The sequence below is a fragment of the Thalassospira lohafexi genome (assembly GCF_002844275.1).
GTDB lineage: Bacteria > Pseudomonadota > Alphaproteobacteria > Rhodospirillales > Thalassospiraceae > Thalassospira > Thalassospira lohafexi.
The window spans coordinates 461,374-519,044 of sequence record NZ_NXGX01000001.1; the positions used below are offsets into that span (position 1 = coordinate 461,374).

Sequence of the window (57,671 nt, forward strand, 5' to 3'; positions counted from 1 at the left end):
TTTTCGGCACCGATTGCCCCAACGATGATCTCGCCCGTGTTAATCCCGCAACGGGTTTTGATTTTTGCGCCGTGGCAGAAGGTATGTGATTGCGCAATTTCCTGAATGGCCAGAGCGGTGCGGACTGCGTTGGCGGCGTGATCGGGATCGGATGTGATCGCGTTGAATGTGATCAACATTGCATCGCCTTCAAACTGGGTAATGATCCCGCCGAACCTGTCGATAACCGCACTGGTCTGGGTGAAATACTCATTTAACAGTTTGGCGAGCTCTTTTGGGCTCAGTTGTTCCGATATGGTTGAAAAGCCTTCGATGTCGGTAAACATCACCGTTGCTGTGACAGCATCGCCTTCGCCGGGTTTGATTTGATGTTCGGCACGGGTGATGCGGTCGGCAATTTCAGGTGACACAAACCGTGAAAGATCCTTGGCGGCAATTTCATCGGTAATGGCCCGGACGAAAGACCGTTGGGCGCGCAGTACCGCAATGGCCAGCACCCCCGATACCAGAACAATGGCGATGATTTTGTCGACCTCTGCCCCGATGAGAATCGAGTTTGATGTCAGGTAGGTCACATAATCGCGCGTGATCATGCTTTTTCCACCTTCGCTCCAGATCACATAAAGGGCCAGGGTCAACCAGCCAAAGGCGGCCGCCCCACCAGCAATCAGGATGTAGCGTGGATCAAAACGCAGGCTGCGTAAGGTTATGAAGATGAAGACGTAAATCATTGTCGGCGCTTTGAGATAAAAGCTTGCTGGCTGCATATACTGGATATGGAAGCTCCAGATCAGGACCATCAAGAGCCCGATGTCGGCAATGACCGATACCGTCAAGAACCAGTGTGGCAATGCGATGCGATATGACAGGATCAGGCGTGCAAAGGTAAACAGGAAATACAGTGACAAGGCCCATGGAACGGGATGAAATCCCTTGTTCATGGCGCTGGTCGGAGCAAAAGCATAGAGGCTAGCAAATATTGTTACTAACAGAAGCTGCACCCATCCGATCAGCTTTTCACTGTCACGTTGCTGGTGTTCGATGGCGATCAGGACGCGTTCGGGCAGGTGCGCGTTCACCGGTTTGCCAAACAGAAACGCCCAAAGTGTGCTTTTCATAACCAACTGTTCCCTGACACGCAGACGTCACTGTCAAACCGATTGCATATACACGATAGCCGCCATGGACGGTCCGTTGTGATCATAGTGCGAGGTTGCGATGATTTTGCCAAGTCATCGGGTGATGACATCGGATCACGCTTGCGTGGCAGATGCGAGAGTATTTGGGAAAAAGACAAAAAAAAAGCCGGGCATATTAAATGCCCGGCAAGTTTATCAGGGAGGCTTCACGTCTGGGAGACGTAGGACCCCTCTCGGGGCCCTGGGTATGCCGGGCAGGGCGCCCGGCAAAGACCGAAATTCGGTCAGGGAGAAAACTCTGTACCACGCTGCGGTGTGTACCGCTGTGGTTCGAGGAGCAAGATAGCGTTTTTGACGGGAATGACCACTGACAAATTGCTTTTCCAGCCATGCAAAATCTGCATAAATAGAAAATTGCTCGGTATTTCAGTGTAAGTTATTGTAAATATTGAAATATTAGGTGAGCTTGAGCTTCAAAGGTTGTTTGTCTGCATGAACAGGCGGCAGATTTATTGTGCAGGAGCAAAAAAAATGCCGGTAGCAGGGGGGTGCTACCGGCAAGATCAACAGGGAGGCTTGTGTCTGGGAGACACAAGGAATCTGGGGGAGATTCCTATGCCAGATATCGTTCTGGCAGACGGATCATCAAATGATCAGGATAAGGTCGGTGCAATTTCGCTTTTGCGTATGCTCACAACCTATGATGCAAATATAAGAATGCTTACCTTTGATTTAAAGTCTAATAATGTCAAACCAACCATGCGTCTAATGCATAGCGAAGAAACGTCAATAATTTGAAGGAATTATGACAAGGTAGAGGCGGTGAAGATTGTTAAAGGCCGCCTTGATTCCGGTTTAAATCGCCGCAATGGATGGATGAAGGGGAATGATATCTATGGTTGGGTGCTGATTGTCGCAGATCAATTGAACTATGCGGAAATGTGTGCTCGTGAACCGGTTTTTTTGACCGGAAAAATGGATCTATCGGGTGGCGAAAGATCAAGAAAATACGCCATTTCAATTAGATACGCTGGGGATAATCTAGGTTTATCGTACAGATGTGCTTTTAGGTGTGCCATGTTGATAGCGCATGGACAAACGGCCCGGCAAAGGCCGGGCCGTGAAGATTGTACTGCGTTCAGTGAAGCTTACGGCAATATGCGCTAGTCAGAAGATGCTTTGTTGGCCGCTGCCGCAGCAGCTGCCGCGGCCTTGACCTTGCCTTTGTTGATTTCTTCAATCAGGAAGTCACGGAACACCGCGATACGCTTGGAATGACGCAGTTCTTCGGGATAGACGAAGTAGGCGTCAAAACTTGGCCCTTCGAGTTCGGGCAAGATACGCACCAGATTGCTGGTCGCGGGCAGCAGGTAGTCGGGCAGGGCCGAAATGCCAAGGCCAGACTCGGTCGCGCGGAAAATCCCGTAGATGTTGTTCAGCTTGAGTATAGGCCGCATGTCAGGCTTGAACTGTTGGGCTGTTGCCATCATCCAGTTCACATTTGAGACCGGCGGGCGGGCATCCGCACCATAAATGATCAGGCGGTGATCTTTAAGGTCTTCGGGTGTTTTGGGGATGCCGTATTGTTTGATGTATTCGGGCGATGCAAACACATGGTAGCGCAGCGTCATCAACTGGCGCTGTACAAGGTCGGCTTGCCGGGGCGGCTGCATGCGGATCGCGACGTCAGCTTCGCGCATGGCAAGGTCGAGTTCCTCGTCATTGAGCACAAGCGACAGTTCAATTTCCGGATAGCGTTCAAGAAATTCGTTAATGCGCGGTGTCAGCCAGGTTGAGCCAAAGGCAACCGTGGTGGTTACCTTAAGCGGGCCACTTGGCCGTTCCTTGGATTCACGGATGCGGGCTTCTGCCATCGAAAGTTTGGCAAACACATCATGTGCGGTGCGATACAGAAGTTCACCCTGTTCCGTCAGGATAAGGCCACGTGCATGGCGATGGAACAATGGAACCTTTACGCTTTCTTCAAGCGCACTGATCTGTCGGCTGACAGCCGATTGGCTCAGATTAAGATTTTCCCCCGCATGGGTGAAGCTTCCAGCTTCCGCAACAGCGTGAAATACACGCAGCTTGTCCCAGTCCATAGACCTGCTCCTAGATGTCACTGCCGCACGGTCGCTGCGCCAGTCCCCTGATAATAGTTCTCTTCTTTTATGGGCAATTTGGTTTCAACACTGTTAAGTGCGTCACACAAACCGTCCAAGCACATGATTATTAATTCAATATGAGGCCTGTGACGTTTTCTGCAAGCAGGCATTTTCCTATACCGCTATTTTCAAACGGTGCTTTTCTTGTGAAAAGTCAGGTAATTGGCGGGATCGGACCCAAAACAGGCACATGAAAAAGGGGATGCAAAAATGCATCCCCTTTGGTGTTTTCTGGATCATTCTGTTTATGACAGTGGCACAGGATGCCCATCACGCCAAAACCGAAAAGATCAGCTTTCCTGTTCAGCAATGAACTTTTCAGCTTCAAGGGCAGCCATGCAGCCCATGCCCGCAGCCGTCACGGCCTGACGGTAAACCTTGTCAGTGACGTCGCCTGCGGCAAAGACACCGGAAATGTTGGTTGCCGTGCTGCCCGGATTGACGAGGATATAGTTTTCGTCATCCATGGTGACCTGCCCCTTAAAGACCGCCGTTGCCGGATCGTGACCGATGGCAACAAAGAAACCATCGGCCGGGATGTCGGTGGTTTCATCGGTTTTGATGTTACGCACCCGGACACCTTCGACGCCATCCATCGGGCCATCGCCACCCAGAATGTCATCAACAACACTGTCCCAGACCACATCGATCTTTTCGTGTTTAAGCAAACGGTCCTGCAGCATTTTTTCTGCACGCAGTTCATCACGGCGGTGGATCAGGGTAACCTTCGAGCAGATGCCAGCAAGATACAGGGCTTCTTCAACCGCGGTGTTGCCACCTCCAACAACCGTGACCGGCTTGTTGCGATAGAAGAACCCGTCACAGGTCGCACAGGCAGAAACGCCGCGCCCATTGAATTTTTCTTCGCCCGGCAGGCCCAGCCAGCGGGCCTGAGCCCCGGTTGAGATAATGATGGTTTCGGCAATGTAAACATCGCCAGAATCACCTTTGCAGACGAATGGGCGTTTGGAAAAATCGACTTCGGTGATCAGGTCGTGTGCCATTTTGGTGCCGACATGTTCAGCCTGTGCCTTCATCTGATCCATCAGCCACGGACCTTGAATAATATCGGCAAAGCCCGGATAGTTTTCAACGTCGGTTGTGATCGTCAACTGGCCACCGGGTTGCAGGCCCATCACCATCATGGGTTCAAGGTTGGCGCGTGCCGCATAGATCGCGGCAGTATATCCGGCAGGGCCGGAGCCAATGATAAGGACTTTGGTCTGATGTTCTTGGGCCATGTTCTTTGTATTCGTCCGAGCTGAATGAAAACTGGCCTCGAACATATTGACTGACCGCGCAAGACGCAACAGCTTCGCACAAAGTTTACATGCTGCTGGGCAGATTTTCAGGCGTTGAAATTTTACGTTTTTGACGGGGCGTTTGCCAAGCATGGCCAAGCCCCTGAGACTGTAGGGCAAAAAGACAATAAAAATCGGAATTTACGGCATTTTCAGTTACGGCATCCAAGCACAAGATTGCATTCTTGATCGGAATATATTATTGCCAGCATCGGGCCTCGCTGTAATATTGTTTCGTACGAGGTCAGTTTAGCGCACAGAATCGAGGAATAAATGCAACGGGTCAAACTCGACAAGATCGACCGCAGAATTCTGCGCGATCTACAGGAAGATGGCCGCATGACCAATGTGGAACTTGCACGTCGTGCAGGTATCTCGGCCCCGCCCTGTTTGCGTCGTGTGCGTGCGCTGGAAGAAACCGGTTTCATTCAGGGCTATCACGCCGATGTTGATGCCCAGGCACTTGGCTATAATGTCACGGTGTTTGCGATGGTTGGTTTGGCAAGTCAGGCTGAACACGACTTGCGTGCGTTCGAAGCGCGTGCGGCTGCGTGGCCGGAAGTACGTGAATGTCACATGGTTGCCGGCGAGATGGATTTCCTGCTTAAGATCGTTTCACACAGCTGGGACGAATATCAGAAATTCCTGACGACGCAGCTGACCGTTGCCGAGAACGTCAATCACGTCAAATCGGCCCTGTCGATTCGAACGGCCAAAAATATGCCCGGCGTGCCGATCGATATCGAAGCTGAAGACTGACACGTCTTTGTGGTGAAGCTCGCGTTGAATGAAACCCGATCTGCTTTATGGCAGATTGGGTTTTTTGCATGAAATTTTGCCGCTAATCGGAAAGGCGCATCAGCGCGTCACCATCAATCTCATATTGCAATGCGCCGGAGTTACGTGCGCCGAGCCGTTCATAGAAACGAAGCGCCCCTTCGTTGCGTTGAAGGACAGACCACCACATTGACACATAGCCATGTCTGGTCGCGTGATTGCCCATGGCGGTCATGAGTTTATGCCCGACCTTTTCTGATCGCATGTCAGGCGTGACATAAAGTTCGGTCATCCACAAACCCAGTTTCGAGATATCCGGGTTGTAGAAAGGCTGAAACACCGCCTGTCCGACCGGGGTTTCACCGTGCCATGCGATCAGGCTTTTGATAAGCGCATGTTTACCAAACATCATGTCATGGATGCTGTCCGTGCTATGGGGTGGATTGTCGTAATCCATTTCAACATGCAGGGCATTGGACATGTCTGCGACATGGGCGCAATCATCAGGGATTGCTTGGCGGATGGTGATCTGGGCTGTCATGGCGTTCATCCGGAATTTCTGTGTTTGATGAAATGAAGGCATAAAAAAACGGCCCGTTTTGATGACGGGCCGTTTTCGTATTGAAAGTTTTTTTCAATCAGGCGAAGTCGACCTTCAAAATTTCATAGCTCTTGGTGCCGCCAGGAACGATCACCTCGACAGAATCACCAACCGACTTTCCAATCAGCGAACGCCCAATCGGGGACGTTGTCGAAATACGACCGGCATTGATGTCAGCCTCGATCGGGCCAACAATCTGATAGGTGGTTTCTTCGTCGGTGTTCTCGTCGACAAGTTCAACCGTTGCCCCGAATTTAACGACGGAACCGGCAAGTGACGGTACATCGATAACTTCGGACCGGCTCAGGACATCTTCCAGCTCGGCAATACGACCTTCGCAGAAACTTTGGCGTTCGCGGGCAGCGTGATATTCGGCATTTTCCGAAAGATCACCATGCTCGCGCGCTTCCGCGATTGCCTTGATGATTTCAAGACGTTCAACGGATTTGCGGTGCTTCAGTTCTTCTTCGAGGCGCTGATGCCCTTGCGGGGTCATTGGTACTTTTTCCATCGCGCTCACAGCCTATTCTTAATTGCGGTCGATACTACAAAATCAACCGCCCGGCATTTACCGCCGGGCGGTCTAAACTCTTTGGTCGGATTCGGTTAAGAACCTCAGTACTTGTCCCCAAGATATTCCTGAAGCGCGCGAACATCAAGTGCTCCGCGTTTCAGGTTGTCGATGGCACGCAAAGTGGCGCGTGCACCGGCGACTGTGGTGTAGTACGGAATATCGTCAGTAAGAGCTGTGCGGCGGATCGAGAAACTGTCGACCACGGCCTGTTTGCTCTCTGTGGTGTTGAATACCAGGTTGATATCACCGTTCTTCATCATGTCGACAACATGAGGACGTCCTTCCTGTACCTTATTGACCGGGGTGACGTCCAGCCCTTCTTTTTCAAGAGCTTCTGCTGTGCCATGGGTGGCGACCACACCAAAGCCAAGTGCAATCGCATCGCGTGCGAGTTGAACTGCAGCCGGTTTGTCATGGTTTTTGACAGAGATGAAAACGTTGCCTTTAAGCGGTAGGGTATGGCCCGCCGCCATTTGTGCCTTGGCAAAGGCACGGCCAAAGTCGGTATCAAGGCCCATGACCTCGCCGGTCGAACGCATTTCCGGGCCAAGCAAGGTGTCAACGCCCGGGAAGCGGTTGAACGGAAGGACGGCTTCCTTGACCGCGATGTGTTTGAACGGACCCGGATCAATGTCAAAGTCGCCGAGTTTTTCACCGGCCATGATCCGAGCGCCGATTTTGGCAATCGGGTTGCCGGTGGCCTTGGCAACGAACGGAACCGTACGCGATGCACGCGGATTGACTTCGATCAGATAAATCTCGTCATCCTTGATCGCGAACTGAACATTCATCAGGCCAACAACATCAAGCGCCTTGGCCAGTTGAACGGTCTGTGCTTTCAGGCGGTCGATCATGGCCTCATCAAGCGAATAGGGCGGCAAGGAACAGGCCGAGTCACCTGAATGAATACCAGCTTCTTCGATGTGCTGCATGATGCCGGCAACAAAAACGTTTTCGCCGTCTGAAACCGCATCGGCATCAATTTCAATTGCATCCTGCAGGAAGCTATCGATCAGAACCGGGCTTTTGCCCGATACCTGAACCGCTTCGTGCATATAGCGCAGAAGGTCTTCGGTGGTGTGGACGATTTCCATCGCACGACCGCCCAGCACGTAAGACGGGCGGATCACAATCGGATAACCTATGCTTTCGGCAATTTTGACGGCTTCATCAACCGAACGGGCAATGCCGTTGGCCGGTTGTTTCAGGCCAAGTTTGTTGATCAGTTCCTGGAACCGGTCACGGTCTTCGGCAAGGTCGATGCTGTCCGGGCTGGTGCCAAGGATCGGAATGCCAGCCTTTTCAAGAGCAGCAGACAGTTTAAGCGGGGTCTGTCCACCATACTGAACAATCACGCCAAGCAGTTCGCCGTTGGTCTGTTCAAGCTGGCACAGCTCAATCACGTCTTCGGCGGTCAGCGGTTCGAAATACAGACGATCTGATGTGTCATAGTCGGTTGAAACCGTTTCCGGGTTGCAGTTGACCATGATCGCTTCGATCCCGGTTTCACGCAGCGCATAGGCCGCGTGAACACAGCAGTAATCAAATTCGATGCCCTGACCGATCCGGTTCGGGCCACCACCAAGAATGATGACTTTCTTGCGATCAGTGATTTCGGCTTCGTTTTCAGGTTCAAAGAAGCCATCGCCTTCGTACATTGAGTACATGTAGGACGTACGCGACGGGAATTCTGCCGCGCAGGTATCAATGCGTTTATACACCGGGCGCAGGCCAAGGGCCTGACGATCTGCGCGCACATCGTCTTCTTCGCGGCCGACCAGTTCGGCCAGACGCGCGTCGGAGAAGCCAAGCTTTTTAAGACGCAGCAGGTTCTGTTTGTCTTTCGGGATGCCGTTGGTGCGAACGTTTTCTTCTTCGGTGACCAGCATTTCGATCTGACGCAGGTACCAAGGGTCAAACTTGGTCGCCGACTGAATTTCAGCCAAGGTCATGCCGTGACGGAACGCCTGTGCTGCGTAAAGGATACGGAACGGGATTGGCTGGGTCAGTTTGGCGCGGATCGCGGCTTTGTCCGGGGCACCTTCGATTTTAACTTCGTTCAGACCGGTCAAGCCGGTTTCCATCGAACGAAGGCCTTTCTGAAGGCTTTCGGCAAAGCTGCCACCGATTGACATGGCCTCACCAACCGACTTCATCGCGGTCCCCAAAAGCGCCTGTGCGCCCGGGAATTTTTCAAACGTGAAGCGCGGGATTTTGGTGACGACATAATCGATGGTCGGCTCGAACGATGCCGGGGTGACACCGGTAATGTCGTTATCAAGCTCATCAAGCGTATAACCAACGGCAAGCTTGGCAGCGATTTTGGCAATCGGGAAGCCAGTTGCCTTGGACGCCAGTGCCGATGAACGCGACACGCGCGGGTTCATTTCAATGACGATCAGACGGCCATCATCGGGATTAACCGCGAACTGAACGTTCGAGCCGCCGGTATCAACACCGATCTCACGCAGTACCGCCAAGGAGGCATCACGCATGATCTGGTATTCTTTGTCGGTCAGGGTCAATGCCGGGGCGACAGTGATCGAGTCCCCGGTATGAATGCCCATCGGATCGACGTTTTCAATCGAACAGATGATGATGCAGTTATCCGCATGGTCGCGCACAACTTCCATTTCATATTCTTTCCAGCCCAGAATGGACTCTTCGATCAGGACCGTATGGGTCGGCGAAATCGCCAATCCGTTGCGCACGATCTGTTCGAACTCTTCGCGGTTATAGGCAATGCCGCCACCTTCACCACCAAGGGTAAAGCTTGGGCGAATGATCGCCGGAAGACCGGTGGTTTCAAGGGCTATGACCGCTTCTTCGAAGGTCCGAACCATGGCCGAACGCGCACTTTCAAGGCCGATCTTGTCCATGGCCTCGCGGAACAGCTGACGGTCTTCGGCCTTTTCAATGACGTGCTTTTTCGCACCGATCATTTCAACGCCGTATTTTTCAAGCGTACCATCATCATGCAGGGCAAGTGCGGTGTTAAGGGCCGTCTGGCCACCCATGGTCGGCAAAAGAACGTCAGGGCGTTCTTTTGCAATGATCTTGGCGACCATGGCCGGGGTGATTGGCTCGATATATGTCGCATCGGCAAGGTTCGGGTCGGTCATGATGGTCGCAGGATTGGAGTTGACCAGAATGACGCGATACCCTTCTTCCTTCAGCGCCTTACAGGCCTGAGCACCGGAATAGTCGAACTCGCAAGCCTGACCGATAACAATCGGGCCGGCACCGATGATGAGAATGGATTTAATGTCTGTACGTTTCGGCATGTCTTTTTCCGCTTTTCGCAGGGCGGGGCGCGTCTGCTGCACCGCCTCGTTTAAGTCCGTTAATCGGTTATCTTGGGGCGTGTCCCGTCATCGGGATTTCGCGTCCTCGATCAGACCAACGAAACGTTTGAACAGGTAGTGGCTATCATGCGGTCCCGGGGATGCTTCGGGGTGGTACTGAACCGCAAAGATCGGTTTGTCTTTAACGCGCAAGCCCGCAAGCGATCCGTCAAACAGCGAGAAGTGCGTTGCTTCGACGTGGTCAGGCAGGCTGTCTTTATCAACAACAAAGCCGTGGTTCTGGGATGTGATTTCGACAACACCGGTGGTGGTGTCCTTGACCGGGTGGTTCGCACCACGATGGCCAACATCCATTTTTTGCGTCTTGGCGCCAAGGGCCAGCGCCATCATCTGATGACCAAGGCAGATACCAAAGACCGGCTTGCCGCTGTCCATCAATTTTTGAATGGTCGGGACGGCATATGTACCGGTTGCGGCCGGATCACCCGGACCGTTTGACAGGAACACCCCATCCGGGTTCATCGCCAGAATGTCCTCGGCCGAGGTGTCTGCCGGAACGACCGATACCTTACAGTCAAGGGCGGCGAGATTGCGCAGAATGTTACGCTTTACACCGTAATCAACGGCAACCACATGGTGCTTGGCATTGCCAAGTGCGCCGTAGCCGCCTTCGCGGGTCCAAAGGGTTTCATCCCATTCGTACCCAGCTTCACAGCTGTTGTCCTTGGCAAGGTCCATACCCTCAAGGCCCGGCCAGTCGTTGGCCATTGCGATCAGGGCGGGGATATCAAACGTGCCTTCGGGGTTGTGACAAATCACCCCGTTGGGGGCACCTTCATTTCGGATGCGCTTGGTTAGGCGGCGCGTATCAACGCCAGCAATCCCGATCCGGCCATGTTCGGTCAGCCAGTCGTTGAAATGTTTCTGTGCGCGGTAGTTTGACGGTTCGGTGATATCCTGGCGCAGGATGCAGCCAAGGGCAACCGGTGTGGCCTTTTCGATGTCTTCATCGTTGGTGCCGACATTACCGATGTGGGGGAAAGTAAAGGTGATCATCTGACCGGCATAGGACGGGTCGGTCATGATTTCCTGATAGCCCGTGATCGAGGTGTTGAAGCAGACTTCACCGACGACCTCTCCTCGGGCACCGACGCCGCGTCCCCAAAATACTGAACCATCTGCAAGAACCAGAACGGCGGAAGCACCAGGAGGCGGGGTGTGCGTGGGGGATGACATTGGCAAATGTCCTTTCGATCTTTCCACGGTGAGACACGGAGTCTTTATATATATAATAATTTCACGCAAGCCGACTCAAACGGCTGCTTTTAACCCGCATACCGGACATGCAGACGTGCCAAGTGTTTTCCAGCATGGATGACTACGCGTTTTGGTTGCGCCAGTCGGGTGTGCTGAAAGCGGGGCGAAGCTTAATCCCGGTAGGCAAATTGGCGGATGTCTACGGGAACGAGGCGGGCCTGTCAAGGACGCATCTAAACTTTTATTTCTCTAGGAAAATCAACGGTTTGAGGTGCGCGGTTTTCTTTGCCTCGGATGGTGTTTTGCGCTATGTTCGCTCCTTTGTTCCACAGAATCAGAGATGAGCCATGCTGCGATCGCAGCTTACTGACGCTTTGAAAAAGGCCGTCCTTGCGAAGGATGCCTGCTCCGTAACCACCGTGCGCCTTATTCTGGCAGCACTTAAGGAACGCGATATCGCAGCACGGGGCGAGGGGAATACCGATGGTATTTCCGACGATGATATCGTCATTCTGCTTCAGGCGATGGTAAAACAGCGCCGCGAAAGCATCGAAATGTACACTAAGGGCAATCGCCCGGAATTGGCAGAACAGGAAGCGTCCGAAATCGCCGTGATTGAAAGGTTCCTGCCCAAACAGCTTTCCGATGAAGAAATCGAAGACGCTGTGCGCGGTGCCGTTTCCGATCTTGGCGCGACCTGCCTTAAGGACATGGGCCGGACCATGGCTGTTCTGCGTGAACAGTACAGCGGCACCATGGATTTCGGCAAAGCTGGTGGCGTTGCTAAAAAACTTCTGGGTTAATGCCAAGAAGCCTATTTAAATGGAAGCCGGGCGTGTAAAATCGTCCGGCTTTCGTCGTCTCAGGCCTGTCATTGGTACAGCAATAAAAAGCAGTCCGGGACAGGATTATCACCATTGGTGCGTATGATCGCACCAGCATCACGGGATCGGGACAATCATGAGCTTTCCCCAGTCGTTTCTGGACGACCTGCGGGCACGGGTCGATTTGGCGGATGTCGTCGGATCGTCTGTGAAGCTGATCAAGCGTGGCCGGGAGTATTCCGGGCTGTGTCCGTTCCATTCTGAAAAATCACCTTCCTTTACGGTCAACGACCAAAAGGGATTTTATCACTGCTTTGGCTGTGGCGCGCATGGCGATGTCATCAGTTTTGTGATGAATACCCGTGGCTTGACCTTTGTCGAGGCGGTCGAGGTGCTGGCCAATCAGGTCGGCATGGATGTGCCAAAACCATCACGCGAAGCTCAGGAACGCGAACAAAAAGCCAAAACCCTGTATGAGGTGATGGAAGTCGCCTGTGTGTTCTTTGAGCGCATGTTGCGCATGCCAGAAGGTAAAGAAGGGCTCGAATATTTCCGTCGGCGCGGTCTGGATGATAAAACCATTGCCGATTTTCGCCTTGGCTTTGCCCCCGATAATCGTGGGGCGCTGAAGGCCGCACTCAAGCGCGAAGAAATCGACGAAAAACTGATGGTCGAAGCCGGACTTTTGATCGAGCCCGAAGATAGCGGGCGACAAAGCTATGACCGGTTCCGTGGCCGGGTGATGTTTCCGATCCTTGATCGTCGGGGCCGCGTGGTGGCCTTTGGTGGTCGTGTCATGGGGGATGGCAAGCCAAAATACCTTAACAGTCCCGATACGCCGCTGTTTCATAAGGGGCGGTTGTTGTATGGCCTGCCGCAGGCGCGCGAAGCATCGCAGAACGATGCACCGATTATCGTGACCGAAGGTTACATGGATGTTATTGCCCTGCACCGGGCAGGATATCGCGGGGCCGTCGCCCCACTCGGCACAGCGGTCACCGAAGAACAAATCGGCGAACTTTGGAAAATGACCAACGAGCCGGTGATGTGTCTTGACGGTGATGCGGCGGGCAAACGGGCGGCTGTGCGTGCCGCAGAACGCGCACTGCCGATCCTGCGCCCCGGCAAATCACTGGTGTTTTCCATCCTGCCCGAAGGCGAAGATCCCGATACTATGATGGCCGCCCCCGACGGGTTTGCGACGTTCCAGAAAATTATTGATGCGGCAGTTCCCTTGGCCGAGTTGATCTGGCGCATGGAATTGTCGGGGCGCAAGATTGATACCCCCGAACGGCGTGCCGCCCTTGAGGCCGACCTTCATCAGCGTATTTCCGTGATTGCCGACGACGCGGTTAAATCGCAGTACCGATCCATGTTTAATGATCGCACGTGGAAATTGTTTAAGGGCGAAAAACCCGGAAAACCGGCGGGTCGTGGTGGTTATGGCGGTGGATTTTCAGGGGGATCGGCGGGCGGTTATCAAAATAAAAAACCGGGCCGGGCTGGCAAACGCGGGAAAAATGACCATTTCTGGGGTCCGGCCGGTAAAGCGGTGCCGGGGATGTCGCGTCCACCCATGCAAAAGAAGCGTGACCTGCAAGACTCGATCCTGCTGGTGACGCTGATCAACCATCCTCATCTGCATGATGAGGTCGGTGAACAGCTCGGAATCTATAGTTGTGCAGACTCCGAGCTTGACAATCTTCGTCGGGCCGTCTTAAAGCTGCTTGATGATGATCCTGGACTTGATTCTGATACGATCAAGGCCCAATTGAAGCGCGACGGGCTGTCAGAGACAGTTTTGCGGGTGGTTAGTGCGGATATTATAGCGCACGCTGCTTTCGCCAAGTCCGAAACGCCGCTTGAACGGGCCCGAACGGGTTGGAAACAGGTTTTTTCCATGGCTGTAAGCTCCCTGGAGGACGAAGAGGCAAAATACGCCGTCCGACAGTTGGCAGCAGATACCAGCGAGGAAGAATGGGAGAGGTTTTCTCACAGACGTGAGGATCTCGCTCGTCGCCGGGAGAAAGTGTTTAAGCTCGACGACTGATCTTTGGGTGCGGTGCACGCCGGATCAGCGATCGGGCTATTTGTGATTTGCGCTGAGAATACAGTGCTTGGGACAACAACGGTACAGAACATGTACCCAGCGGGAAACGGGGAATAGATGTCGTCTAAGACTTCGAACGCTGAAGAGAAAAAGAACTCTTCTGAAAACGCAGACGGACCTCTTCTCGATACATATAAGTCGGCCATCAAAAAGCTCATTGCCAAGGGCAAAGAGAAAGGCCACATCTCGGTCGATGAACTGAATGCGGCTTTGCCGTCAGAGCATTTTTCGTCGGAACAGATCGAAGACGTGATGAGCAATCTCAATGAGATGGGCATCAATGTCATCGATGGTGACGATTCAGATGATAACGACAGCGAGGAAGCAGAAGCTGATCCGCGTGGTAATATCTCTGAAGACGATGTGGGCCGTACCGATGATCCGGTGCGTATGTATCTGCGCGAGATGGGCAGTGTCGAATTGCTGTCGCGCGAAGGCGAAATCGCCATTGCCAAACGTATCGAGGCCGGTCGTGACATGATGATTGGCGGGATTTGCGAATCCCCGCTGACCATTCGTGCGATTGTCAATTGGCATGACCAGCTCCAGGCTGGTGAACTTTTGCTGCGTGACGTCATTGACCTTGAGACCACCTATGGCGGTGGCCCGGATGCGGAAATTGCCGCACAGGAAAGTGACGGCGAAGAAGCCGATGCCGAGGAAGTCGATCCGGAAGCAGATGTCGAAAGTTTCGACAGTGCCAATGACGACGACGATGATGAGGCCGAAACAGAAACCCCGCACACCATTGGTGAAGAGGAAGAGGAGGACGACGAAGACGAGTCCGAGACTTCTGAAAAATCCGATGATGATGACGAGGAAGAAGAACAGGCTCAGGGCCCGCGCGACAGCGATGAAGACGATGACGAGAACGAGCAGGTCAATGTCTCTCTGTCCAAAATGGAAGAAGAACTGACCGAGCAGGTTCTTGAGAAGTTTGAGCTGATTGCGAAGACCTACGAGAAACTCCATAAAGCCCAGGAACAGCGTCTTGTTGCGCATAATAAGGGCGAGGCCGTGCCGGCCGCGACCGAAAAGCGCTACAACAAGCTTAAGAACGAGATGGTCGACCTGATGGAAGATGTTCATCTGAACAACTTCCGGATTGAAGAGCTTCTTGATCACCTGACCGGCTTGAACAACCGTTTGCTTGGCCTTGAAGGTAAGCTTCTGCGCTTTGCCGACCGCTGCAAAATCAAGCGTCCTGATTTCGTTAAACAGTATCAGGGCAACGAGCTTGACCCGAACTGGATGGAACGTGTTTCGGGCCTGCCGGGCAAGGGCTGGAAAGCCTTCATCGAACGTTATCCTGATGAAATTGCCAATTTGCGCGAAGGCATCGGTGGTGTTTCTGCCGAAGTTGGTTTGCCGATTGGTGAATTCCGCCGTGTTTATGGCGTGGTCAACAAGGGTGAACGCGAAGCAGGCCGTGCAAAGAAAGAGATGATTGAGGCCAACCTGCGTCTTGTGATCTCGATTGCCAAAAAATACACCAACCGTGGTCTTCAGTTCCTCGACCTTATTCAGGAAGGCAATATCGGCCTGATGAAGGCGGTCGACAAGTTTGAATACCGCCGTGGGTATAAATTCTCGACCTATGCGACCTGGTGGATCCGTCAGGCGATCACGCGCTCTATTGCTGATCAGGCCCGGACCATACGTATTCCGGTCCACATGATAGAGACCATCAACAAACTGGTTCGGACCTCGCGCCAGATGTTGCATGAAATCGGCCGTGAACCGACCCCCGAAGAGCTGGCTGAAAAACTGCAGATGCCGCTTGAAAAGGTTCGTAAGGTTCTGAAAATTGCCAAAGAGCCTATCTCTCTCGAAACCCCGATCGGGGACGAGGAAGACAGCCATCTGGGCGATTTCATCGAGGATAAAAACGCTGTTCAACCGCTTGATGCGGCGATCCAGGCAAATCTGCGTGAAACTACCACGCGGGTTTTGGCATCCCTTACGCCGCGTGAAGAACGTGTTTTGCGGATGCGTTTCGGGATTGGTATGAACACCGACCATACTCTCGAAGAGGTTGGTCAGCAGTTCTCTGTGACCCGCGAACGTATTCGTCAGATCGAAGCAAAAGCGCTGCGGAAGCTCAAACATCCGTCACGCTCACGCAAATTGCGTTCGTTCCTCGATTATTAAGAAATAACACGACGTTCGGGCTTGACCTTGGCCCGAAAATCGCTAGTTTTCGGGACCGCACCAGTGATCTGGTGCGGTCTTTTCTATACCCCATATTGTTTCTTGGGGGCCCGTAGCTCAATTGGTTAGAGCCGACCGCTCATAACGGTCTGGTTGGGGGTTCAAGTCCCTCCGGGCCTACCGTGCAGCAATGTTCATATCATATGAGCATTGCTGCATCGCTCTCAAACTCCCCCATACTTTTTAAAGATTGAGTGCCAACTGAGTTGTCATAATTCGGGGTTATAAATCCGAGAGTGACACCCGCAGGCCATTTCGGGCGGATAGAGCGATGGCGTGGATTGTTTTTTCGAACTCATAGGCGTGGTCGAAATCCGGGTAGGCCGCATGCTTGTCGCGGATGGCGCGGAGCAGGGCAGTGGCTTCGATGACTTTAAGGTCATTAAAGCCAAGCTGATGTCCCGGTGCCGGACAGAACTGGCCATAGGGCGGGTGTTCCGGACCGGTCAGGATGGTTGTGAAGCCCTGCTGTGATGTGTCGCCTGTGTTGCGGTAAATCTGAAGTTCGTTCATGCGCTCCTGATCAAAGCAGATCATGCCCTTGGTGCCATGTACTTCCCACGCAAGCCGGTTCTTACGTCCCCAGGCAGAACGGGATGTCGAAAGGCTGCCCTGCACGCCGTTGGCAAAGCGCACCAGTGCAGAGGCAGTATCTTCGTTTTCGACATTGGCACGTCCGGTGCCATCGGCCAGCGGGCGGGTTGCATGGACGGTTTGCATGTCGGCAATCAGGCTTTCAATCGGGCCAACAAGGCCATAGGCCATCGAGACAAGATGACAGCCCAAATCACCAAGTGCCCCCAACCCGGCATCCGATAGTTTTGCACGCCATGTCCAGGGCAGGGACGGGTCTGCTTGGTAATCCTCATCCACCCAGCCACGAAAATGAACGATGTTGCCGATTTCACCACTTTGCACCAACCGGCAGGCGTGGGTGAAGGCGGGGTTTTTGATGTAGTTATAGCCAACCATGGTTTTAACCCCGGCCGCACGGGCGGTGTCCCGCATTTCGCGGGCTTGATCAAGGGTGAGTGCCAGTGGTTTTTCACAATAGACGTGCTTGCCCGCCTTGATCGCGGCAATTGCCATGTCGAAATGCAGGGTGTTGGGGGTGGTGATCGAAACAATATCGACATCCGGGCTGGCAACCAGAGATTTCCAGTCATCCGTTGCGTGAGCAAAACCGAACTGGTCGGCCATTTGTGCAGCCTTGTCAGCCGGGGTGTCGCACAAAACAGCCAGATGAGAATCGGGAACATCCCCCATAACGGCCTTTGCCGCGCCAAAGGCCAAAGCGTGGGCCTTGCCCATGAAACCGGTGCCAATCAACCCAATGCCAAGCGATTTCATTTGTTGGAACTCCTCATCTAGCCAAAATAGAATTTTTGTTCTATTTAATGGATGATCATGGAACGCAACGTGCGTCAAGCAGAATCAAAACAGGAAAACAAACCGCCATGAGTGATCAGACCGCACCCGTTTCGCTTGAGGAATTCAATCACCGGCTGGCTGAAATATCGGAAACCATGCCCAAAAGGTTGCGCCAATGTGCCGAATTCGTTGCGCAAAATACCGACCGGATTGCGGTGTCGACCGTTGCGGAACTTTCGATAGGGGCCGGGGTGCAGCCATCGGCTTTCATGCGGTTTTGCCAACTGATGGGGTTTTCCGGCTTTTCTGAAATGCAGAAAATGTTTCGCGAAACCTATGCGCAGAAATGGCCTGATTATGCGACCCGGCTTGAGAACCTGCGCGCGACCGGCGATGACAGCCCCAGTGCCTTGCTGGCCGAGTTTGTTGAGGCAGGGCGTCTGTCGCTTGAGAATCTTGCTTCAACGGTTGATCTGAAAACCCTTGAAAAGGCGGTTGATGTGCTGGCGGCGGCCCCGATGATCCATGTGGTCGGATTTCGTCGTGCCTTTCCCGTGGCGAGCTATCTGTCCTATGCGTTTGAGAAAATGGATATCGCTGCGGTACTGCATGATGGTGTGGGGAACCTCAATCCCCGGCATGCGATTCGCACGGGCGATGTCGTGATCGCGATTACCTTTGCGCCCTATTCACAGGAAACGATTGATCTGGCAGCTTATGCCCATGACATCGGAAGTCAGGTAGTGGCAATCAGCGACGCGTTAAGCGGACCAATGCGTAAAACCGATGCACTGATGCTGTCGGTTTCCGAGGTTGATGTGGGCGCCTTTAGGGCGCTGTCGGCAACGATTTCATTGGCAATCGCGCTGGCGGTTTCGGTTGGGGCAAAACGCGATAAACTGGCTTATGGAAAATAATTATTGAAAACTTTATAAAACAGAATAAATATTCCATTCATGGCAAGTGTTGATGGAATACATGTCACCAAAAACGGATGCAAAAGACATCCGCAAGACCATGGCGACACCGCCGAAGGGAAGGAAAACGGAATGCTTAAAATAGGTTTGCTGGGCGCAGGGCGTATTGGTCAGGTCCATGCGGTTAATATTGTCGCCCATCCGCAAAGTGAACTGGTTGCCGTGTCTGACAAATTTGATGACGCCGCACAGAACCTTGCACGTGTACATGGCGCCGTGGTGCGTACCAGCGAAGAAATTATTGCTGATCCCGCGATTGATGCGGTTTTGATCGCAACATCGACCGATACCCATGCCGATCTGATGGAGGCGGCAACCGCAGCAGGAAAGGCAGTGCTGTGTGAAAAGCCGGTTGATCTTGACCTCAAGCGTGCGGTTGATTGCCTTGCACGCTGCAAGCCGCATGGAAAGCCTGTGATGGTTGGCTTTAACCGGCGTTTTGACCCCAATTTCAACAGCCTGAAATCAGCGTTCGACAAGGGGGAAATCGGCAAGGGTGAATTACTGTCGATCACATCGTTCGATCCCGCCCCGCCGCCGGTCAGCTATGTAAAGGTTTCGGGCGGTATCTTTCGCGATATGGCGATCCATGACTTTGACATGGCGTGCTGGATTTATGGCGAACTGCCGGAAAAAGTTACGGCAATCGGTTCAAGCATCGTTGATCCGGAAATCGGTAAGGCTGGTGATTTTGATACGGCAATTACCACACTTGAGTTTTCCGGCGGGCGCATGGCGGTGATTAAAAACAGCCGCCGCGCGGCATACGGCTATGACCAGCGAATAGAATTTCTGGGATCAGACGGCTTGCTGGCGGCGCACAATGTTCTGGAAAACACGGTCGAGATCATCACCCGTGCCGGTGCGACCAAAGCCAAGCCCGAGCATTTCTTCCTTGAGCGCTATGCCAAAGCCTATCAAATCGAATGGAACAGCTTCATCGAAGGTGTTGAGGGGGACACCGAGCTTCCGGTGACCTTGCAGGATGGCATCAATGCGCTGATCGTTGCCGAGGCCGCGGCCTTGTCCGCACGCGAAGGGCGGACCGTGGACGTCGCAAAGGAAATCCCGGCCTGATTTCAAAAGGTACCTAAGTGGTCTGATTTTTCACCGGCGCAGCGATCAGGTTGCGCCGGTTTTGTTTTGGCGGAGCTATCCCCGGCATTCGAGTCGTTCAGAAGGCACGTGAATTCGCGAGTTTGTAGCGTTTTCGGCCTTCTTTACAGTGGGTGCCGTCGCAGAATTTTGCAGGGTATTTAAGTGGCGGTTCTCGGAGATTTAGAGCTGTGCGCTGCGTTTGAAATATCGCGATTTTGCAGTGCAATAGAAAAAAAATGTTGATTTTACATAAAAATAGAACAAAAATTCTATTAACGGTTTCAAGAATCGGGCTCGACCCACACCGTCATGGGCAAGAAGGACGCATTAAGACGACCGATTGCCGGGAAATCACATAAATCTAATGGGATAACCCCAACGTTATCAGCCACTAGGGAGGCACTCATGAAAAAGGCGCTTACTGCCGTTGCGGCAGCAGCATTTGCATTTGCCGGTTTGACCGGGACTGCATCCGCAGAAAATGAAAAATTTGTTCTGATCAGCCACGCACCGGATTCAGATAGCTGGTGGAACGTGATCAAGAATGCCATTCAGGTCGCCGGTGACCAGATGGATGTCGAAGTTGAATATCGCAACCCACCGACCGGCGATCTGGCCGACATGGCACGTATTGTCGAACAGGCCAGTGCAACCAATCCGGATGGCATCATTGTGACCATCGCAGACTTTAACGTCCTTCAGGGGCCGGTTAAAGATGCAGTTGATAAGGGCATTCCGGTTATCACGATTAACTCTGGTACTCAGGAACAGTCCGAAAAACTCGGCGCACTGATGCATGTCGGTCAGCCAGAATATGACGCCGGTTTTGGCGCAGGAAAGCGCGCGGCCGCAGCCGGTGCGAAAAGCTTTGTCTGTGTGAACCATTACATCACCAACCCGGCATCGGTCGAACGTTGCCGTGGCTTTGCCGACGCCCTTGGTGTTGAGCTTGGCAGCCAGATGATCGATAGCGGTCAGGATCCGTCGGAAGTCAAAAACAAGGTCAGCGCATATTTGAACTCTCATCAGGATGTTGATGCGGTTCTGACCCTTGGTCCGAATTCCGCCCATCCGACCTTGGCTGCGCTTCGCGATTCTGGTCTGGCGGGTGAAATCATGTTTGGTACATTCGATCTTTCATCCGAGATTGCCGATGCGATCAAAGCGGGCGAAATCGACTTTGCGATTGATCAGCAGCCGTATCTGCAAGGGTATCTGCCGGTCGTCATTCTGACCAACTATGCCCGTTACGGCGTTCTGCCGTCCGGTCATATCAATTCTGGTCCGGGTTTCATCACCAAGGACAATATTGCGCAGGTCGAAAAATACGCCGGCGAATATCGTTAAACCTCCCTCCCGTCAGGGGCGTGCCAGTTTGGCCGCCCCTGGCCACCCCTTCTATCAGTTAAAAGAGTAATGCCATGTCGGACGAGCGGATCAAGCAAGTCTCAGCCATTCGCCGTGCCATGATCAGGCCCGAACTCGGAGCGATCTGCGGTACGATTCTGGTCTTTGTTTTCTTCTTTATGATTGCCGGTGATAGCGGCATGTTTTCCGCCGAAGGTGTTCAGAACTGGGGCGTTGTTTCCGCGCAGTTCGCGATCATTGCGGTCGGTGCCTGCCTGTTGATGATTGCCGGCGAGTTTGATCTTTCCGTCGGTTCCATGATCGGCTTTGCCGGTGTGGTCATTGCCATTCTGTCGGTGCAATGGGGCTTGCCGATTTGGCTTTCGATCATTGCGGCCTTTGTGGTTTGCATGGCAATTGGGGCGCTGAACGGGTTCCTTGTCATCAAGACCGGCCTGCCCAGTTTCATCGTAACACTGGCATTTTTGTATATTCTGCGCGGACTGACCATCTGGCTTTCCATTTTGACGACCCGTCAAACCATTATCGGTGGTGTGAAAGAAGCAGCCGAAGGCGACCCGCTGGCATGGTTGTTTGGCGGTGTGATCTTCAAGGGGCTCTTCCAGTGGTTGGGCGATATTGGTGTGATAGAGACCTTTACCCGTGGATCGCGTATGGGCCAGCCGGTGGTTGATGGTATTCCGATGCTGGTTGTCTGGGCGCTTGGGCTTGTCATTTTTGGTCACTGGCTTTTGACCAAAACACGTTTCGGGAACTGGATTTTTGCATCGGGTGGTGATGCGCAGGCGGCACGTTATGTCGGTGTTCCGGTGAACCGGGTTAAAATCCTGATGTTTATGTTTACCGCTTTTTGCGCAACTGTGTTTGCCACCTGTCAGGTGATGGAATTCGGCTCAGCCGCAGCAGATCGTGGTTTGCTCAAGGAATTTGAAGCCATCATTTGTGTGGTCATTGGCGGTGCGCTTTTGACCGGTGGATATGGCTCTGTGATCGGGGCGGCACTAGGCGCGCTGATCTTTGGTGTGGTTCAGCAGGGCCTGTTCTTTGCTGGTGCTGAAAGCTCGCTTTTCCGAGTGTTCCTTGGGGGTATCCTGATCTTTGCTGTCATCATGAATACCTATATCCGCCGCATGATTACGGGAGAACGGTGATGAGCACGCCTTTGATTGAAATGGACAATATCGAAAAACATTTTGGTCCTGTCATCGCCCTTGGAGGTGTTTCCTTCAATGTCATGGAAGGGGAGTGTCATTGTCTTCTGGGCGACAATGGTGCCGGGAAATCGACCTTTATCAAAACCATGTCGGGGGTTCACAAACCGACCAAGGGTGTGATGCGGGTTAGCGGTCAGGATGTCGCATTTTCCAGCCCGCGGGATGCGATGGAAGCCGGGATTGCCACGGTCTATCAGGATTTGGCAATGATCCCGCTTATGTCGGTGACACGCAATTTCTGGATGGGACGTGAGCCACGTAAAAGTTTCGGCCCGTTCAAATGGATCGATTTCAAACACGCCAACAAGGTGACCATGGATGAAATGTCATCCATGGGAATTAACCTGCGTGAACCAGAACAAGCAGTTGGGACCCTGTCGGGCGGCGAGCGCCAGACGGTTGCAATTGCGCGTGCGGTTCATTTCGGGGCCAAGGTCCTGATCCTTGATGAGCCGACATCCGCCCTTGGTGTGCGTCAGACATCGAATGTTCTGGCAACCATCGACCGGGTGCGCAAATCCGGGATCGGGGTGATTTTCATTACCCATAACGTGCGTCATGCAATGGCCGTCGGTGACAGATTTACCGTGTTGAACCGTGGCCAAACCCATGGCACGGCAAAGCGGGGCGAAATCAAACCGGAAGAATTGCAGGATATGATGGCTGGCGGACAGGAGCTTGCCCAGCTCGAAGGGTCGCTCGGAGGGACAGTTTGATGAAGCGGCTTGATGTCATCACGATCGGACGGTCGTCGGTTGACCTTTATGGGGCCCAGATTGGCGGGCGCCTAGAGGACATGGTGTCGTTCAACAAATATATCGGCGGGTCCCCGACCAATATGGCATGCGGTACGGCGCGTTTGGGACTTAAATCTGCGCTGATCACCCGTGTTGGGGATGAGCATATGGGCCGGTTTATTCGCGAAAAATTGATCGCCGAAGGCGTTGATGTCCGTGGTGTGGTCACCGACCCGGAACGTCTGAGCGCACTTGTGTTGCTTGGGGTGCGCGATCAGGAACAGTTTCCGTTGATTTTCTATCGCGAAAACTGTGCTGACATGGCGCTCTGCGAAGATGATATCGATCCTGATTTCATTTCGGATGCACGCTGTGTCACGGTTACGGGAACGCATCTATCGCATCCCAAAACCCGTGCTGCGGTGCTTAAGGCTGTAAAACTGGCGCGCGATGGTGGTGCGAAAACCGCCCTTGATATTGATTACCGTCCCAATCTTTTGGGGCTGTCGGGACATGGGGATGGTGAAAACCGTTTCATTGCGTCGGACACGGTGACCAAGGAATTGCAGGCAACCCTGCATTTGTTTGATCTGATCGTGGGGACCGAGGAAGAATTCCATATTGCCGGGGGGACGACAAATACCCTAAAGGCGCTGGAAAATGTTCGGAGTATCTCGAAGGCGACGCTTGTGTGTAAACGCGGTCCGATGGGGGCGGTGGCCTTTGCCGACGAAATCGGTACGAACCTTGATGATGGAATTTCCGGGCCGGGGTTTGCGGTTGATGTCTTTAACGTCCTTGGTGCGGGTGACGGCTTTATGTCGGGTCTGCTCAAAGGCTGGCTAACTGATCAGGATTGGCAAACGTCACTTAAATACGCCAATGCATGTGGGGCGTTTGCGGTGTCGCGCCATGGCTGTACGCCTGCCTATCCGAGTTGGGAAGAACTTCAATTCTTCTTTGATCGTGGAATGAAAACCCCGGAACTGCGCAATGACGCAGAGCTTGAACAAATCCACTGGTCAACCAATCGAACCGGCACATGGCCGGAAATGCGGGTCTTTGCCTTTGACCATCGCATGCAGCTTGAAGATTTGGCTGATGAGCTAAAAGTTTCCCGTGACCGCATTGGACCGTTCAAGGAACTTTGCCTTCGTGCGGCGCGGACGGTATCTGGCGATAAGGTAGGATACGGCATTCTGTGTGATCGTCGATTGGGCCGTGATGCACTTTATGCGGCCGCGGGAACCGGGCTTTGGATTGGACGTCCGGTCGAAGTGCCGGGATCGCGTCCCTTGCAGCTTGAAATTGGACCGGATCTTGGTACCAAGCTTGCAGAATGGCCGGTCGAGCATGTGGTTAAGGTCCTGTGTTTTTATCATCCCGATGACGACGCCCAGACCAAGACCGATCAGGAAGAAACCATTGTCCGCCTTGCTGACGCGGCACGGGCCAACGGGTTGGAATTCCTGCTGGAAGTCATTCCGTCGAAAGTGCGCGACTGCGATGATGAAACCACGGCCAAGGTGATTGAACGTTTCTACGATATCGGGGTTTATCCCGACTGGTGGAAGCTTGAGCCAATGAAATCGGATGGGGCATGGCGCAATGCCTGTGATGCCATTGCCAAAAATGATCCTTATTGTCGGGGCATTGTGGTTCTGGGCCTTGAAGCACCAGAGGCAGAGCTTGTCGAAAGCTTCGAAGTTGCGGCACGGTATGACATGGTCAAGGGTTTTGCCGTTGGGCGGACCATCTTTGCCGGTGTTGCACGCGAATGGTTAAGCGGTACGATCACGGACGAAGATGCCGTTGTCTCAATGGCAAATAAATATCGCGCCCTGTGTGATACCTGGGACGCAGCGCGCAAAAAATCGGGAGGAGCGGCATGAAAACCGTTCGATTAACCGCCGCCCAAGCAATGGTGCGGTACCTTAGTTGTCAGATGAACAGTGATGGCGATCCCTTCTTTGGCGGGTGCTGGGCGATTTTCGGGCATGGCAATGTCGCGGGGCTTGGCGAGGCCTTGCACGGTATTGGCGATGATTTTCCGACATGGCGCGGTCATAACGAGCAGGGTATGGCGCATGCCGCCATTGCCTATGCCAAGGCATCCAATCGCAAACGTGCGATGACGGTGACGACCTCTATCGGGCCGGGGGCGACCAACATGGTAACCGCTGCGGCACTGGCGCATGTGAACCGTTTGCCGGTTCTTCTTGTGCCCGGTGATGTGTTTGCCAATCGCGCACCTGACCCGGTTTTGCAGCAGATAGAAGATTTTGGCGATGGTACGATTTCGGCCAATGACTGCTTTAAACCAGTAAGTCGCTATTTTGACCGGATCACCCGCCCAGAACAGCTTTTGACCGCCTTGCCGCGTGCGATGGCTGTACTGACTGATCCGGTGGAGTGTGGTCCGGTCACATTGGCGTTCTGTCAGGATGTTCAGGCAGAAGCCTATGATTGGCCAGAAAACTTCTTTGTGCAAAAAACATGGAAACAGGTGCGCCCGCGTGCAGACCTTGACCAGATTGACGCCGCGATTGCGGCGATCAAGGTGGCAAAAAAGCCACTGATCATTGCCGGTGGTGGCGTGCATTATGCCGATGCATGTGATGATCTGCGCGACTTTGCCCATCGTCATAATATCCCCGTGGCTGAAACTCAGGCGGGAAAATCCGCCTTGGCGTGGGATGACGCACTTAACCTTGGGTCCATCGGTGTCACCGGGGCAAGTAGTGCCAATGCCGTTGCCGAAGAGGCTGATCTGATCATTGCGTTGGGCACGCGCCTTCAGGATTTTACGACGGGAAGCTGGGCGCTGTTTAAAGGCCCGAACCATCGCATTCTATCGATCAATGTTGCGGCCTATGACGCCCGAAAACATGATGCAATTTCGGTTGTTGGCGATGCCAAGGTAACGCTGGCGGAGCTCAGCAGCGCGCTGGGCGAACATCAAGCACGTAGTGTCGATCCGGCGCTTAAGAAAAGCTGGATTGAGGCGGTTGATGGTGTCACAGCCCTGCCAACCGGCAATGCCTTGCCGACCGATGCGCAGGTGATCGGTGCGGTTCAGCGCAGTACGGATGACGATACCATTGTGGTCTGTGCTGCTGGCGGGCTTCCCGGCGAGTTGCACAAGCTTTGGAAAGCGGCCAAGCCGAATGGATATCATGTTGAATATGGCTTTTCCTGCATGGGCTATGAGATTGCCGGTGGCCTTGGCGTGAAGATGGCGCGTCCGGATCGTGAAGTTGTCGTCATGGTGGGGGATGGGTCCTACATGATGATGAATTCCGAACTGGCGACCAGTGTGATGCTGGGCCACAAGATCATTACGGTAATCCTTGATAACCGCGGTTTTGGTTGTATCAACCGGTTGCAAATGGCGACCGGCGGGGAAAGTTTTAACAACCTTCTTGATACCGCACGCCATGTTGAACCATCTGCCATCGACTTTGCCGCCCATGCCGGTGCGATGGGGGCGGTTTCTGAAAAAGTTGCATCGATTACCGAGCTTGAAGACGCCATGGAGCGGGCACGCAAGGCAGATCGATCCTACGTCATTGTGATCGATACCGATCCGCTGCCCAGTACTGAGGCCGGTGGTCATTGGTGGGATGTTGCCGTGCCAGAAGTTTCGGTGCGCCCGACGGTGAACGAAGCCCGCAAAAATTACGAAGCTGCGCTGAAAAACCAGCGCCCCGGAGACTAGAATTATGATCCTTTACGGTACCAATCCGATTGCCTGGTCCAATGATGATGACCAGACCCTTGGCGCAGAAATCAGCCTTGAGACCTGTTTGTCCGAAGCTGGAAAAATCGGCTTTGACGGCATTGAAAAAGGCCACAAAATGCCGACAGAACCGTCTGCCTTAAAAGCAGCGCTTGAGCCCCATGGTCTTCAATTCGTATCTGGCTGGCATTCGCTGAACCTTTTGACCCATTCGGTCGAGGATGAGAAAAAAGCCATTCAACCACATCTTGATTTGCTCAAAGCCATGGGCTGCAAGGTTTGCATCGTATGCGAAACCTCAAACGCCATTCATGGTAATGATGATGCCGCCCTTAATGACAGCCCGGTTCTGGTTGGTGATCAATGGGCAAAGTTTGGCGCGGATGTTGAACTGATTGCGGCCTATTGTGCCGATCAGGGGATTGATCTGGTCTATCACCATCACATGGGCACGATTGTTGAAACTGCCGATGAAATTCATGCCTTTATGGCCAATACCGGCCCGAAAACCAAATTGTTGCTCGATACCGGACACGCATGGTTTGGCGGCGCCGACCCCAAAGAATTGGCGACCCGTTACATGGACCGTGTTGGGCATATCCATTGTAAAAACGTGCGCCCGACGATCAGCAAACAGGTCCGTGAAGAGGGCTTGAGCTTCCTTGAAGGTGTGCGCCGTGGTGTCTTTACCGTCCCAGGGGACGCCGAAGGTGGCGTTGCGTTTGAACCGGTCCTGAAAATAGCGGGTGAACACGGTTATTCCGGTTGGCTGGTGATTGAGGCCGAACAGGACCCCAATGTGCGCAACCCGTTTGAATACCAGTCACTGGGATTGAAATCGCTCCGCGATATGGCCGAGAAAACCGGACTGGATAAAGGAGACATCTGATGGCAGACCTGCTTAGAAAACCAAGTGGAACACAGGGCAAGGTACATGACATTACCGCCAAAGATGCCAATTGGGGATATGTCGGGTTTGGTCTGTATCACCTGAAAGCGGGCGAAAGTGCTGCCGAAGCAACAGGGGATCGTGAAGTCATTCTGGTTCTGGTCGAAGGCAAGGCAAGCATTTCTGTCGATGATCAGGATTTCGGCGAACTTGGCAAACGTATGAGCGTTTTTGAGCGGATCCCGCCAGCTTGCGTCTATGCGCCCAATGAAGCGAACTGGAAAGCGGTGGCCACGACGGATTGTACGCTTGCGGTTTGTACCGCACCGGGCAAGGGAAATTACCCGGCAGGGGTGATCAGTGATATCGAACTGGTTGAGCGTGGCAAAGGGGCCAATACCCGCTATATTCATCCGATTGCGATGGAAGATAAAGACATTGCCGATAGCCTGCTGGTGACCGAGGTGTTTACTCCGCAAGGCAACTGGTCAAGTTATCCGCCCCATCGTCATGATGAGGATAACTATCCTGACATGACCTATCTTGAAGAGACCTATTATCATCGCCTTAACCCTGCTCAGGGGTTTGGGTTCCAGCGGGTCTTCACCGAGGATGGCGAGTTGGATGAAACCATGGCGGTTTCAGATGGCGATGTTGTTCTGGTGCCCAAGGGCCATCATCCGTGCGGCAGTCCATATGGCTATGAGATGTATTATCTTAACGTCATGGCCGGACCGATGCGCAAATGGCGCTTCCAAAACCATCCAGATCATGACTGGATATTCCAGCGCGATAGCAAGTGATTGCAGACTAATCGAGAGTTTTCCGCGAATGCGGCTGAGCCATTTGAAGGCTTTTCTCGTTGGTGTACATGCAAGTAGATGTCGTCTTTTCTGGTACTAAGTAAATACTCATATCAAATGAGTATTTACTTAAATCTCCCAACGAAATGCCATACTTTTCCCGCGGGTCATAATTTGGAATTATGACCGGAGAATAGCTACCTGTTTGTTCTGATTGATGTTCTTCTGAGCCTTGTTGTCATGTGGTTCTGATAGAAGAAGATAAATCGATAGAATCCGGTAGGCTGCAATAGCTTGGAAGGGAGGATACTCAGGAGTTTCAATTTGACTCTGGGGTATGTTCGCGCCTAGAAAAGAACAAATAGTGAACATATGTTGTGCGTGATGTTAACTGAACGGCTTGATGAGGCGCGTGCCGCCTTGGCACAGCTCGACAAACAGTGGAAAGGACAGGTTGCTTGTCCGGACGGTGAGACGGGTGGTGTGATTTCACATGCCTTTGGGAATGTGTCGCTATCCCGGCATATTGGCCCTGTCGGTATTCGATCTGTTGGCTTGCATGAAGTGGTTTGTGGCCATGACGATGGGCCCGCATCGGTTCTGGCGTGGCATCTTGCGCAGATTGGCGAAAATAAATGTGAAACAGGACCTTGTGGCAAATCTGTCTTTTGGATCAGGCAGCGGCGGGCCATTGATCAGGGACGTTTTTATCACTTGTCCTTGCCTGATCTGGCATCGGGTCCGCCGCCCTTGATGATGACGACCGGGCAGCAGGTTACGGCTCTTTGGGCATGTGAAGAAGTTGCCAAATCCGGGCAGGTCGCATCGGTTATTCTGGAGACAACCGACTATGGTTTGACGGCGGCCCGACGTCTGCAACTGGCGTGTGAGAAAGCCGGGACCCGTTTGATCGTGCTGAGAAGGGCGCAACAGACCAACCGTCTTGCACCATCCAGTGCGCTAACACGCTGGAAAATCGAACCTTCCGATGACCGGAAGACAAACAGTACAGGAAATATTCATCATCTCAGCCTGATCGGGGGACGTGGGGTTCGACCGGGCGGCTGGAGAGTTGAGATCAATGCAGCAACGTTTTCTATATCTGTGGTTAACGCAATGGAAAGTCGACTGCCATCGGATCGCGCCGTCCGCATGCGGGGATGAAACACGGCAAAGCCCCAACAAGGTCGGTGTGCCACTGATCATCACGCGTGTTGATCCCAAAGGCGTTCTGGTGTGCGGATTGAATGGTGCTGCGTATCAGGCGGGGCTACATGGTGCCATGCGCTTGTCGGATGCACGCAGCATATTGCCTGATCTGACGAATATTCCCGAAGAACCCGACCGTTATCAATCGGAACTAACCCGTCTGATCCAGTTTATGGATCGCTACAGCCCATGGATCGCACCAGACCGTATGCTGCATACCCAAAGCTTGCAGGGGGACGCGGGCTTGTGGCTCGACATTACGGGCGGGAGCCATTTATTTGGCGGTGAATCGGCAATGCTGGGGCAGGTTTTGCGTGATGTGCAGGCACGTGGCATGCATGCGCGTGCCGCGATTGCCGATACAGCCGGGGCGGCTTGGGCAGCGGCACGCTGTCATCCTGATGCGCCCGATCAGCGCATCCTGCATCTGCCGCGCGATCATAGGGTTTCTGCGCGATTTCCTGTGTCCTGTCTCAGGCTAACGGATGATGTTTTGACCTTGCTTTCCCGACTTGGGCTCAAACGTCTTGGCGATATTACGCCATTACCGCGTGCGAACATCACCACCCGGCTGGGGCCGGATGTTTTGCAACGCCTTGATCAGTTTTATGGCCGTCTGCCGGAACATCTGAGTTTTGAATTGCCCGAACATCGCTGGCTGATCGGACGCAGTTTTGGCGAACCATTGGGCGATGCCGTCACCCTTGCGCAGGCGGTTGAGGCCATGATGGCGGAGCTGTGCGAAAGACTTCGGGGCGAAAATCTGGGTCTGCGCCGTGTCGTTTTGCGCTGTATACAGGTCGATGGGCATACCCATACGATTGCTGTGACAACCGGCAGTCCGTGCCAGATCGAGCTTCATATCCTGCGGCTTCTTGCGGAAAAAATGCCCGGTGTGGATGCCGGGTTTGGCATTGAGCAGGTCGTCCTTTATGCGCCCTGGGTTGAACATGTCACCTTTCGTCAGGTCCGGCTGGATCAAAAGCAGGATGACAGTGGCGGAACCATCGCCCTTGCGCAATTGGTTGACCGGATCACGCATCATCTGGGGGCGGACGATAGCCTGTTTTACCCGGGGCATCATGCCAGCCACCTGCCTGAACGGGCCGCCGTCCGTCAGGCCGTTACGGGACCGGTCAAGCCGATGCGGCTTGATAACGTGAGCCTGCCCCGTCGGCCGGTGCGCCTGATTGATCCGCCTGAGCCTGTCGATATTCTTGCGCGCAGTGATACAGGGACCCCGATTAGACTGCGCTGGCGCAAGATGATTGTCGAAATTCTGCGTGCCGAGGGACCCGAACGCATTTGCCCTGAATGGTGGGAGCATCTGGACCGGCATGACTTTGCCCTAAGCCAGCAGACCCGCGATTATTTCCGGGTGTGTGATCAGAAAGGCCGGATGCTGTGGCTGTTTCGAAGTGGCTCGTTCGGGCAAGATATCTGGTCCGTTCATGGCCTGTTTGGGGGATAGATCATGACGCAAGACATCCCCCCAGCGATCCCGGATAAAACCGGCTATGCCGAACTTCAGGTCAGCAGCAATTTTTCCTTTCTGCGTGGGGCCTCACATGCCGAAGAATTGGTTTTGAGTGCCGCCACCAAGGGGCTGCATGCGATTGCAATTACCGACCGTAATAGTTTGGCCGGTGTCGTGCGTGGCCACAGTGCTCATGCGCATTATAAGGACCGGCTGAACTATGTGGTTGGCTGCCGGATTGATCCTGTCGATGCGTCCTCCTTGCTGTGTTATCCGACGGATCGGGCCGCCTATGCCCGATTGTGCAGGCTGCTGACTGTTGGCAAGCGCCGTGCCCCCAAGGGATCGTGCGAAATTTATCTTTCTGAGATTCTCGACCATGCCGAAGGTCAGCTGTTTATTGTCGTGCCGCCACAGGTGCCTGATGACGCCTTTCGTCTTGAGTTGGTGCGACTTCAAGGCCATTTCGCCGGGAAGCTCTGGCTGGCGGTTGGACGTTTCATGGATGGATTTGATAGTGAAAGGCTGGCCTTTACCGAGGCCGTCGAGACCGATCTTGGTATTCCTGCCGTGGTTACCAATGATGTGCACATGCATCTGCGGTCACGTAAGCCATTGCAGGATGTCCTGACCTGTATTCGTCATCATTGTACAATTGAGGATGCCGGATATCGCCTGTTCCCCAATGGGGAGCGCCACATCAAATCGCCGTACGAGATGGCGCGTCTGTTTCCCGATCATCCCCAATGGTTGGCCCGGACGGTCGAAATTGCCGATCAATGTCGCTTTAGCCTTACAGAACTGACATATGAATATCCCGATGAAAATGATGGATCAGGCGAAGGCACCCAAGAGCGCCTTGTTCGCCTGACTTGGGAAGGGGCGAAGAAACGTTATCCTGATGGCATTCCTGACAAGGTTCGCGATTTGATTGAAACCGAGCTGAAACTGATCGATGAACTTGGCTTTTCGCCCTATTTTCTAACCGTGCATGACATTGTCGCTTTTGCCCGGTCGCGAAATATTCTTTGTCAGGGACGCGGATCGGCGGCCAATTCATCGGTTTGTTTTTGCCTGCATGTCACATCGGTTGATCCGGCCAAGGTTGAATTGCTGTTTTCACGCTTTATCAGCAATGCGCGCAATGAGCCGCCTGACATCGACGTTGATTTTGAACATGAACGCCGCGAAGAAGTCATTCAGCATATCTATGAACGTTATGGTCGGGACCGTGCCGGTTTGACGGCAACCGTAATTTCATATCGGTCGCGCAGTGCCATTCGTGATGTCGGCAAGGTGTTTGGCCTGTCGGAAGACACGATTGTCAAACTGACCAAAACCATCTGGGGATCGGGCAGTAAGGGGGCACATGAGGACATGATGCGCCAGTCAGGCATTCATCCCGATGAACCCCGGTTGAAAGCCGTGTTGGGCCTGGCTGGCGAGTTGACCGGCTTTCCCCGCCATCTCTCGCAACATGTCGGCGGGTTTGTGATTACGCGTGGACCGCTTTGTGAGTTGTCCCCGATTGCCAATGCGGCAATGGCGGATCGCACCACCATTGAATGGGATAAGGATGACATTGATGCGTTGGGGATTCTTAAGGTCGATGTGCTTGCCCTTGGCATGTTGACCTGCATACGCAAGGCGTTTGATGCGTTACGCGACCATAAGAATATCGATTACACGCTTGCCACTCTGCCCAAGGAAGACGGCAAAGTGTATGACATGCTGGCCAAGGCCGACAGCATCGGCACGTTTCAGGTGGAATCGCGTGCGCAAATGAGCATGTTGCCGCGTCTGAGACCGCGCAGTTTGTATGACCTTACGATCCAGGTCGCCATTGTTCGACCGGGCCCGATTCAAGGCGGGATGGTGCATCCGTTTTTGCAGCGGCGGATGAAACGCGAAAAGGTTGATTACCCGTCAAGGGAGCTTGAAGCCGTTCTCAAACGCACCTGTGGCGTGCCGCTGTTTCAGGAACAGGCGATGCAGATCGCAATTGTCGCGGCGGGGTATTCCGGGGGGGAGGCCGACAATCTTAGACGGGCAATGGCAACCTTTAAACGCACCGGTACGATTGGCGAACATCGCGACAAATTTATCAATGGCATGCTCAGGAATGGCTACGATCAAGAGTTTGCCGAGCGTTGCTTTAAACAGATTGAAGGCTTTGCCGATTACGGGTTTCCCGAAAGCCATGCGGCGAGTTTTGCCATTCTGGCGTATGCATCATCCTGGCTGAAATGCCATCACCCGGATGTTTTCCTCTGCGCGCTTCTCAATGCTCAGCCGATGGGGTTTTATGCCCCGGCACAACTTGTTGCGGATGCCAAAAGTCACGGTGTGCGTGTGTTGGAGATCGATATCAATCACAGTTTCTGGGACAATCGGCTGGAACGGGAATTGGGGCGTCATGGCGGCTATCATTCTGTGCGGTTGGGATTTCGCCAAATCCGGGGATTTGGCGCGCTTGACGCCTTGGCCGTGATGGATAACCGACCATTGGGCGGGTATCAGGATCTGTATCTAATGGCCCGTCAAACGGGACTTTCGCCCGCAGCACTTGAAAAGCTGGCCGAGGCGGATGCGTTTGGATCGCTTGGGCTGTCCCGGCGTGAGGCCCTTTGGGCGGTGCGGCGTTTTGGCAAGGGGCGCAAGGCACCGCCAGTTTTACCGCTGTTTGAAGCAGCCCAGAACTTCAATCACAATATGGGGGTTTCGGCTGAGTTCGGTGCCGAAGCGCCGGTCGATTTGCCTGTCATGGGACCAGGCGAAGAGATTGTTGAGGATTACGCCAGCCTGCGCCTGTCGTTAAAGGGGCACCCGATGACCATGCTGCGCGATGCGTTGGCCGCGGCGGGCATATGCAAGGCATCCGACCTGCCCAATTTGAAAGACGGGGACCGGGTGACCCATGCTGGTCTTGCCATTGTACGCCAACGCCCGGGGACTGCATCCGGGGTGGTTTTTATCACACTTGAGGATGAGGCGGGCATTGTCAATCTGGTGGTCTGGAGCAAGGTCATGGAAAAGTTCCGGCGCGAGATCATGACCGCCACCGTCCTTGGCGTGACCGGCAAGCTCCAGCGTGAAGATGGAGTTACCCATATCATTGCAGATAAATTGGTCGATCTGACCGGCATGCTGCAAAACATGAATGAAAACACAAAAATTGCGCGCAGCAACAACACACATCCACGCAATCTGAGGTGGGCGACAGGATTGGACAGTTTAAGCTCGTCAGGCGTGTCCAAACCCCAAAAAACGCCAAGCTTGAAAGTCGACAGTCATGATTTCCACTAATGGTGGAGGCTTGACCTCGGTCGGGTTGAAGCTTCTAGAGACGTTCACCATGATCTGTACAGGGCTTAAGTCTTGAGTATTGGCGCAGTTTATTTCCAGACTAAATGTTCCAGATCCGCTTGGCATTGCCGCTGGCAAACGCAGCGCGTTCGGTTTCTGATGCGCCTGCAATCAGGGCCTGCGTTGCGGCCATCCACTGGTCCAGCGACGAATTCAGCGTGCAAACCGGGCTGTCTGATCCCCACACCACACGATCCCAGCCAAAGCTTTCAATAATATGTTCGACATAGGGGCGCAGCGTCTCAAGCGTCCAGTCGGGGGCGGCATAGGCCGAAATGCCCGAAATCTTTGCATTTACATGCGGGCGTTCAGCAAGGCGTGTGATTGATTTTTCCCAATCTTTGTACCCATCCCCGGCAATGTCAGGGACACCGCAATGGTCGAGCACGAAGACCGTATTGGGGCAGGCGTCGGCAAGATCGATTGCCAATTCAAGTTGGCGTTGGCTGACACAGATGTCAAAGGGCAGGCCCTTTTTACCGATCAGTCCAACGTTCGCGCGAAAACCGGTGTCTTGTGAAAGTTCATCGGGAACGACGTGTAATACGCGGCGGATGCCTTTGACCACTTTCGGATCGAGGCGATCGAGGAAGCTGGTAAAATCTTCTGCTTCGGGCCGGGCCGATGAAATGGCCCCGCGCATCAAACTCCCCGGGCGCGCCATCAGGTCGGCGATCAAGGCATTTTCGGTTTCGATAAATTCCGGCGCGCAGTCAACTTCCATGTGCAAGACACCTGCAATGCCAATGCGTTTGGCCGTGCTTTCATACTCATCATAGGTCCAGTCACGGTTGAGTGCGGGGACATCCGTCAACCAAGGGTATGTGATGAGTTGACGGGAAACCAGATGAAGATGGGTGTCGATAAACATGAAGGTTCCTCTTTGTCCTGATCTTTTTTGCGTGGCCTTATTGGGGATTTCACGTGGGATATGCAGGATATCCTGTGTTTTTTCACGGGCTAAGCGATTTCTTTGGTGAGTTCAACTTGACTCGCTATCGAAGTCAAGTTTAAATATAAAAGATGCTTCCGAATATGAAATTAACAAAATAACGGCAGCGGAAGCCAAAGCCAGTTGGAGAAGACCGTTCCATTTAGGGAGGAAATAGTGAGAACGTTTTTAAAGGGCGCGTCGAGCGCCATACTTGCCACAGCGGCAGCGGTAACCGCAGTTGTCAGCGTCAGTAGCATCGGACAGGCGGCTGAATTTGATGGGGTGACCATCGAAGCCAAACTGATCGGTGGGCAGCAATATGAAGCACTTTATGCCCGCATTCCTGAATGGGAAGCCGCGACCGGCGCAAAAGTGAACATCATATCCAAGAAGAACCACTTCGAACTGGATAAGGAATTCAAGTCCGACATCGCAGCAGGCACGACCGACTGGTGTGTTGGATCGAACCACTCATCCTTCGCGTCCCAGTATTCTGCACTTTATACCGACCTGGGCGACTTGGTGAGCAAGGATACGGTTGCCGAGTTTGTGCAGGCCAACATCAAAGCTGCCACCTTTGACGGCAAGCTGGTCATGCTGCCGCGTGCTCAGTTTGATGTTTCGGCACTTTACTATCAAAAAGACCTTTATGAAGACGCCGAGAAGGCCGCGGCATTCGAAGACAAGTACGGCTATCCGCTTGCTGTGCCCGAAACCTGGGCGCAGGTAAAAGATCAGGCGATCTTCTTTGCGGATCCGCCCAACTTCTATGGCACTCAGTATGCAGGTAAAGACGAAGCCATCGTTGGCCGATATTACGAAATGGTCGTTGCCGAAGGCGGCAAGCTGTTTAACGACGACTTCTCGCCGGCTTTCAATTCCGAAGAAGGCAAACGCGCCTTGCAGTGGTTTGTTGATCTGTATGACGCCGGTGCGGTTCCTGCTGGTACGACCAACTATCTTTGGGATGACCTTGGAAACGGGTTCGCATCCGGGACAATCGGATTAAACCTTGATTGGCCGGGCTGGGCCGGGTTCTTTAACGATCCGTCCGCATCGAAAGTTGCCGGTAATGTTGGTGTTGCCCCGGCACCCAAGGGTTCGGCTGGTGTGCGCACCGGTTGGTCCGGGTTCCATGGTTTCTCTGTGACCGAAGATTGTGAAAACAAAGAAGCTGCGGCGTCGCTTGTTGAGTTTTTGACCAATGAAGACAGTCAGAAACTTGAAAGTGCAGCCGGTCCTTTGCCGTCACGAACCGCCGTTTGGGACTACGTTTCCGAACAGGCAAAAGGCGATCCGTATCGCAGCGAAGTTCTGGCAGCGTTCAAGGAAACGGCTGCAACCGCATTTGCGGTGCCGCCAACCCCGCTTTGGATCGAGACCACCAACATCATCTATCCTGAACTTCAGGCCGCCATTCTTGGTGACAAAACCGTTGATGAGGCACTTGCCGATGCGCAAGAGTCCGTTGACGAGTTGATGCAGGAAGAAGGCGTCTACTAAGCCAGAAATACCGGACGGCACTGTTTTGTCTGTGTCGTCCGGTTCAATCTTCCATCCGCCTGAAATGCACGGGCCATCCGTGCCGCTCTACGGGACATCCTCATGAAGCGCTTGAAGCTCCCTCCGTGGTTGGTTCTTTTATTGCCAGCCATCATCATTCTATCGGCCGTCGTGCTGATCCCGCTCGTTTTCTCGCTCTATTCGAGTTTCACGTCCTATCGGCTGACCCGGCCAGACAGTATTTTCAACTGGGTCGGATTGTTTAACTACGAAAAAGCCGTGACCGATGTGAAGTTCTGGGCAGCCTTTGGGCGAACCGTTCTGTTGCTGGCTGTGGCCCTTAATCTTGAGATGCTGCTGGGTCTTGGTCTTGCGCTTATGGTGTCGAAAGTCACCAGCGGCCAACGCCTTTTGCGCACGATGATGATGTTCCCGATGATGTTCTCGCCGATCCTGGTCGGTTTCCAGTTCAAATTCATCTTTAACGATAATGTCGGGCTTGTGAACAACGCGCTTCAGTCGCTTGGCATTACCGATCAGGCCATCCCATGGTTGGTCGATGGCAACCTTGCGATGTTTTCAATCATCTTTGCGGAAGTCTGGACGGCAACATCGGTGTTTGGGATTCTCATTCTTGCCGGGCTTTATGCCATTCCACGTGATCCGCTCGAAGCTGCGAAGGTTGACGGCTGTACGTCCTTGCAATCGTTTCGCTATGTGACGTTGCCGTTTTTGATGCCGTTCATATACATCGCGATGGCGATCCGATCACTTGATGTGGCGCGCGCCTATGACATCGTTCAGATCATGACAAATGGCGGGCCTGCGCGCCGGACAGAGCTGTTGTGGACCTTGATTGGCCGGACGGGTTACGTCGATGCGCGCATGGGGTATGCCAATGCGATGGGCTATATCTCGATCTTTCTCGCGATCTTCTTCACCGTGTATTTCTTTAAGAAACTGACACAGTCCCGGCGTGAACTTGGGATGGGGGCGTAAGCAATGGCGACCAATATGAACCACCGCATCCGCCGTCATTCCCTTAAGGGATTGCATTTCTTTGGTTTGTTTTCCGCGATGATGGTCCTGTGTGTGCCGGGGCTCTGGATCGTGTTGAATTCTTTCCGTCCAACGGTCGAGATCATGGCAAAGCCGCCTGTCTGGATCCCCAACGAGCTGAACCTTGACCATTACCGTGCAATGTTTGGCGGGATTGGCGAGGGGGGCGTGCCTGTCCTGACTTATTTTACCAACTCGCTGATCATTTCGGTGACCTCCACCGTGATCGCGATCTTGATCGGGATGGCAGGTGGCTATGCCTTTGCCCGGTATAAATTCAAGTTCAAGGGGGGCGTGTTTGTCGCCCTGATGGTGACGCGTGCAGTGCCCGGTGTGGCGCTATCCTTGCCGTTGTTCATCATCTTTGCGCGGGTTGGCATCATCGATACACATCTGGGTATGGTGATGGCCTATGTCGCGCTGAATGTGCCCTTTACGATCTGGCTTATTGACGGCTTTTTCAGGCAGGTCCCCCCGGAACTGGCCGAAGCCGCCGAGATCGATGGCTGTACCCGGTGGCAAGCCTTCTGGCGGGTTGAATTCCCCGTCGCGCGCTCTGGCATTGCCTCTGCCGGTATCTTCGCCTTTTTGACGTCATGGAACGAATATGCGCTGGCGTCCCAGCTAACGCGTTCGACCACGTCAAAGACGATGCCGGTTGGACTTTTAGATTTCACTTCGGAATTTACCCTTAACTGGGGGGGGATGTGCGCGCTTGCGGTTTTGATGATTATCCCCGCGCTGATCCTTACTTTCCTCGTGCAGAAACACCTCATAGCCGGCCTGACCTTTGGCGGCGTGAAAGGATAAGAAAATGGCGAATGTCACCCTTCGCAATGTGGTGAAGAAATACGGCGTTCTTGAAGTCGTTCATTCCATCAACCTTGAAATCGCCGACAGCGAATTTGTCGTTCTGGTGGGGCCGTCGGGCTGTGGAAAGTCGACAACACTGCGTATGGTCGCGGGACTTGAAGCGATTTCAGGCGGCGAGGTGCAGATTGGAGGGCGGGTGGTTAACGACCTTCCGCCGCGCGAACGCAACATCTCGATGGTGTTTCAGAACTACGCGCTCTATCCGCATATGACGGTGCGTGAAAACCTTGGCTTTTCGCTTAAGGTTGCCAAACAGGCGCAGCCGGTAATCGACGATGCGGTCGATAAGGCCGCAGAAATCCTGTCGCTGACACCGCTTTTGGATCGAAAGCCCGGCGCGCTTTCTGGTGGGCAACGTCAACGTGTGGCCATGGGGCGCGCCATTGTCCGTCACCCGGAAGTCTTCCTTTTTGACGAGCCACTTTCGAACCTTGATGCAAAATTGCGCACCCAGATGCGGGTCGAGATCAAAAAGCTGCATCAAAAATTAAAATCGACCATCATTTACGTCACCCATGACCAGGTCGAGGCCATGACGCTTGCTGATCGTATTGTCATCATGCGCGACGGCCATATCGAACAGGTCGGAACTCCGCTTGAGGTGTTTGAAAATCCATTAAACACCTTTGTTGCGACATTCATCGGCTCGCCGCCGATGAATCTTTTGGATGCGGTTGTCAAAGACGGGAAACTCGCGTTTTCCGATGGTACTCTTATTGCCATTCCGCCGGGCTATTCACTGGCCGAAGGACAGCCTGTTACCTTTGGTGTCCGGGCTGATAACATCATGCCGGTGGGCCACGCGCTTCCGCACGGTGAACATATGGCGGAGGTTGAGATGGAAGTTAACCTCACCGAGCCATTGGGCACGGAAACACTTCTTTTCTCGGTGCTTGCGGGCAAAGAAGTACAGGCCAAAATGTTCAACCCGCGTCCGGTCCAAACTGGCGAGCGTATGACATTCCAGATCATGCTCGACAAATGTCACCTGTTTGACGCCGAAACCGGCGCGGCACTGAAACGCTGAGGTCATCTGATGGCACGAATTACACGCGCAAACGCATTTCTCGTCGACCTTGAACCAAAGGTCGTGCGCACCGATGCGATTCAGTCGTTCAAGTCGCAAGAAACGATCTTTGTCGTGCTCCATGACGCGGACGGTGCACAGGGTATGGGGTACAGCTACACCATCGGGGACGGTGGGCCATCGGTTCTGGCACTGTTGCAAAAAACGTTACTGCCCCGCCTGATGGGACAGGACGCAGACCACATCGAAGCCGTCTGGCGTGATCTTTTGTTCTGTTCACATGCGACAGCGGTTGGGCCGATCATGTCGCTTGCGCTTGCGGCGATTGATACAGCCCTTTGGGACATGCGCGGTCACAAAACCGGTCTTCCGCTTCATGTTCTGGCGGGTGGGGCCAAAAGTACGGTGCCGATGTATACGACCGAAGGCGGTTGGCTTCATCTGCCACCCAAGGCACTGGTCGAAGACGCCAAGGCTGCAAAGGCAGACGGCTTTCGCGGATCAAAGGTCAAAATCGGCACGCCGACGGTTTCCGGTGATGCCGCCCGGCTCGAAGCGGTGCGCAGTGCGCTTGGCGATGAGTACGAGATCATGACCGATGCCAATCAGTCGATGACCGCTGCCGAGGCAAAGCGTCGTGTGCCAATGCTTGAGCGGCTTAACATCGCATGGTTCGAAGAACCGTTGCCGTCCGATGACATTGCCGGGCATGCCCGTTTACAGGCGCAATCGCGTGTGCCGATTGCGGTGGGAGAAAGCCTGTATAGCTTGGGGCAGTTTGCCGATTACGTAAGTGCCAATGCATGCGAGATTGTGCAGGTCGATGTTGCCCGTGTCGGCGGTGTTACACCGTGGCTTAAGGTCGCACACATGGCCGAGGGGCATAACATGTCGGTCTGCCCGCACTTTTTGATGGAACTGCATGTCAGTCTTGTCTGTGCCGTGCCCAATGCACCGTGGCTTGAATACATTCCCCAGCTTGAAGACATCGCGGCCCCGATGGCGCGTAAAGGTGGGATGGCGCTTGCCCCGGTTGCTCCGGGGCTTGGCATCGACTGGGATCACGAAAAACTTGCTGCCCTAACTCTTTCAGGCAGCGCATTCGAAATAAAGGAGGGGCAGCAATGACCCGCCACGGACAACTGATTGGCATTGGTGAGGATGCCATCGCGGAATACAAGCGGCTTCATGCCGATGCATGGCCCGGCGTGCTTGCCAAGATTTCCGCATGCAATATCCGCAATTATTCAATTTTCCTGAAAGAACCGGAAAACCTGCTTTTTGCCTATTTCGAATATGTCGGCACGGATTTCGATGCCGACATGGCAAAAATGGCGGCCGATCCCGAAACGCAGCGTTGGTGGTCTTTCTGTGAGCCACTACAGCGCCCCCTTGAAAGCCGCAATGAAGGCGAATGGTGGGCCGAGATGGAGGAGGTCTTTCATCATGACTGATTTACGCCAGACAATTGAAATGCCCAAAACACCGATGCCCGTCGTAATCTTTGGTGCGGGCTCCATCGTGACCGATGCGCATCTTCCGGCCTATCGTGAATTGGGTATCCCTGTTGCCGGGATATTTGATCCTGATACCGCCAAGGCGCAAAAAGTCGCATCGGGTGCCGACACACAGGCATTTAATACGGTCGAAGAGGCCGCAGGACAAAACGGTGTTGTCTTTGATCTTGCCGTGCCGCCCGCAGCAATTGTCGGTGTGCTTGAAGCATTGCCGGATGGCGCCATTGCCCTGATCCAAAAACCGCTGGGGTCGAACTTGGCCGAAGCCGACCGGATTATTTCTGTTTTACGGCGCAAGAAAATCAAGGCGGCGGTTAATTTCCAGCTACGCTTTGCGCCCAACTCATTGGCGCTTAAGGATGCGGTTGCTCAAGGGTTGCTTGGCGATATCGTTGATTTCGATGCCTGGCTTGCGCTTGATACGCCGTGGCATTTGTGGGAATTCCTTGCCAATTTGCCGCGTGTCGAAATTCTTTTGCACTCGATCCATTATCTTGATTTCGTGCGCGACCTTTTGGGTAACCCCAAAGGCATTCATGCGCGCACCCTTGGGCATCCGTCCTCAAGCATATCGAACACGCGCAGTGCCATGATGCTTGATTACAGCGATCAGATTCGCTGCAACCTGTCGATCAATCACAACCATGCTTTTGGCCGGAAATTTCAGGCCTGCGAGTTTCGGATTTGCGGCACCAAAGGGGCCGCTTATATGAAGCTTGGGGTCAATCTGGACTACCCCAAGGGCGAGCCGGACGAACTTTGGCTCAATACGGACGGCGAATGGCGGCAGGTCGAACTGGTCGGTGACTGGTTCATTGCCGCATTCAAGGGCCGTTTCGCACAGCTTCAACGGTTTGCATGTGGACTTGACGCGGACCTTGAAGGTTCGGCTGAGGACGCATGGCACACGATGGCCTTGGTCGAGGCTGCCTATGAAAGCTCCGCCCAGCCGATGCATCCGATCAAGGAGGCCCCGAATGCTTGAGCAGGTTACATATTTTGAGGACTATGCAATCGGGGACGGCCGCCACACCACGGGGCGTACGATCACGGAAACCGATTTTGTGGTTCATGCCGGGCACTCTGGCGATTTCTTTCCCCATCATCTTGATGCCGAGTTTTGCAAGACGTTGCCGTTTGGTCAGCGGATTGCCCATGGTACCATGGTGTTCACCATCGGGGTTGGATTGACCGCAACAGTTATCAATCCAGTCGCATTTTCATACGGCTATGACCGTCTGCGGTTTGTCAAACCGGTGTTTATTGGCGACACGATCAAGTCGCGGGTCGAAATCACCGACAAGGAAGTCATGGAAAAGCGGCCCGGTTACGGCCGGGTGACCGAACGCCTGACGGTGACAAACCAAAAGGACGAAACCGCCCTTGTTGCTGATCATATCTATATGGTGGAGATGCGACCGTGACAGGACCTTTCATTCTTTTACATCCGAACGACAATGTGCTTGTCGCCCGAAAACTGGCACCAGAAGGGACCAACGTGGAACTTGCCAGCGGCGTGATCACGCTGACGCAGGCGATCCCACTGGCCCACAAGATTGCCTGTCGTGACATTGCCGAGGGTGAACGTATCTTGAAGTACGGCATGCCCATCGGCATTGCGACACACGCCATCGCGGCGGGGGCACATGTCCATGTTCACAACATTCGTTCGGCCTATACACCAACCTATGCATTGCAGGATGCAAACGGGCAAAGCGCAGAGGTGTCATCATGAAGCAACAATTCCAGGGCTATCTTCGTGCCGATGGGCGCAAGGGCATCCGAAACACGATTGTCGTGGCTTACCTTGTTGAATGTGCCCATTTCGTTGCATCCAAAATTGTGGCCGGCTTTGATGACAACGACGTGCAGCTGATCGGGTTTCCCGGCTGTTTCCCGAATGAATATGCCGCGCGCATGATGGAACGTTTGTGTACCCATCCCAATGTCGGCGGGGTGCTGTTTGTGTCGCTTGGCTGCGAAAGTTTCGACAAAGTTCGCGCATCCAAGGCCGTATCTGAGGCCAACCGTCCGGTCGAAACTTTGGTGATCCAGCGATCCGGCGGCACCGCAAAAACGGTTGCGACCGGCAAAGAATGGGTGCGTTCGGCTTTGAACAAGGTGGCACAGGTTGAACGTGCTCCGATGGGTGTTGATGAGCTGATTATCGGAACGATTTGCGGTGGATCGGACGGAACGTCTGGTATTTCGGGAAATCCGGCGGCGGGCAAGGCTTTTGATATTTTGATCGGCGAAGGCGCGGCCTGCATCTTTGAAGAAACCGGCGAGTTGATCAGTTGCGAAGACATCATGGTCGAACGCGCGGCAACGCCCGAATTGGGCAAAGAGCTGCGCGCAGCCGTCGAAAAGGCTGAACGGTATTACGCAACCCTTGGATATGGATCGTTTGCAGCAGGCAATGCCGCAGGCGGACTTTCAACGATCGAGGAAAAAAGCCTCGGCGCCTATGTCAAATCCGGTGACAGCCAGATCATGGGGCTGATCAAGCCCGGTGATGTGCCGCCCAAGGGGGGCTTGTACCTGATGGATGTGGTGCCCGATGGGGAAGTGCGGTTTGGCTTCCCGAATATTTCGGATAATGCCGAAATCGTCGAGATGATCGCAAGTGGTGCGCATATGACGCTTTTCGTTACGGGGCGCGGGTCGGTTGTCGGTTCGGCCATTTCACCTGTGATCAAAATTTGCGCCAATCCAGACACGTACCGTGCGCTTGAAGACGACATGGATGTGAACGCAGGCGCAATCATCGAAGGCCTGCGCTCGATTGAGGAGGTCGGACAGGAAATCCACGATCTGGTGATTTCGGTCGCAAAAGGCGCCCAAACCAAGTCTGAGATCCTCGGCCATCGCGAATTCATTCTGACATACAAAACGTTTGAACCAATCGGGCCTTCGTGCCTGCCGACCGTTTGAGGAGGAAACATGAAAAGAATTGAAGGAAAGCTGTGTCTGGTGACGGCCGCCGGGCAGGGGATCGGTCGTGCATCGGCAGAACGTCTGGCCGCCGAAGGCGGACGTGTGATCGCGACCGACATCAACGACAAAGCCCTTGCAGAACTGGCCGCAATTGACGGGATCGAGGCCAGAAAGCTGGATGTCACCGATAAGGGGGCGATCACGTCGCTGATCGATGACATTGGCACCGTTGATGTTCTGTTTAACTGTGCGGGCATTGTCCATAACGGTACGATCCTTGAGGCGACCGAAGAAGAATGGGACTTTGCTTTCGACTTGAATGTGAAGTCACAGTTCCGCATGATCCGTGCCGTGCTGCCCGGAATGATTGAAAAAGGTCACGGGTCGATCATTAATATGTCCTCGGTCGCGGGACCGGTGACTGGGCCTGTAAACCGGTTGGTCTATTCTGCGTCCAAGGCGGCAGTTGCGGGCATGACACGGGCGATTGCCAACGATTATGTCAAACAGGGTATTCGGTGTAACGCCATTGCGCCCGGAACGGTCGACAGCCCAAGCTTGCATGAACGGTTGCGTGCGACCGGGGATTACGACGGGGCGCTTAAGGCCTTTATCGGGCGTCAGCCGATGGGCCGGATTGGCAAGCCCGAAGAAATAGCCGCACTGGTAACCTATCTGGCTTCTGAAGAGAGCGGATTTACCACCGGTGTCGTTCACGTTGTCGATGGCGGCTGGACTGCCTAAGCGAAAATTGAAAAGAAGGAAGTGAAGTAAGATGAAATTCGCACGTTATGGAGAACGCGGGGCAGAGAAGCCGGCACTTGTGGATGCAAGCGGCAATCTGCGCGATCTGTCTGCGCATGTTGGCGACATCGCTGGTGACGTTCTTACCCGTCTCGATACGCTTAAATCAATTGATCCAGAATCGCTGCCGCTGGTTGATGGCGCGCAACGTCTGGGGGCCTGCGTCGGACAGACCGGAAAGTTCATTTGTATTGGTCTGAACTATGCCGATCACGCTGCTGAGTCTGGTATGGAAGTACCGCCAGAACCGGTTATTTTTGCCAAATATACCTCGGCGATTTGCGGCCCGAATGATCCGATCATCATTCCGCGCGGTTCGGAAAAAACTGACTGGGAAGTCGAACTTGGCTTTGTCATTGGCAAAACGGCAAAGTACGTCTCCGAAGAAAATGCACTGGATCACGTTGCCGGTTTTTGCCTGATCAATGATGTGTCCGAACGCGCTTATCAGATCGAACGCGCTGGCCAATGGTCCAAAGGAAAATCATCGGACAACTTTGGTCCGACCGGTCCGTGGCTCGTGACCCCGGACGAAGTTGGCGATTTTGACAAGCTTGGCATGTGGCTTGATGTGAACGGCGAACGCGTTCAGGACGGATCGACCGCAACCATGGTCTACCGGGTGCCGCATCTGGTTGCGTATTTGTCGCAGTTCTTTACCCTGCATCCGGGCGATATCATTTCGACGGGCACACCTCCCGGTGTGGGGCTTGGCTTTAAACCGCCGCGCTATCTTAAAGAGGGCGATGTGGTAGAGCTCGGCATCGACAAGCTGGGCACCCAGCGTCAGGTTTGCGTTAAGGACGAGTAAGCGTCTCTAACCGAAGACAAAAGTAAAGCGCGGTTCCCAGCGGAGCCGCGCTTTATGAGTTTAGGGAGTAATTTTTCGCCTCTTACCAACCGCTTTCAAGCAAGTCATTTGCTTCGCCAAGTTCGGGGGCAGCTTTTGAGGATGCCGGGCGGCAGCCATCAATCCGTAAGGGCAGCTTTGTCGTTTTCATTTCGACATCCCCCCGTCGGATGTCCTGAACCATATCAAGGTTCTGCAAGATACCGCTTTCAACCACACCATCCCAATCCATGACCGGGGCGGCCCAGATATCATTGGCGACGAATTTCTCCATCCAGTCGGCACTGCTTGATGTCTTAAGGCGCGCAGCCAAGCGGGCCTTGATTTCGTCGCGTTGCTTGAAGGCATCCATCGTGGTGACATCGGTGCCAATGCCGGTGATTTGCGCAACTATTTCAAGTTTCCCCATGGCAATGGCGATATAGCCATCGGCGGTTTCATACACGCCGTATGGTGCGGCCAGATAAGCATGGGCCGGATTGTTTTTGGAGCGTTTCGGGGTTCGCTTGCCATCGTTGAACCATGTCGTCAGAAGCTCGAACTGCAAATCGGCAAGAACTTCGATCAATGACGTTTCAACATACCCACCGATCCCCTTGGTCGCGCGGCGATACAGCAGGGCCAAGACACCATGTGCCAGCGCGGAACCAGCAAGCACATCTGCCACCGGCAGACCCATCGCCACCGGGCCGTCATCCTGCCCACCCGAAAGCCACATAACGCCAGATCGGGCTTGGGCCAAAAGATCCTGTCCGGGCAGGTTGACCCATGGGCCGTCCGAGCCATAGCCAGTAACCGTGCCGTAAACGACAGTGGGATTGATCTTTTTGACGTCTTCATAGCCAAACCCAAGCCGTTCCATCACACCCGGGCGAAAGTTCTGCAAAATCACATCGGCGTCGGTAACAAGCTTTCGAAGCCGGGCTTTGTCTTCATCTGATTTAAGGTCAACCGCAACCGACCGCTTGTTACGGTTGATCGCGTGAAAGATCGTGCTTTCGCCGCCGATCTTGGTGTCTGTCAGATATAGATACCGCGACAGGTCGCCAAGCCCGGTGCGTTCAACCTTGACCACATCCGCGCCAAGATCAGCCAGTTTTAAGGCGCAATAGGGCCCGGCCAGGAATTGCGAGAAATCAAGGACCTTAAGGCCATCAAGGGGCAAGAGTTCAGTCATGCGCAGAAGCTTTCGTCCAATCGGTTCTGAAGGGCGGGAAGGGCAGCATCCGGAGTGGTTTTTTCGCGAAGAAGATCAAGCAGGATTTCGGATGCGTCTTCCTGAAAAGCCATATATCCGGCGTGACGCGGACGCAGCCATGCGGCCTCGTGGGTCATGCGGGTATTGTTATAAAGTCCGCCAACCGGGGCATTCACCGACGGGTTGCCCCAGGCAACTGCATTGCCCGGTTGACCATTGTTCTGGGAATACAGTCCGCGCTGGATGTCAGACGATGCCACCCAAAGTGCGAAGTCGGTGCAAATTTCGGGGTGTTTCGTACCAGATGAAACTGCAATGCCGGTTCCCCCAAGGGCCGATCCAAGCGGGCCAGACGCACCAAGTGACGGCATGTCGTGAAAAGCAATGCGATGGGACCGATATCCCACCCGGCCATAAGGGGCGTACAGGTAAACAAACGGGCACAGGGCAAATTGATCACCGTCTGCAAGCGCATCAAGGGCGGCAATCGGATCCATGTCAAAACAGGCCGGATCGACAAGGCTAACCAATGTCTGCATGGCGGCAATGACGTCGCGTGCGGCGGTGCTGTCAATCTGTGCGTGGCGCGTGACCGGGAAAGGTGCGCCATGGTTTGCCAGTAACGTGAAAAACGACATCAGCACGTGGGGCGCGCGCAACGGCCATACCACACGCCCCTTTTTTGCCTCGGCAAGGACATCGTCAAACCGGGGGGCAGGGGCGGTTAAAAGATCCGGGCGTAATGCCTGCACCTGACAGGCGGCATCAACGGGTAAGGCCCATTGATGGTCTTTGTAAAAATAGCTTTGAAAACTTTTGCCAACTGTCTCGGCGAACAACTGTGCCAGCTTGTCTTGGTCGCCAAAGCGATCGATTGGAAGAAGGCAGTTTTTTTCAACCACGGCACCGACATGGGGATGATCAATGATGATGAGGTCATAGGCGCTTGCCAGTTCCTCAACCGGGGTACTTTCAAACTCCTGAAGGGATCGCTTGTCCCAAACGATATCAACATTGGGATGGCGTTCACGAAACGCAGAACTCGCAGCAACCAATGGATCGTAGCCACGCGGATCAGACCACGTCATTCCCCTAAGGCGTATTGTGTCGGGCATAGAAATATTTCCTCCTGCCGTCACTTTAAGGGCGATGATTTATAAATGAAAGAGTATTTTATATTTGATATTATGTTTATGCTAACGCAGGTTCGGTTGCCAGAAAGCAGCCCGCGCGCATATACTCCGCCTAATGTAAGAAGCGGTTCGCAAACCCCTGAGAGGACCTATGAACGGCAAAGCCGAAGTACCAACGGAAGAAGAAAAATACCGCGCCCCGGCATTGTCAAAAGGGCTTGATATTCTTGAGCTTCTTGCCTCTGAGGCGGATGGGTTGTCGCAGATTGCCATTGCCAAGGAACTGGGGCGCAATACCTCGGAAATTTTCCGTATGCTCATGGTGCTGTGCCAGCGCGGATATGTCGAACAGCGCGAAGATGATGACCGGTATCTGCTGACGACCAAGATGTTCGAAGTCGCACACCGTCATCCGCCAATCCGTCGCCTGACCTCCATCGCGGGGGAGGCGATGCAACGCCTTGCCAATGATGTGAACCAGTCAATGCATCTGGCGATCATTCATTCGGGCAAAGTGCTTGTCATTGCGCAGGTTGACTGCCCGGATAATAACATCACTGCCGTACGACTTGGCGCGCAGATCAACATCTATGACACGGCATCAGGCCGGGTTTTGGCGGCATGGATGGCACCAGATGCGCGTGACATGCTGCTTCAGGAAGCCGGAGGAGAAGGCAAAGAGGAACACCAAGCCTTCCTTGCCGATTTGCGTGACGTGCGAGAAGCCGGATATTGTGAATCCCAATCTTTGACCATCGGGGGTGTTTTGAACCTGTCCGCCCCGATTTTTGATTTTTCGGGCAAGGTTGTCGCCGCCCTGACAATCCCGTTCATCCATCGCCTGTCGGGAACCTCCATCGTGACCGTCGATGAATGCCGGGAACGCTTGGTCGCACTATGCGCGGATATCTCGCGTAGGCTCGGTGCCGGGGCTGGCAACAGTTAAGATGAAACTGTGACGTAAGAAATTTTAACAACTTGTTTTACAAGTGTGCGTTGACTAGTCTGAAGGTCCTTGCCCCATCGGAGTAGCCCCTCATGTCACGATCTGTTCTTGCCCTTTTGGATGTCCGTCCGGCCTATACGGAAATGCTTGCCCAAAAGTATGACTTGCATCGCTGGGACCTGCTTGATGACAAAAAAGCGTTCCTGAACCAGACCGGCAAAGACATCACCGCTCTTGTGACTTCGGCTGGTTTTGGGTTGCCCGATGGATTGATTGACGACTTGCCGAACCTTGAGGTGATTACAAGTTTTGGTGTCGGGTATGACTCGATTGATATCGAAGCCTGCCGAGCACAGGGTATCCGTGTGTCAAACACACCTGATGTTTTGACCGATGATGTTGCCGATACCGGCATCATGCTAATGCATGCCACCTTGCGCCGTATCGTGGTTGGGGATCATTGGGCACGAAGCGGTCAATGGGCACAAAAAGGTGCAATGGCGCTTACGCGGTCCGTGCGGGGTAAAAAGCTTGGTATTGTTGGGCTTGGCCGGATCGGACAGGGGATTGCATCGCGCGCCGAACCAAGTGGGGTTGAAATCGGCTATTTCGGGCGCAGCCCCAAACAGGTCGATTATCGGTACTTCGATGATCTGGTTGCCCTGGCGCAATGGGCTGACATTCTGATGGTGGCCTGTCCCGGCGGGGACGCGACCAAGGGGATTGTTAATGCGCCGGTATTATCTGCATTGGGCAAAGATGGCTATGTGGTCAACATTGCCCGTGGGTCGGTGATCGATGAACCAGCCCTGATCGACGCCCTTCGCAACGGCGTGATTGCCGGTGCCGGGTTGGACGTGTTTTACAATGAACCCAACATGGACCGCGCATTTGCCGATTTTGATACTGTGGTTCTGTATCCCCACAGTGCCAGCGGCACGGTTGAAACCCGCGATGCCATGGCGCAGTTGGTTGTTGATAATCTTGATGCGTGGGACCAACGTGGCGAGCTTGTGACACCTGTCGTCTAATGGCGGATCGCGCTGCGGTCTATTGCTCGCGCAGATGCCCATTGACCGTGACCGATTTGATCACGGCAAAGACCTTTTGATGTAATCCAAGGTTCAATCGGTTTGCCGACCAACTGGTAATCCGGGCATGAATGCTTGGCCGGTCTGATGCCGGACCGGTATGAATGGCGTCCAAGTCATGGCCAAAGGCCAGACTGATATCAAGGGTGTCGTTGTTGCTTCCGGCCATTCTGATAATGGTGACGGGGATGACGTTATTGGCACTGATCCCGGCTGGCGGGGTGCGGGCAATCATCACGTCACGCGCACGTATATGCAGACGCACCGGTGTATTTATTGCGTGACCAAGGTATGGCACGACGATGCGTTGCCCGGCACAATCGAGAAAACTGACCTGTGCCTTGGGATCGCGGCTGGCGACCCGTGCCGGAAGAACCGTACCGGTATCAAACTGCCCGGCAAGCGGGGCAAGGTCGGTTCGGCCCAGCATGTCAAATACTGATCCGTTTGCCAGCGTTTTGCCGTTATCAATCACCACCATCTGATCGGCCAAACGCGCGACTTCATCAATCGCGTGGCTGACATACAGGATCGGCAGTTTGCGTTGATCGCGTAGGCTTTCAAAATACGGCAGGATTTCTTCCTTACGCGCTTGATCAAGGGCCGATAACGGCTCATCAAGCAACAAGACATCCGGATTGGCCAAAAGCGCACGGCCAAGTGCAACACGTTGCTTTTCACCGCCAGACAAATTGTTCGGCTGACGATGCAGCAATTTATGAATGCCCAGCATCTCGATGATGTCTTGCTGATCAGATGCAGCCAGTTTCAACCGGTTACGTTTGGCACCGTAATAAAGGTTGTCGTGTACGGACATGTGCGGAAACAGGCGGGCATCCTGAAACACATATCCAACACGGCGTTTACGAATGGCAAGGTTGATGCTGCGCGCGTGATCAAACAAAACCCGATCACCAAGCTGTACGCGTCCTCGCCGCGGCCGGGTTAGTCCGGCGATGATGTTAATGATCGTTGTCTTGCCACTGCCCGACGGTCCAAACAGGGCGGTGATCCCCGGTTCTTCGATGCTGAAATCAGCATCAAGTGCGAATTTCCCGATTTGATGCGAGATACTGACAGAAATGCTCATGATGCGTTCCTTTTGCGGATACGCCGCATGGCAAGTTCAGACAGGAGCAACCCGGTGAAGGCCAGCCCGATGGACAGTGCAGCCAACCGGGCCGCAGCCAACTCACCGCCGGGTGTTTGAATGGCGGTATAGATCGCAAGCGGCAGGGTGCGCGTTTCGCCCGGAATGTTCGAGACAAAGGTAATGATCGCGCCAAATTCGCCAAGGCTTGCGGCAAAGGCGGTAATCGCACCGGCAATAATGCCCGGCCAAGCGAGTGGCAAGGTCAGCGAAAAGAACCGGTCGATTGGCCCCGCGCCAAGGCTTTCAGCCGCCTGATACAGCCCATGATTGACGTTTTCCAAGCTCAGCCGGATGGCGCGCACTTGAAACGGGAAACTGACAATTGCTGATGCCAGTGCCGCCCCGGTCCAGCTAAAAACAAACCGGATATCAAACGTTTCATAGAGCCAAGCGCCAAGCGGGGCGCGCGTGCCAAATCCGATCAACAGCAAATAGCCCATCACCACCGGCGGCAGGATCAGCGGCAGATGAACACAGGCATCAAGAATAAAACGCCCGGGAAACCGTCCAAGGGCCAAGGCCGTCGCAGTTAAGACCGCAAGCGGAAGCGCACAGGCAACCGCAACACCCGAGATGCGCAGGCTGAGCAACAATGCGTCGATTTCGGCAGGCGTCAAAGTGATCATTGTGCCGCTGTATCCGGGGTAATGGTTACGGTGGTTGCGATGGCGTCAAAGCCATAGTCGGCAAAAATCGTCGCCGCGTCATCCCCCAAAAGCCAAACGAGGAATTTTAAGGCTGCGTCGCCGTCTTGCGGATCAATAAGTGCAATCGGATAGGTGATTGACGGATGACTGTCTGCGGGGAAGGTCCCAATGATTTTAACCCCATCGGAAATCATCGCATCCGTGCGGTAAACAATACCAAGTGGCGCCTCGCCGCGCTCAACAAGTGCAAGTGCAGAACGGACGTTATCTGCACGCGCCAGCCGGGGATTGACCGCGTCCCACTGACCAAGTGTTGTCAGCGCCTGTTTGGCGTAAATGCCTGCCGGGACATGATCGGGATCACCTACGGCAATGCGTTCGTCATGACCAATCAGGTCGGTGATTTTAGTACTTTTGGTGATATCGGTCGGCGGCGTTGTGCTGTTGGCAGGTGCAATCAGAACAAGGCTATTGGCCAAAATATCCTGACGGCTGTTTGATTGGATGACGCCCTGATCATTGAGCCAGTCCATCCATTTCTCATTGGCTGAGATGTATATGTCTGCTGGTGCGCCTGCGGCAATTTGGCGTGCGAGTGTCGACGAACTGGCAAGAGAAAGCCGAACATGGATGCCGGTTTTTTCCTCATATTGCTGTGCGGCGGTCTCGATTGCATTGGTGAGGCTGGCCGCGGCAAAGACGGTGATGTCCTCTGACCACGCAGGTGCTGCAATGGCTCCCAGACCAAGCAACAGCAACGACAAGGGCACTACCAGTAACCGACGCAGGTGAGGCATTCTGAACTCTTTTACATGACAAAACAAAAGACAACTGGTGGTATGTGATCAACCACAAACGGCTGCGCGCAATGGATCGTCGGGTTTAAGGTCAAACCATTCATCAATGGCGGTTGGAAAGCCACTTTGATCAAGACTGGTCTGGTCGGTGATGTAGCCACGTTTGCCGGTAGTGCAATTGACCAGATGGGTCAGAGCCAATGTGGTGCTGCCTTTTTTAAGCAACAAGGTCGTGACGCGCTTTTCATCCGGGGCTTGCGGGTTGATGACAACTTTTTCCCGGTCAACAGCGGTAAAGCGATTGATCGGAGCCGTGATCAAAGTCCAGGGCGCAAAGACGTTTTCATCGGCAAATGTCTGGGTGATGATCACGGTATCTGGCAGGCGGGATGCATATCGATCAAACCAGCTATATTCATCCCAGATCATATAGCAGAACATGGCGATTGCTGCGGTGAAGGGAATGACATACTTCGGCACCTTTCGTCCCAAAAGACGGAACAGCAGCATGATGACGCCTGCTGCGGCAAAGCCGATAACAACTGTCGTAAAAATAAAGACGTACATCCGACCGTGCCTCCCTAAATTCTATTTTGGTTTAAAGACACTTGGTATGTCCTGTCATCGAGTTATCGCAGGACACGGCGAAGCTCAAGTACGCCTTTGGGATCACGTTTTGACACCTGTGCCAGAAACAACCCCGATGCGGCAATGGCATCAGAAAGGGCATTGTGCGGGCGAAAGGGCGGCAGGTTGTGTGACCGCCGCAGGTTATCAAGTTTCAGAGCCCCGGACTTAAACGGCTGTCCTTGACGGTGAAGGTCCCGTAATCCGAGAACAAGAGTATCAACGGTGGGGATTTGCAGCGGCGCACCAAAGCATCGTTTGCAGGCATGGCCCAGAAAACCAAGCTCAATCGGGGCATGATGGGAAATCAAAACACGTCCGGCCATCTGGGGTAAAAGCAGTTCGAGGGCTGCTTTGATGTTCGGGGCATTTGCGACGTCACTGTCAAAAATCCGGTGCACCACCACCGAACTTTCCGTGAGTTCCTTGGTCGGGCGCACCAGAATATGTTCGCAACTGGAAAAATCAACGCCAAGCTGCCGAATGATCACCCAGCCCAGACTGACGATTTCGTCGCGTTTGGGATCAAGACCGGTGGTCTCAAGATCAAGGGCGATAAACTCCGTATCCATGATTGGTCGCGTCGGATCCGCTGCCGGAACGTCATAATACGTGCGCAGTGCCCCGGTGGCACGACGTTGAACCAAGTCGCGGTAGAACTGGCTGTCGGTAATTTTTTGGCGCAGGCCCATAATGATCAGGTCCCGCTTTTGCCAAAGGCGGTTTCAAGCGCACTTTGAAGGTTTTTGATAACGGAGAATGCATCCTTGAGGTGGGTGCGTTCAAACGCCGACAGGCTTTCGGGGTGTAAAAAGTTATCTGGTGCGTGTCCCTGACGAATTTGGCGGACCTGATGTTTAAGGCGGGTGATGCTGATGAATTCAAATGCATCCAAAAGGTCAGACGCCCCTTGCGTGCTGATGGATGGGAATGCCTTCACCGCACGCAGGCGATCAAACGTATTGACCTCATCAACACCGTTGGCCAAGGCGTGAATACGGGCCAGATCGACAATCGGCACCACACCGTTATGTTTTAGATCAAGCGTACTGTCATGTTCGCCGCCCCGGATCATGACAAAGTTTTTGAAAAACCCGAGTGGCACGTGATGGGTCATCGCATTGCCAACCAGATAAGCCTGGAAAATACGGTTGTCCTTGGCTCTGGAAACAATGATGCGATGCAGGTCATCAAACAGGGATTTGGTCCCGTGAATGGGCCGCAAATCAAACCAGACAGAACACAGCATCAAGGCCTTGGGTTCGGGCTGTTCGATCCATTTGTTGAAATAGTTCTGCCAGACTTTTGCCGGTTGCCGCCACTCGGTGGTTTTGGCCATCATGTCACCGGGGCAGAAAACATACCCGACGTCGTTTAAGCCATCGCAGACGAATTCAGCGAGTGCCTTGAAGTATGCCCCGTGTGCTTCTTCAACGTAGGCATCATCAAGGATCAGGCAGTTGTCCTGATCTGAAATGGCGGTTTGTTCCTGACGGCCCTGTGATCCACCGGCCATCCAGACATAGGGCACGGGCGGTGGACCAAGCTTTTCCTCGGCCAGCTGAAGAAGCCGCACGGTTGCCGCATCCGACAATGTTGTGACGATATGTCCCGCATTCTGTGACGTTGCACCAGCTTCGATCAAATGGCTGAGCAGTTCAGGCACCTGTGCTATGACCTTTGCCATATCGGCCGGGTCGTTAAGCTTGCTGATTTTTCCGGCCATATAGACCGCCGAAAGCGATTGACGCGCGAGCAGGTTGTTGGTCGTGATCATGCCGACCGCCTTGCCGTCCTTAAGGACGGGCAGGTGGCGGATGTTGTTGCGCGTCATGGTCAAAAGCGCATCGAAGGCATAATCGTCGGGATGGATTGAAATCGGCTTGTCGGTCATGATCGCCGTAACCGGTTCGTCAAAACTGCGTGCTTGCGCGATGACGCGATTACGCAAATCGCGGTCGGTTATGATACCGGCAATTTCATCACCGTTTTGCGTGATCAGCAGGCACGATACCCGTTCATCGCACATTAGTTTGCCTGCATCGAGAATGGTTGCACTGCGATCAATGCTGACCAGATCGCGTGCAATCAAATCGGCGACCTTGACGCTCATGAGTTTGAGTTGGTCATCATCGCGGCTTTCGATCATCTGCATGCCGCGGCGCAGGCGATCCCCGCCCATCTGGGCGAAAAAGTAGTTAAATTGCGGATATTTTCCCGCCAGATCGTGGAAATCTTTTTCCGGCAGCAAATAACACAGGCTGTCTTCAAGCGTGGTGATGTTGTTCGCCGCCCGTCCTTTGCGAAACATCGCGCGGACGCCAAAGCATTCGCCCTCAGACAGACGCGCAAGCAATTGACCGTTCGGGTCGCGGGTTTCGGTGCCGCCGGTACGAATGATATAAAGGTGTAAGCATTGCTGTTCTGGCGACAGAACCTTGGTTCCGGCCCGGAAGTAGCGTGCGGTCAGACGCTTGGGCAGGCTTTCAATCACGTCATCAGGCAACAGATCAAACGGATGATGCTGTTTGAGGAATTCTGCGATTTCTTCAAGTTCGATGCTCATGGTCGACCGGTCCCCTGTCGCGCAAGAAGTGCTCGGATTTATTGTTGCCTGACAAAGCGGTAAAAGAAAAGCCCCCGGACCGATCAGAACGATGATCCGGGGGCCTGCAACAGATTTTAATTTGGCAAACCTGCCGACCGATTAATGGTCGACGGCGGAACCGGCCCCTTTCGGGACACGGATGTCTTCGATCATGTGCTGGATATGCGCTGGCGGTTCGGCGGTAACTTTAGATACCCCAAACGCCACTGCAAAGTTCAGCAACATGCCAACCACACCAATGCCTTCCGGCGAAATGCCGAACAGCCAGTTGGCCTCAACGTTTTCGATCATGACCGGGATAAAGATCCCTTTATAGGCCATGATATAGCCCATGGTGAAGATCAGGCCGACCAGCATCCCGGCAATGGCACCTTCGCGGTTCACCTTCTTGGAGAAAATCCCCATGATGATAACCGGGAAAAGCGATGCGGCCGCAAGACCAAAGGCAAATGCCACAACCTGTGCCACAAAGCCCGGCGGATTGTAGCCAAGATAACCGGCGATCACGATGGCAGCTGCCGCCGCAACGCGCCCGGCCATAAGCTCCTGGCCTTCGGTCATGTTCGGTGTGAATGTCCCCTTAAGAAGGTCATGGGACACGCCAGACGAAATCACCAGCAACAGACCTGCAGCCGTCGACAGTGCCGCCGCAATGCCACCGGCTGCAACCAGTGCAATCACCCAGTTTGGCAACTGTGCGATTTCCGGGTTGGCCAGCACCATGATGTCACGGTCGACTTGTAACTCGTTACCAGCCCAGCCGTATTGGGCTGCTTTGGTTTGGAAGTCGGCATTGGCATCATTGTAGTACTGGATGCGTCCGTCACCGTTCTTGTCTTCAAACGATAGAAGACCGGTGGCCTCCCAGCGTTTCATCCAGTCCGGACGTTCTTCATAAGACAGGTTACCATCTTCTGCACCGACTTCGCCGGTCTGTATGGTTTCGGTCAGATTCAGGCGTGCCATTGCACCAACAGCCGGGGCTGTGGTGTAAAGCAACGCGATGAAGACCAATGCCCAACCAGCAGAAGACCGCGCGTCACGTACTTTTGGGACAGTGAAGAAGCGTACAATAACATGCGGCAAACCGGCCGTACCGACCATCAATGCAAGTGTGATCGCAAAGATGTCGATCGTCGATTTGTTGGTTGTTGTGTATTCAAGGAAGCCAAGTTCGGTCACGACACTGTTGAGGCGTTCAAGCATGAATTCGCCCGTGCCATTGATCGTGGAGCCGAATGCCAGTTGGGGCAACGGGTTGCCGGTCAACTGGAATGCGATAAAGATTGCCGGAATGGTATAGGCAACAATCAGGACGCAATACTGAGCAACCTGGGTATAGGTAATACCCTTCATACCGCCAAGAACGGCATAGATGAAGACGATGCCCATACCGACAATCAGACCGGTAATAAGTTCAACTTCAAGGAAGCGCGAAAATACGATCCCAACGCC

General features: G+C 53.8%; 50 protein-coding genes and 1 tRNA gene (2 of these 51 only partly in view). 33 read left to right on the forward strand and 18 right to left on the reverse strand.

All coding sequences use genetic code 11. The features are described from left to right. Positions 1 to 1,118 carry the 5' portion of an adenylate/guanylate cyclase domain-containing protein gene (locus COO92_RS02105; protein WP_101299479.1) on the reverse strand. Its footprint begins 217 nt before the window's first position, so only the first 1,118 of its 1,335 coding nucleotides appear in the window; it begins with the start codon at positions 1,116 to 1,118; the stop codon falls past the left edge of the window. 636 nt (positions 1,119 to 1,754) lie between these two features. Between COO92_RS02105 and COO92_RS02110 the strand changes: the two genes are divergently transcribed. Together COO92_RS02110 and COO92_RS21950 are read left to right on the forward strand one after the other, a co-directional pair. Continuing rightward, positions 1,755 to 1,937, forward strand: coding sequence for a hypothetical protein (locus COO92_RS02110; RefSeq protein ID WP_101299481.1), 183 nt, complete (start codon positions 1,755 to 1,757; stop codon positions 1,935 to 1,937). A gap of 24 nt (positions 1,938 to 1,961) precedes the next feature. Continuing rightward, positions 1,962 to 2,306, forward strand: coding sequence for a hypothetical protein (locus COO92_RS21950; RefSeq protein ID WP_133125036.1), 345 nt, complete (start codon positions 1,962 to 1,964; stop codon positions 2,304 to 2,306). On the opposite strand, the gene COO92_RS02115 is transcribed toward COO92_RS21950, so the two are convergent. Beyond that, positions 2,303 to 3,241 (reverse strand): LysR family transcriptional regulator, encoded by a 939-nt coding sequence (locus COO92_RS02115; protein ID WP_022731293.1) that lies wholly within the window; start codon positions 3,239 to 3,241, stop codon positions 2,303 to 2,305. The genes COO92_RS21950 and COO92_RS02115 overlap by 4 nt on opposite strands. A gap of 353 nt (positions 3,242 to 3,594) precedes the next feature. Further along, complete coding sequence (gene trxB, locus COO92_RS02120; protein ID WP_101300014.1) at positions 3,595 to 4,545, reverse strand: thioredoxin-disulfide reductase; 951 nt, start codon at positions 4,543 to 4,545, stop codon at positions 3,595 to 3,597. A gap of 333 nt (positions 4,546 to 4,878) precedes the next feature. Here trxB and COO92_RS02125 point away from each other — a divergent pair, with 333 nt between their 5' ends. Continuing rightward, the gene (locus COO92_RS02125) at positions 4,879 to 5,364 is read left to right on the forward strand and encodes an Lrp/AsnC family transcriptional regulator (RefSeq protein ID WP_022731296.1); all 486 of its coding nucleotides are present in this window, start codon (positions 4,879 to 4,881) and stop codon (positions 5,362 to 5,364) included. Positions 5,365 to 5,446: 82 nt separating this feature from the next. Here COO92_RS02125 and COO92_RS02130 read toward each other — a convergent pair whose 3' ends face one another. The 4 genes from COO92_RS02130 to carA all read right to left on the reverse strand — a co-directional run bounded on the left by COO92_RS02130 (position 5,447) and on the right by carA (position 11,098). Beyond that, positions 5,447 to 5,923 (reverse strand): GNAT family N-acetyltransferase, encoded by a 477-nt coding sequence (locus COO92_RS02130; protein WP_165792260.1) that lies wholly within the window; start codon positions 5,921 to 5,923, stop codon positions 5,447 to 5,449. A gap of 97 nt (positions 5,924 to 6,020) precedes the next feature. Continuing rightward, on the reverse strand, positions 6,021 to 6,494 hold the full coding sequence (greA, locus tag COO92_RS02135; protein ID WP_022731298.1) for a transcription elongation factor GreA: 474 nt from the start codon (positions 6,492 to 6,494) through the stop codon (positions 6,021 to 6,023). A 104-nt stretch (positions 6,495 to 6,598) separates the two neighbouring features. Next, complete coding sequence (carB, locus tag COO92_RS02140) at positions 6,599 to 9,841, reverse strand: carbamoyl-phosphate synthase large subunit (protein WP_101299485.1); 3,243 nt, start codon at positions 9,839 to 9,841, stop codon at positions 6,599 to 6,601. 87 nt (positions 9,842 to 9,928) lie between these two features. After that, on the reverse strand, positions 9,929 to 11,098 hold the full coding sequence (carA, locus tag COO92_RS02145) for a glutamine-hydrolyzing carbamoyl-phosphate synthase small subunit (protein WP_101299487.1): 1,170 nt from the start codon (positions 11,096 to 11,098) through the stop codon (positions 9,929 to 9,931). Positions 11,099 to 11,466: 368 nt separating this feature from the next. Here carA and COO92_RS02155 point away from each other — a divergent pair, with 368 nt between their 5' ends. From COO92_RS02155 to COO92_RS02170, 4 genes are all read left to right on the forward strand, one after another. Then, positions 11,467 to 11,922 (forward strand): GatB/YqeY domain-containing protein, encoded by a 456-nt coding sequence (locus COO92_RS02155; RefSeq protein WP_101299491.1) that lies wholly within the window; start codon positions 11,467 to 11,469, stop codon positions 11,920 to 11,922. Between the two features lie 157 nt (positions 11,923 to 12,079). After that, entirely contained in the window at positions 12,080 to 13,993 is a 1,914-nt protein-coding gene (dnaG, locus tag COO92_RS02160; RefSeq protein ID WP_101299493.1) for a DNA primase, read from the forward strand. Positions 13,994 to 14,110: 117 nt separating this feature from the next. Next, positions 14,111 to 16,204, forward strand: a complete 2,094-nt coding sequence (gene rpoD / locus COO92_RS02165; protein ID WP_022731304.1) for an RNA polymerase sigma factor RpoD — start codon at positions 14,111 to 14,113, stop codon at positions 16,202 to 16,204. A 106-nt stretch (positions 16,205 to 16,310) separates the two neighbouring features. Continuing rightward, positions 16,311 to 16,384, forward strand: a tRNA-Ile gene (locus COO92_RS02170). A gap of 102 nt (positions 16,385 to 16,486) precedes the next feature. Here COO92_RS02170 and COO92_RS02175 read toward each other — a convergent pair. After that, on the reverse strand, positions 16,487 to 17,614 hold the full coding sequence (locus COO92_RS02175; RefSeq protein ID WP_101299495.1) for a Gfo/Idh/MocA family protein: 1,128 nt from the start codon (positions 17,612 to 17,614) through the stop codon (positions 16,487 to 16,489). Positions 17,615 to 17,721: 107 nt separating this feature from the next. On the opposite strand from COO92_RS02175, the gene COO92_RS02180 reads away from it, so the two are divergent. The 12 genes from COO92_RS02180 (at position 17,722) to COO92_RS02235 (ending at position 34,452) form a co-directional block, all read left to right on the forward strand. Beyond that, the gene (locus tag COO92_RS02180) at positions 17,722 to 18,552 is read left to right on the forward strand and encodes a MurR/RpiR family transcriptional regulator (RefSeq protein ID WP_101299497.1); all 831 of its coding nucleotides are present in this window, start codon (positions 17,722 to 17,724) and stop codon (positions 18,550 to 18,552) included. A 132-nt stretch (positions 18,553 to 18,684) separates the two neighbouring features. Further along, positions 18,685 to 19,689: an inositol 2-dehydrogenase gene (iolG, locus tag COO92_RS02185; RefSeq protein WP_101300016.1), complete on the forward strand. Its 1,005-nt coding sequence runs from the start codon at positions 18,685 to 18,687 to the stop codon at positions 19,687 to 19,689. A gap of 426 nt (positions 19,690 to 20,115) precedes the next feature. After that, a complete protein-coding gene (locus COO92_RS02190) occupies positions 20,116 to 21,057 on the forward strand; it encodes a sugar ABC transporter substrate-binding protein (protein WP_101299498.1) in 942 nt (313 codons plus the stop codon). Between the two features lie 74 nt (positions 21,058 to 21,131). Next, positions 21,132 to 22,229, forward strand: coding sequence for an ABC transporter permease (locus tag COO92_RS02195; RefSeq protein WP_101299500.1), 1,098 nt, complete (start codon positions 21,132 to 21,134; stop codon positions 22,227 to 22,229). Continuing rightward, entirely contained in the window at positions 22,229 to 23,008 is a 780-nt protein-coding gene (locus COO92_RS02200) for an ATP-binding cassette domain-containing protein (protein ID WP_022734420.1), read from the forward strand. Before COO92_RS02195 ends, COO92_RS02200 begins: the two co-directional genes overlap by 1 nt. Continuing rightward, positions 23,008 to 24,921, forward strand: coding sequence for a bifunctional 5-dehydro-2-deoxygluconokinase/5-dehydro-2-deoxyphosphogluconate aldolase (locus COO92_RS02205; RefSeq protein ID WP_101299502.1), 1,914 nt, complete (start codon positions 23,008 to 23,010; stop codon positions 24,919 to 24,921). Before COO92_RS02200 ends, COO92_RS02205 begins: the two co-directional genes overlap by 1 nt. Further along, the gene (gene iolD, locus COO92_RS02210) at positions 24,918 to 26,747 is read left to right on the forward strand and encodes a 3D-(3,5/4)-trihydroxycyclohexane-1,2-dione acylhydrolase (decyclizing) (RefSeq protein WP_101299504.1); all 1,830 of its coding nucleotides are present in this window, start codon (positions 24,918 to 24,920) and stop codon (positions 26,745 to 26,747) included. The genes COO92_RS02205 and iolD overlap by 4 nt, the downstream gene beginning before the upstream one ends. Positions 26,748 to 26,751: 4 nt before the next feature. Then, on the forward strand, positions 26,752 to 27,657 hold the full coding sequence (iolE, locus tag COO92_RS02215; protein WP_101299506.1) for a myo-inosose-2 dehydratase: 906 nt from the start codon (positions 26,752 to 26,754) through the stop codon (positions 27,655 to 27,657). After that, positions 27,657 to 28,460: a 5-deoxy-glucuronate isomerase gene (gene iolB / locus COO92_RS02220; protein ID WP_101299507.1), complete on the forward strand. Its 804-nt coding sequence runs from the start codon at positions 27,657 to 27,659 to the stop codon at positions 28,458 to 28,460. Before iolE ends, iolB begins: the two co-directional genes overlap by 1 nt. Positions 28,461 to 28,844: 384 nt before the next feature. Then, positions 28,845 to 29,624 carry an ImuA family protein gene (locus COO92_RS02225; protein WP_101299509.1) on the forward strand — a complete coding sequence of 260 codons (780 nt, stop codon included), beginning with the start codon at positions 28,845 to 28,847 and terminating at the stop codon, positions 29,622 to 29,624. Beyond that, the gene (locus tag COO92_RS02230) at positions 29,542 to 31,140 is read left to right on the forward strand and encodes a Y-family DNA polymerase (RefSeq protein WP_101299511.1); all 1,599 of its coding nucleotides are present in this window, start codon (positions 29,542 to 29,544) and stop codon (positions 31,138 to 31,140) included. Before COO92_RS02225 ends, COO92_RS02230 begins: the two co-directional genes overlap by 83 nt. Positions 31,141 to 31,143: 3 nt before the next feature. Continuing rightward, entirely contained in the window at positions 31,144 to 34,452 is a 3,309-nt protein-coding gene (locus tag COO92_RS02235; protein ID WP_101299512.1) for an error-prone DNA polymerase, read from the forward strand. A gap of 100 nt (positions 34,453 to 34,552) precedes the next feature. On the opposite strand, the gene COO92_RS02240 is transcribed toward COO92_RS02235, so the two are convergent. Then, entirely contained in the window at positions 34,553 to 35,383 is an 831-nt protein-coding gene (locus COO92_RS02240) for an amidohydrolase family protein (RefSeq protein WP_101299514.1), read from the reverse strand. Between the two features lie 237 nt (positions 35,384 to 35,620). On the opposite strand from COO92_RS02240, the gene COO92_RS02245 reads away from it, so the two are divergent. From COO92_RS02245 to COO92_RS02300, 12 genes are all read left to right on the forward strand, one after another. Beyond that, entirely contained in the window at positions 35,621 to 36,949 is a 1,329-nt protein-coding gene (locus COO92_RS02245) for an ABC transporter substrate-binding protein (protein ID WP_206186340.1), read from the forward strand. A gap of 102 nt (positions 36,950 to 37,051) precedes the next feature. Next, positions 37,052 to 37,948 (forward strand): carbohydrate ABC transporter permease, encoded by an 897-nt coding sequence (locus COO92_RS02250; protein ID WP_022734284.1) that lies wholly within the window; start codon positions 37,052 to 37,054, stop codon positions 37,946 to 37,948. A gap of 3 nt (positions 37,949 to 37,951) precedes the next feature. Then, positions 37,952 to 38,818, forward strand: a complete 867-nt coding sequence (locus COO92_RS02255; protein ID WP_022734285.1) for a carbohydrate ABC transporter permease — start codon at positions 37,952 to 37,954, stop codon at positions 38,816 to 38,818. Positions 38,819 to 38,822: 4 nt separating this feature from the next. Continuing rightward, complete coding sequence (locus tag COO92_RS02260) at positions 38,823 to 39,908, forward strand: ABC transporter ATP-binding protein (protein ID WP_101299516.1); 1,086 nt, start codon at positions 38,823 to 38,825, stop codon at positions 39,906 to 39,908. Positions 39,909 to 39,917: 9 nt separating this feature from the next. Then, positions 39,918 to 41,036 (forward strand): mandelate racemase/muconate lactonizing enzyme family protein, encoded by a 1,119-nt coding sequence (locus COO92_RS02265; RefSeq protein ID WP_101299517.1) that lies wholly within the window; start codon positions 39,918 to 39,920, stop codon positions 41,034 to 41,036. Beyond that, positions 41,033 to 41,362 (forward strand): L-rhamnose mutarotase, encoded by a 330-nt coding sequence (locus COO92_RS02270; RefSeq protein WP_101299519.1) that lies wholly within the window; start codon positions 41,033 to 41,035, stop codon positions 41,360 to 41,362. Before COO92_RS02265 ends, COO92_RS02270 begins: the two co-directional genes overlap by 4 nt. After that, on the forward strand, positions 41,355 to 42,410 hold the full coding sequence (locus COO92_RS02275) for a Gfo/Idh/MocA family protein (RefSeq protein WP_101299521.1): 1,056 nt from the start codon (positions 41,355 to 41,357) through the stop codon (positions 42,408 to 42,410). The genes COO92_RS02270 and COO92_RS02275 overlap by 8 nt, the downstream gene beginning before the upstream one ends. Beyond that, the gene (locus COO92_RS02280) at positions 42,403 to 42,849 is read left to right on the forward strand and encodes a MaoC family dehydratase (protein ID WP_101299523.1); all 447 of its coding nucleotides are present in this window, start codon (positions 42,403 to 42,405) and stop codon (positions 42,847 to 42,849) included. Before COO92_RS02275 ends, COO92_RS02280 begins: the two co-directional genes overlap by 8 nt. After that, entirely contained in the window at positions 42,846 to 43,160 is a 315-nt protein-coding gene (locus COO92_RS02285; RefSeq protein ID WP_101299524.1) for a UxaA family hydrolase, read from the forward strand. Before COO92_RS02280 ends, COO92_RS02285 begins: the two co-directional genes overlap by 4 nt. Beyond that, positions 43,157 to 44,359, forward strand: a complete 1,203-nt coding sequence (locus COO92_RS02290) for a UxaA family hydrolase (RefSeq protein WP_101299526.1) — start codon at positions 43,157 to 43,159, stop codon at positions 44,357 to 44,359. Before COO92_RS02285 ends, COO92_RS02290 begins: the two co-directional genes overlap by 4 nt. A gap of 9 nt (positions 44,360 to 44,368) precedes the next feature. Beyond that, complete coding sequence (locus COO92_RS02295; protein WP_101299528.1) at positions 44,369 to 45,106, forward strand: SDR family oxidoreductase; 738 nt, start codon at positions 44,369 to 44,371, stop codon at positions 45,104 to 45,106. Positions 45,107 to 45,137: 31 nt separating this feature from the next. Next, the gene (locus COO92_RS02300; RefSeq protein WP_101299530.1) at positions 45,138 to 45,977 is read left to right on the forward strand and encodes a fumarylacetoacetate hydrolase family protein; all 840 of its coding nucleotides are present in this window, start codon (positions 45,138 to 45,140) and stop codon (positions 45,975 to 45,977) included. A gap of 82 nt (positions 45,978 to 46,059) precedes the next feature. Here COO92_RS02300 and COO92_RS02305 read toward each other — a convergent pair whose 3' ends face one another. After that, on the reverse strand, positions 46,060 to 47,193 hold the full coding sequence (locus tag COO92_RS02305; protein WP_101299532.1) for a CaiB/BaiF CoA transferase family protein: 1,134 nt from the start codon (positions 47,191 to 47,193) through the stop codon (positions 46,060 to 46,062). Beyond that, positions 47,190 to 48,329 carry an extracellular solute-binding protein gene (locus tag COO92_RS02310; protein WP_101299534.1) on the reverse strand — a complete coding sequence of 380 codons (1,140 nt, stop codon included), beginning with the start codon at positions 48,327 to 48,329 and terminating at the stop codon, positions 47,190 to 47,192. The genes COO92_RS02305 and COO92_RS02310 overlap by 4 nt, the downstream gene beginning before the upstream one ends. Positions 48,330 to 48,498: 169 nt before the next feature. Here COO92_RS02310 and COO92_RS02315 point away from each other — a divergent pair, with 169 nt between their 5' ends. Both COO92_RS02315 and COO92_RS02320 read left to right on the forward strand, forming a co-directional pair. Then, complete coding sequence (locus COO92_RS02315; RefSeq protein WP_101299535.1) at positions 48,499 to 49,293, forward strand: IclR family transcriptional regulator; 795 nt, start codon at positions 48,499 to 48,501, stop codon at positions 49,291 to 49,293. Between the two features lie 92 nt (positions 49,294 to 49,385). Beyond that, positions 49,386 to 50,324 (forward strand): 2-hydroxyacid dehydrogenase, encoded by a 939-nt coding sequence (locus COO92_RS02320; RefSeq protein ID WP_101299537.1) that lies wholly within the window; start codon positions 49,386 to 49,388, stop codon positions 50,322 to 50,324. 19 nt (positions 50,325 to 50,343) lie between these two features. Here COO92_RS02320 and modC read toward each other — a convergent pair whose 3' ends face one another. The 7 genes from modC to COO92_RS02355 all read right to left on the reverse strand — a co-directional run. After that, the gene (gene modC, locus COO92_RS02325; RefSeq protein ID WP_101299538.1) at positions 50,344 to 51,474 is read right to left on the reverse strand and encodes a molybdenum ABC transporter ATP-binding protein; all 1,131 of its coding nucleotides are present in this window, start codon (positions 51,472 to 51,474) and stop codon (positions 50,344 to 50,346) included. After that, on the reverse strand, positions 51,471 to 52,163 hold the full coding sequence (modB, locus tag COO92_RS02330; RefSeq protein ID WP_022734300.1) for a molybdate ABC transporter permease subunit: 693 nt from the start codon (positions 52,161 to 52,163) through the stop codon (positions 51,471 to 51,473). The genes modC and modB overlap by 4 nt, the downstream gene beginning before the upstream one ends. Continuing rightward, a complete protein-coding gene (modA, locus tag COO92_RS02335; protein ID WP_101299540.1) occupies positions 52,160 to 52,981 on the reverse strand; it encodes a molybdate ABC transporter substrate-binding protein in 822 nt (273 codons plus the stop codon). Before modA ends, modB begins: the two co-directional genes overlap by 4 nt. 48 nt (positions 52,982 to 53,029) lie before the next feature. Then, complete coding sequence (locus COO92_RS02340) at positions 53,030 to 53,548, reverse strand: hypothetical protein (RefSeq protein ID WP_101299542.1); 519 nt, start codon at positions 53,546 to 53,548, stop codon at positions 53,030 to 53,032. Between the two features lie 62 nt (positions 53,549 to 53,610). Continuing rightward, entirely contained in the window at positions 53,611 to 54,300 is a 690-nt protein-coding gene (locus COO92_RS02345; RefSeq protein ID WP_101299544.1) for an exonuclease domain-containing protein, read from the reverse strand. Positions 54,301 to 54,305: 5 nt separating this feature from the next. Further along, a complete protein-coding gene (locus COO92_RS02350) occupies positions 54,306 to 56,174 on the reverse strand; it encodes a DUF294 nucleotidyltransferase-like domain-containing protein (protein ID WP_101299546.1) in 1,869 nt (622 codons plus the stop codon). A 141-nt stretch (positions 56,175 to 56,315) separates the two neighbouring features. Beyond that, positions 56,316 to 57,671, reverse strand: partial view of a sodium:solute symporter family protein gene (locus COO92_RS02355; protein WP_101299548.1) — the 3' portion only. Its footprint extends 411 nt past the window's final position; 1,356 of the gene's 1,767 nt are visible here — the last part of the coding sequence; its start codon lies off the right edge, out of view; it ends in the stop codon at positions 56,316 to 56,318.

Excerpts from the sequence above, each read along its gene's own strand:
- COO92_RS02110 (WP_101299481.1), top strand. The coding sequence starts at position 1,755 with ATGCCAGATATCGTTCTGGCAGACGGATCATCAAATGATCAGGATAAG.
- COO92_RS02115 (WP_022731293.1), bottom strand. The coding sequence starts at position 3,241 with ATGGACTGGGACAAGCTGCGTGTATTTCACGCTGTTGCGGAAGCTGGA.
- trxB (WP_101300014.1), bottom strand. The coding sequence starts at position 4,545 with ATGGCCCAAGAACATCAGACCAAAGTCCTTATCATTGGCTCCGGCCCT.
- COO92_RS02125 (WP_022731296.1), top strand. The coding sequence starts at position 4,879 with ATGCAACGGGTCAAACTCGACAAGATCGACCGCAGAATTCTGCGCGAT.
- COO92_RS02130 (WP_165792260.1), bottom strand. The coding sequence starts at position 5,923 with ATGACAGCCCAGATCACCATCCGCCAAGCAATCCCTGATGATTGCGCC.
- greA (WP_022731298.1), bottom strand. The coding sequence starts at position 6,494 with ATGGAAAAAGTACCAATGACCCCGCAAGGGCATCAGCGCCTCGAAGAA.
- carB (WP_101299485.1), bottom strand. The coding sequence starts at position 9,841 with ATGCCGAAACGTACAGACATTAAATCCATTCTCATCATCGGTGCCGGC.
- carA (WP_101299487.1), bottom strand. The coding sequence starts at position 11,098 with ATGTCATCCCCCACGCACACCCCGCCTCCTGGTGCTTCCGCCGTTCTG.
- COO92_RS02155 (WP_101299491.1), top strand. The coding sequence starts at position 11,467 with ATGCTGCGATCGCAGCTTACTGACGCTTTGAAAAAGGCCGTCCTTGCG.
- dnaG (WP_101299493.1), top strand. The coding sequence starts at position 12,080 with ATGAGCTTTCCCCAGTCGTTTCTGGACGACCTGCGGGCACGGGTCGAT.
- rpoD (WP_022731304.1), top strand. The coding sequence starts at position 14,111 with ATGTCGTCTAAGACTTCGAACGCTGAAGAGAAAAAGAACTCTTCTGAA.
- COO92_RS02175 (WP_101299495.1), bottom strand. The coding sequence starts at position 17,614 with ATGAAATCGCTTGGCATTGGGTTGATTGGCACCGGTTTCATGGGCAAG.
- COO92_RS02180 (WP_101299497.1), top strand. The coding sequence starts at position 17,722 with ATGAGTGATCAGACCGCACCCGTTTCGCTTGAGGAATTCAATCACCGG.
- iolG (WP_101300016.1), top strand. The coding sequence starts at position 18,685 with ATGCTTAAAATAGGTTTGCTGGGCGCAGGGCGTATTGGTCAGGTCCAT.
- COO92_RS02190 (WP_101299498.1), top strand. The coding sequence starts at position 20,116 with ATGAAAAAGGCGCTTACTGCCGTTGCGGCAGCAGCATTTGCATTTGCC.
- COO92_RS02195 (WP_101299500.1), top strand. The coding sequence starts at position 21,132 with ATGTCGGACGAGCGGATCAAGCAAGTCTCAGCCATTCGCCGTGCCATG.
- COO92_RS02200 (WP_022734420.1), top strand. The coding sequence starts at position 22,229 with ATGAGCACGCCTTTGATTGAAATGGACAATATCGAAAAACATTTTGGT.
- COO92_RS02205 (WP_101299502.1), top strand. The coding sequence starts at position 23,008 with ATGAAGCGGCTTGATGTCATCACGATCGGACGGTCGTCGGTTGACCTT.
- iolD (WP_101299504.1), top strand. The coding sequence starts at position 24,918 with ATGAAAACCGTTCGATTAACCGCCGCCCAAGCAATGGTGCGGTACCTT.
- iolE (WP_101299506.1), top strand. The coding sequence starts at position 26,752 with ATGATCCTTTACGGTACCAATCCGATTGCCTGGTCCAATGATGATGAC.
- iolB (WP_101299507.1), top strand. The coding sequence starts at position 27,657 with ATGGCAGACCTGCTTAGAAAACCAAGTGGAACACAGGGCAAGGTACAT.
- COO92_RS02225 (WP_101299509.1), top strand. The coding sequence starts at position 28,845 with ATGTTAACTGAACGGCTTGATGAGGCGCGTGCCGCCTTGGCACAGCTC.
- COO92_RS02230 (WP_101299511.1), top strand. The coding sequence starts at position 29,542 with ATGCAGCAACGTTTTCTATATCTGTGGTTAACGCAATGGAAAGTCGAC.
- COO92_RS02235 (WP_101299512.1), top strand. The coding sequence starts at position 31,144 with ATGACGCAAGACATCCCCCCAGCGATCCCGGATAAAACCGGCTATGCC.
- COO92_RS02240 (WP_101299514.1), bottom strand. The coding sequence starts at position 35,383 with ATGTTTATCGACACCCATCTTCATCTGGTTTCCCGTCAACTCATCACA.
- COO92_RS02250 (WP_022734284.1), top strand. The coding sequence starts at position 37,052 with ATGAAGCGCTTGAAGCTCCCTCCGTGGTTGGTTCTTTTATTGCCAGCC.
- COO92_RS02255 (WP_022734285.1), top strand. The coding sequence starts at position 37,952 with ATGGCGACCAATATGAACCACCGCATCCGCCGTCATTCCCTTAAGGGA.
- COO92_RS02260 (WP_101299516.1), top strand. The coding sequence starts at position 38,823 with ATGGCGAATGTCACCCTTCGCAATGTGGTGAAGAAATACGGCGTTCTT.
- COO92_RS02265 (WP_101299517.1), top strand. The coding sequence starts at position 39,918 with ATGGCACGAATTACACGCGCAAACGCATTTCTCGTCGACCTTGAACCA.
- COO92_RS02270 (WP_101299519.1), top strand. The coding sequence starts at position 41,033 with ATGACCCGCCACGGACAACTGATTGGCATTGGTGAGGATGCCATCGCG.
- COO92_RS02275 (WP_101299521.1), top strand. The coding sequence starts at position 41,355 with ATGACTGATTTACGCCAGACAATTGAAATGCCCAAAACACCGATGCCC.
- COO92_RS02280 (WP_101299523.1), top strand. The coding sequence starts at position 42,403 with ATGCTTGAGCAGGTTACATATTTTGAGGACTATGCAATCGGGGACGGC.
- COO92_RS02290 (WP_101299526.1), top strand. The coding sequence starts at position 43,157 with ATGAAGCAACAATTCCAGGGCTATCTTCGTGCCGATGGGCGCAAGGGC.
- COO92_RS02295 (WP_101299528.1), top strand. The coding sequence starts at position 44,369 with ATGAAAAGAATTGAAGGAAAGCTGTGTCTGGTGACGGCCGCCGGGCAG.
- COO92_RS02300 (WP_101299530.1), top strand. The coding sequence starts at position 45,138 with ATGAAATTCGCACGTTATGGAGAACGCGGGGCAGAGAAGCCGGCACTT.
- COO92_RS02305 (WP_101299532.1), bottom strand. The coding sequence starts at position 47,193 with ATGACTGAACTCTTGCCCCTTGATGGCCTTAAGGTCCTTGATTTCTCG.
- COO92_RS02310 (WP_101299534.1), bottom strand. The coding sequence starts at position 48,329 with ATGCCCGACACAATACGCCTTAGGGGAATGACGTGGTCTGATCCGCGT.
- COO92_RS02315 (WP_101299535.1), top strand. The coding sequence starts at position 48,499 with ATGAACGGCAAAGCCGAAGTACCAACGGAAGAAGAAAAATACCGCGCC.
- COO92_RS02320 (WP_101299537.1), top strand. The coding sequence starts at position 49,386 with ATGTCACGATCTGTTCTTGCCCTTTTGGATGTCCGTCCGGCCTATACG.
- modC (WP_101299538.1), bottom strand. The coding sequence starts at position 51,474 with ATGAGCATTTCTGTCAGTATCTCGCATCAAATCGGGAAATTCGCACTT.
- modB (WP_022734300.1), bottom strand. The coding sequence starts at position 52,163 with ATGATCACTTTGACGCCTGCCGAAATCGACGCATTGTTGCTCAGCCTG.
- modA (WP_101299540.1), bottom strand. The coding sequence starts at position 52,981 with ATGCCTCACCTGCGTCGGTTACTGGTAGTGCCCTTGTCGTTGCTGTTG.
- COO92_RS02340 (WP_101299542.1), bottom strand. The coding sequence starts at position 53,548 with ATGTACGTCTTTATTTTTACGACAGTTGTTATCGGCTTTGCCGCAGCA.
- COO92_RS02345 (WP_101299544.1), bottom strand. The coding sequence starts at position 54,300 with ATGGGCCTGCGCCAAAAAATTACCGACAGCCAGTTCTACCGCGACTTG.
- COO92_RS02350 (WP_101299546.1), bottom strand. The coding sequence starts at position 56,174 with ATGAGCATCGAACTTGAAGAAATCGCAGAATTCCTCAAACAGCATCAT.